General features: G+C 45.5%; 52 protein-coding genes (2 of these 52 only partly in view). 34 read left to right on the forward strand and 18 right to left on the reverse strand.

From position 1 onward, the window contains the following. Both mazG and ACYVE4_RS01135 read left to right on the forward strand, forming a co-directional pair. A protein-coding gene (mazG, locus tag ACYVE4_RS01130; protein WP_460994936.1) for a nucleoside triphosphate pyrophosphohydrolase crosses the window boundary here: on the forward strand, window positions 1-623 show its 3' portion. 199 nt of this gene lie to the left of the window's left edge; the window shows 623 of its 822 coding nt (coding positions 200-822); its start codon lies off the left edge, out of view; it ends in the stop codon at window positions 621-623. Between the two features lie 79 nt (window positions 624-702). Beyond that, complete coding sequence (locus ACYVE4_RS01135; protein WP_460994937.1) at window positions 703-1,440, forward strand: metallophosphoesterase family protein; 738 nt, start codon at window positions 703-705, stop codon at window positions 1,438-1,440. Window positions 1,441-1,514: 74 nt separating this feature from the next. Here ACYVE4_RS01135 and guaB read toward each other — a convergent pair whose 3' ends face one another. Beyond that, on the reverse strand, window positions 1,515-2,987 hold the full coding sequence (gene guaB, locus ACYVE4_RS01140; protein WP_460994938.1) for an IMP dehydrogenase: 1,473 nt from the start codon (window positions 2,985-2,987) through the stop codon (window positions 1,515-1,517). Window positions 2,988-3,120: 133 nt separating this feature from the next. Continuing rightward, entirely contained in the window at window positions 3,121-3,549 is a 429-nt protein-coding gene (locus tag ACYVE4_RS01145; protein WP_460994939.1) for a DUF2141 domain-containing protein, read from the reverse strand. 40 nt (window positions 3,550-3,589) lie between these two features. Between ACYVE4_RS01145 and recJ the strand changes: the two genes are divergently transcribed. Both recJ and lptB read left to right on the forward strand, forming a co-directional pair. Beyond that, entirely contained in the window at window positions 3,590-5,329 is a 1,740-nt protein-coding gene (gene recJ, locus ACYVE4_RS01150) for a single-stranded-DNA-specific exonuclease RecJ (protein ID WP_460994941.1), read from the forward strand. 94 nt (window positions 5,330-5,423) lie between these two features. Then, window positions 5,424-6,155, forward strand: a complete 732-nt coding sequence (lptB, locus tag ACYVE4_RS01155) for an LPS export ABC transporter ATP-binding protein (RefSeq protein WP_460994943.1) — start codon at window positions 5,424-5,426, stop codon at window positions 6,153-6,155. A gap of 87 nt (window positions 6,156-6,242) precedes the next feature. Here the strand turns inward: lptB and recO are convergent, their stop codons facing one another. The 4 genes from recO to ACYVE4_RS01175 all read right to left on the reverse strand — a co-directional run bounded on the left by recO (window position 6,243) and on the right by ACYVE4_RS01175 (window position 8,385). Then, window positions 6,243-6,935 carry a DNA repair protein RecO gene (gene recO / locus ACYVE4_RS01160; RefSeq protein ID WP_460994944.1) on the reverse strand — a complete coding sequence of 231 codons (693 nt, stop codon included), beginning with the start codon at window positions 6,933-6,935 and terminating at the stop codon, window positions 6,243-6,245. A 21-nt stretch (window positions 6,936-6,956) separates the two neighbouring features. After that, complete coding sequence (locus ACYVE4_RS01165; protein WP_460994945.1) at window positions 6,957-7,373, reverse strand: arsenate reductase ArsC; 417 nt, start codon at window positions 7,371-7,373, stop codon at window positions 6,957-6,959. Window positions 7,374-7,376: 3 nt separating this feature from the next. After that, window positions 7,377-7,811, reverse strand: a complete 435-nt coding sequence (gene arsN2, locus ACYVE4_RS01170; RefSeq protein ID WP_460994947.1) for an arsenic resistance N-acetyltransferase ArsN2 — start codon at window positions 7,809-7,811, stop codon at window positions 7,377-7,379. A 247-nt stretch (window positions 7,812-8,058) separates the two neighbouring features. Then, window positions 8,059-8,385 (reverse strand): ArsR/SmtB family transcription factor, encoded by a 327-nt coding sequence (locus tag ACYVE4_RS01175; RefSeq protein WP_460994948.1) that lies wholly within the window; start codon window positions 8,383-8,385, stop codon window positions 8,059-8,061. An 87-nt stretch (window positions 8,386-8,472) separates the two neighbouring features. On the opposite strand from ACYVE4_RS01175, the gene ACYVE4_RS01180 reads away from it, so the two are divergent. Beyond that, window positions 8,473-9,309, forward strand: a complete 837-nt coding sequence (locus ACYVE4_RS01180; RefSeq protein ID WP_460994949.1) for a fumarylacetoacetate hydrolase family protein — start codon at window positions 8,473-8,475, stop codon at window positions 9,307-9,309. A 74-nt stretch (window positions 9,310-9,383) separates the two neighbouring features. Here ACYVE4_RS01180 and ACYVE4_RS01185 read toward each other — a convergent pair whose 3' ends face one another. Together ACYVE4_RS01185 and ACYVE4_RS01190 are read right to left on the reverse strand one after the other, a co-directional pair. After that, window positions 9,384-10,523 carry a 5-(carboxyamino)imidazole ribonucleotide synthase gene (locus ACYVE4_RS01185; protein ID WP_460995137.1) on the reverse strand — a complete coding sequence of 380 codons (1,140 nt, stop codon included), beginning with the start codon at window positions 10,521-10,523 and terminating at the stop codon, window positions 9,384-9,386. Window positions 10,524-10,629: 106 nt separating this feature from the next. Then, window positions 10,630-11,337 (reverse strand): head GIN domain-containing protein, encoded by a 708-nt coding sequence (locus ACYVE4_RS01190; RefSeq protein WP_460994950.1) that lies wholly within the window; start codon window positions 11,335-11,337, stop codon window positions 10,630-10,632. A 305-nt stretch (window positions 11,338-11,642) separates the two neighbouring features. Here ACYVE4_RS01190 and ACYVE4_RS01195 point away from each other — a divergent pair, with 305 nt between their 5' ends. Beyond that, the gene (locus tag ACYVE4_RS01195) at window positions 11,643-12,341 is read left to right on the forward strand and encodes an ABC transporter ATP-binding protein (RefSeq protein ID WP_460994952.1); all 699 of its coding nucleotides are present in this window, start codon (window positions 11,643-11,645) and stop codon (window positions 12,339-12,341) included. Here ACYVE4_RS01195 and ACYVE4_RS01200 read toward each other — a convergent pair. Further along, the gene (locus tag ACYVE4_RS01200; protein ID WP_460994953.1) at window positions 12,306-13,139 is read right to left on the reverse strand and encodes an aminotransferase class IV; all 834 of its coding nucleotides are present in this window, start codon (window positions 13,137-13,139) and stop codon (window positions 12,306-12,308) included. The genes ACYVE4_RS01195 and ACYVE4_RS01200 overlap by 36 nt on opposite strands. An 80-nt stretch (window positions 13,140-13,219) precedes the next feature. Here ACYVE4_RS01200 and ACYVE4_RS01205 point away from each other — a divergent pair, with 80 nt between their 5' ends. From ACYVE4_RS01205 to ACYVE4_RS01225, 5 genes are all read left to right on the forward strand, one after another. After that, window positions 13,220-14,734 (forward strand): TolC family protein, encoded by a 1,515-nt coding sequence (locus ACYVE4_RS01205; RefSeq protein ID WP_460994954.1) that lies wholly within the window; start codon window positions 13,220-13,222, stop codon window positions 14,732-14,734. A 96-nt stretch (window positions 14,735-14,830) separates the two neighbouring features. Next, complete coding sequence (locus ACYVE4_RS01210; RefSeq protein ID WP_460995139.1) at window positions 14,831-16,255, forward strand: efflux RND transporter periplasmic adaptor subunit; 1,425 nt, start codon at window positions 14,831-14,833, stop codon at window positions 16,253-16,255. Between the two features lie 103 nt (window positions 16,256-16,358). Then, on the forward strand, window positions 16,359-16,904 hold the full coding sequence (locus tag ACYVE4_RS01215) for a dihydrofolate reductase family protein (RefSeq protein ID WP_460994955.1): 546 nt from the start codon (window positions 16,359-16,361) through the stop codon (window positions 16,902-16,904). Between the two features lie 135 nt (window positions 16,905-17,039). Continuing rightward, window positions 17,040-17,849: a helix-turn-helix transcriptional regulator gene (locus tag ACYVE4_RS01220; RefSeq protein ID WP_460994956.1), complete on the forward strand. Its 810-nt coding sequence runs from the start codon at window positions 17,040-17,042 to the stop codon at window positions 17,847-17,849. Window positions 17,850-17,941: 92 nt separating this feature from the next. Further along, on the forward strand, window positions 17,942-18,499 hold the full coding sequence (locus ACYVE4_RS01225) for a cupin domain-containing protein (protein ID WP_460994957.1): 558 nt from the start codon (window positions 17,942-17,944) through the stop codon (window positions 18,497-18,499). A 205-nt stretch (window positions 18,500-18,704) separates the two neighbouring features. Here the strand turns inward: ACYVE4_RS01225 and ACYVE4_RS01230 are convergent, their stop codons facing one another. Further along, window positions 18,705-19,052, reverse strand: a complete 348-nt coding sequence (locus ACYVE4_RS01230; RefSeq protein ID WP_460994958.1) for a nuclear transport factor 2 family protein — start codon at window positions 19,050-19,052, stop codon at window positions 18,705-18,707. A gap of 174 nt (window positions 19,053-19,226) precedes the next feature. On the opposite strand from ACYVE4_RS01230, the gene ACYVE4_RS01235 reads away from it, so the two are divergent. Beyond that, window positions 19,227-19,487 carry a hypothetical protein gene (locus tag ACYVE4_RS01235; RefSeq protein ID WP_460994959.1) on the forward strand — a complete coding sequence of 87 codons (261 nt, stop codon included), beginning with the start codon at window positions 19,227-19,229 and terminating at the stop codon, window positions 19,485-19,487. A 120-nt stretch (window positions 19,488-19,607) separates the two neighbouring features. After that, window positions 19,608-21,062 (forward strand): decarboxylating NADP(+)-dependent phosphogluconate dehydrogenase, encoded by a 1,455-nt coding sequence (gnd, locus tag ACYVE4_RS01240; RefSeq protein ID WP_460994961.1) that lies wholly within the window; start codon window positions 19,608-19,610, stop codon window positions 21,060-21,062. Window positions 21,063-21,189: 127 nt separating this feature from the next. Here gnd and ACYVE4_RS01245 read toward each other — a convergent pair whose 3' ends face one another. Next, window positions 21,190-21,528 (reverse strand): winged helix-turn-helix transcriptional regulator, encoded by a 339-nt coding sequence (locus ACYVE4_RS01245; RefSeq protein ID WP_460994962.1) that lies wholly within the window; start codon window positions 21,526-21,528, stop codon window positions 21,190-21,192. 117 nt (window positions 21,529-21,645) lie between these two features. Here ACYVE4_RS01245 and ACYVE4_RS01250 point away from each other — a divergent pair, with 117 nt between their 5' ends. The 6 genes from ACYVE4_RS01250 (at window position 21,646) to ACYVE4_RS01275 (ending at window position 27,888) form a co-directional block, all read left to right on the forward strand. Continuing rightward, window positions 21,646-22,056, forward strand: a complete 411-nt coding sequence (locus ACYVE4_RS01250) for a DoxX family protein (RefSeq protein WP_460994963.1) — start codon at window positions 21,646-21,648, stop codon at window positions 22,054-22,056. Window positions 22,057-22,136: 80 nt separating this feature from the next. Then, on the forward strand, window positions 22,137-23,054 hold the full coding sequence (locus ACYVE4_RS01255) for a helix-turn-helix domain-containing protein (protein WP_460994965.1): 918 nt from the start codon (window positions 22,137-22,139) through the stop codon (window positions 23,052-23,054). A gap of 183 nt (window positions 23,055-23,237) precedes the next feature. Then, window positions 23,238-24,119 carry an NAD(P)H-binding protein gene (locus tag ACYVE4_RS01260; protein WP_460994967.1) on the forward strand — a complete coding sequence of 294 codons (882 nt, stop codon included), beginning with the start codon at window positions 23,238-23,240 and terminating at the stop codon, window positions 24,117-24,119. A 136-nt stretch (window positions 24,120-24,255) separates the two neighbouring features. After that, window positions 24,256-25,836 (forward strand): Na+/H+ antiporter, encoded by a 1,581-nt coding sequence (locus ACYVE4_RS01265; RefSeq protein ID WP_460994968.1) that lies wholly within the window; start codon window positions 24,256-24,258, stop codon window positions 25,834-25,836. A 161-nt stretch (window positions 25,837-25,997) separates the two neighbouring features. Further along, window positions 25,998-27,017, forward strand: a complete 1,020-nt coding sequence (locus tag ACYVE4_RS01270; protein ID WP_460994970.1) for an SDR family NAD(P)-dependent oxidoreductase — start codon at window positions 25,998-26,000, stop codon at window positions 27,015-27,017. Between the two features lie 67 nt (window positions 27,018-27,084). Further along, the gene (locus ACYVE4_RS01275) at window positions 27,085-27,888 is read left to right on the forward strand and encodes a helix-turn-helix domain-containing protein (protein WP_460994971.1); all 804 of its coding nucleotides are present in this window, start codon (window positions 27,085-27,087) and stop codon (window positions 27,886-27,888) included. Between the two features lie 40 nt (window positions 27,889-27,928). Here the strand turns inward: ACYVE4_RS01275 and ACYVE4_RS01280 are convergent, their stop codons facing one another. Beyond that, window positions 27,929-28,519 (reverse strand): Crp/Fnr family transcriptional regulator, encoded by a 591-nt coding sequence (locus ACYVE4_RS01280; protein ID WP_460994973.1) that lies wholly within the window; start codon window positions 28,517-28,519, stop codon window positions 27,929-27,931. Window positions 28,520-28,650: 131 nt separating this feature from the next. Between ACYVE4_RS01280 and ACYVE4_RS01285 the strand changes: the two genes are divergently transcribed. Beyond that, the gene (locus tag ACYVE4_RS01285) at window positions 28,651-29,526 is read left to right on the forward strand and encodes an SDR family oxidoreductase (protein WP_460994974.1); all 876 of its coding nucleotides are present in this window, start codon (window positions 28,651-28,653) and stop codon (window positions 29,524-29,526) included. A 245-nt stretch (window positions 29,527-29,771) separates the two neighbouring features. Then, complete coding sequence (locus ACYVE4_RS01290; protein ID WP_460994975.1) at window positions 29,772-31,205, forward strand: vanadium-dependent haloperoxidase; 1,434 nt, start codon at window positions 29,772-29,774, stop codon at window positions 31,203-31,205. Window positions 31,206-32,810: 1,605 nt separating this feature from the next. On the opposite strand, the gene ACYVE4_RS01295 is transcribed toward ACYVE4_RS01290, so the two are convergent. The 3 genes from ACYVE4_RS01295 to ACYVE4_RS01305 all read right to left on the reverse strand — a co-directional run bounded on the left by ACYVE4_RS01295 (window position 32,811) and on the right by ACYVE4_RS01305 (window position 35,918). Further along, window positions 32,811-33,251, reverse strand: a complete 441-nt coding sequence (locus tag ACYVE4_RS01295) for a hypothetical protein (RefSeq protein ID WP_460994976.1) — start codon at window positions 33,249-33,251, stop codon at window positions 32,811-32,813. 240 nt (window positions 33,252-33,491) lie between these two features. After that, window positions 33,492-34,052: an aminoacyl-tRNA hydrolase gene (gene pth, locus ACYVE4_RS01300; protein WP_460994977.1), complete on the reverse strand. Its 561-nt coding sequence runs from the start codon at window positions 34,050-34,052 to the stop codon at window positions 33,492-33,494. Between the two features lie 3 nt (window positions 34,053-34,055). Next, window positions 34,056-35,918 carry a T9SS type B sorting domain-containing protein gene (locus tag ACYVE4_RS01305; RefSeq protein WP_460994978.1) on the reverse strand — a complete coding sequence of 621 codons (1,863 nt, stop codon included), beginning with the start codon at window positions 35,916-35,918 and terminating at the stop codon, window positions 34,056-34,058. A gap of 200 nt (window positions 35,919-36,118) precedes the next feature. Between ACYVE4_RS01305 and pyrR the strand changes: the two genes are divergently transcribed. From pyrR to fdhD, 3 genes are all read left to right on the forward strand, one after another. Next, on the forward strand, window positions 36,119-36,658 hold the full coding sequence (gene pyrR, locus ACYVE4_RS01310; RefSeq protein ID WP_460994979.1) for a bifunctional pyr operon transcriptional regulator/uracil phosphoribosyltransferase PyrR: 540 nt from the start codon (window positions 36,119-36,121) through the stop codon (window positions 36,656-36,658). 219 nt (window positions 36,659-36,877) lie between these two features. After that, the gene (locus tag ACYVE4_RS01315) at window positions 36,878-39,451 is read left to right on the forward strand and encodes a DUF5686 and carboxypeptidase-like regulatory domain-containing protein (protein ID WP_460994980.1); all 2,574 of its coding nucleotides are present in this window, start codon (window positions 36,878-36,880) and stop codon (window positions 39,449-39,451) included. 264 nt (window positions 39,452-39,715) lie between these two features. Then, a complete protein-coding gene (gene fdhD / locus ACYVE4_RS01320; protein WP_460994981.1) occupies window positions 39,716-40,582 on the forward strand; it encodes a formate dehydrogenase accessory sulfurtransferase FdhD in 867 nt (288 codons plus the stop codon). A gap of 38 nt (window positions 40,583-40,620) precedes the next feature. Here the strand turns inward: fdhD and ACYVE4_RS01325 are convergent, their stop codons facing one another. Continuing rightward, a complete protein-coding gene (locus ACYVE4_RS01325; RefSeq protein ID WP_460994982.1) occupies window positions 40,621-41,487 on the reverse strand; it encodes a diacylglycerol/lipid kinase family protein in 867 nt (288 codons plus the stop codon). Window positions 41,488-41,535: 48 nt separating this feature from the next. Between ACYVE4_RS01325 and ACYVE4_RS01330 the strand changes: the two genes are divergently transcribed. The 4 genes from ACYVE4_RS01330 to ACYVE4_RS01345 all read left to right on the forward strand — a co-directional run bounded on the left by ACYVE4_RS01330 (window position 41,536) and on the right by ACYVE4_RS01345 (window position 48,452). After that, window positions 41,536-42,609: an App1 family protein gene (locus ACYVE4_RS01330; RefSeq protein ID WP_460994983.1), complete on the forward strand. Its 1,074-nt coding sequence runs from the start codon at window positions 41,536-41,538 to the stop codon at window positions 42,607-42,609. Window positions 42,610-42,625: 16 nt separating this feature from the next. Beyond that, on the forward strand, window positions 42,626-44,941 hold the full coding sequence (locus ACYVE4_RS01335; RefSeq protein ID WP_460994984.1) for an FdhF/YdeP family oxidoreductase: 2,316 nt from the start codon (window positions 42,626-42,628) through the stop codon (window positions 44,939-44,941). A gap of 411 nt (window positions 44,942-45,352) precedes the next feature. Next, window positions 45,353-47,857, forward strand: coding sequence for a sialate O-acetylesterase (locus ACYVE4_RS01340; RefSeq protein WP_460994985.1), 2,505 nt, complete (start codon window positions 45,353-45,355; stop codon window positions 47,855-47,857). A gap of 139 nt (window positions 47,858-47,996) precedes the next feature. Next, complete coding sequence (locus ACYVE4_RS01345; protein WP_460994987.1) at window positions 47,997-48,452, forward strand: RidA family protein; 456 nt, start codon at window positions 47,997-47,999, stop codon at window positions 48,450-48,452. A gap of 16 nt (window positions 48,453-48,468) precedes the next feature. Here the strand turns inward: ACYVE4_RS01345 and ACYVE4_RS01350 are convergent, their stop codons facing one another. After that, window positions 48,469-49,083 (reverse strand): 2,3-bisphosphoglycerate-dependent phosphoglycerate mutase, encoded by a 615-nt coding sequence (locus ACYVE4_RS01350; RefSeq protein ID WP_460994989.1) that lies wholly within the window; start codon window positions 49,081-49,083, stop codon window positions 48,469-48,471. 175 nt (window positions 49,084-49,258) lie between these two features. Here ACYVE4_RS01350 and ACYVE4_RS01355 point away from each other — a divergent pair, with 175 nt between their 5' ends. The 5 genes from ACYVE4_RS01355 (at window position 49,259) to ACYVE4_RS01375 (ending at window position 55,514) form a co-directional block, all read left to right on the forward strand. Further along, window positions 49,259-50,026 carry an SDR family oxidoreductase gene (locus ACYVE4_RS01355; protein WP_460994991.1) on the forward strand — a complete coding sequence of 256 codons (768 nt, stop codon included), beginning with the start codon at window positions 49,259-49,261 and terminating at the stop codon, window positions 50,024-50,026. 97 nt (window positions 50,027-50,123) lie between these two features. Continuing rightward, on the forward strand, window positions 50,124-51,173 hold the full coding sequence (locus tag ACYVE4_RS01360) for an Atu2307/SP_0267 family LLM class monooxygenase (RefSeq protein ID WP_460994993.1): 1,050 nt from the start codon (window positions 50,124-50,126) through the stop codon (window positions 51,171-51,173). A 13-nt stretch (window positions 51,174-51,186) separates the two neighbouring features. Continuing rightward, window positions 51,187-52,443, forward strand: coding sequence for an alpha/beta hydrolase family protein (locus tag ACYVE4_RS01365; RefSeq protein WP_460994995.1), 1,257 nt, complete (start codon window positions 51,187-51,189; stop codon window positions 52,441-52,443). Window positions 52,444-52,520: 77 nt separating this feature from the next. Further along, window positions 52,521-53,348 carry an alpha/beta hydrolase gene (locus tag ACYVE4_RS01370; protein WP_460994996.1) on the forward strand — a complete coding sequence of 276 codons (828 nt, stop codon included), beginning with the start codon at window positions 52,521-52,523 and terminating at the stop codon, window positions 53,346-53,348. A gap of 39 nt (window positions 53,349-53,387) precedes the next feature. After that, window positions 53,388-55,514 carry a GDSL-type esterase/lipase family protein gene (locus tag ACYVE4_RS01375; RefSeq protein WP_460994997.1) on the forward strand — a complete coding sequence of 709 codons (2,127 nt, stop codon included), beginning with the start codon at window positions 53,388-53,390 and terminating at the stop codon, window positions 55,512-55,514. A gap of 78 nt (window positions 55,515-55,592) precedes the next feature. Here the strand turns inward: ACYVE4_RS01375 and ACYVE4_RS01380 are convergent, their stop codons facing one another. After that, complete coding sequence (locus ACYVE4_RS01380; protein ID WP_460994999.1) at window positions 55,593-56,063, reverse strand: RidA family protein; 471 nt, start codon at window positions 56,061-56,063, stop codon at window positions 55,593-55,595. 451 nt (window positions 56,064-56,514) lie between these two features. On the opposite strand from ACYVE4_RS01380, the gene ACYVE4_RS01385 reads away from it, so the two are divergent. Continuing rightward, window positions 56,515-57,671, forward strand: the 5' portion of a protein-coding gene (locus ACYVE4_RS01385; protein ID WP_460995001.1) for an alpha-glucuronidase family glycosyl hydrolase. 994 nt of this gene lie beyond the right edge of the window; 1,157 of the gene's 2,151 nt are visible here — the first part of the coding sequence; its start codon is at window positions 56,515-56,517; the stop codon falls past the right edge of the window.

Consider the following 57,671-nt stretch of genomic DNA (forward strand, 5'->3'; position numbering starts at 1 on the left):
AAGAGCTGGGAGATATTCAGTTACATTTAGTTTTCTACGCCAAAATTGCTTCCGAAACAGGCACGGATACGCCTGACCACTTCGACATAGCTGATGTGTTGAATGGTGTTTGCGATAAACTCATTAGCCGCCATCCGCATATTTATGGAAACGTGGTGGCTGAAACAGAAGAGCAAGTAAAAGCGAACTGGGAACAGCTTAAGCTGAAAGAAGGAGCTAAATCAGTGTTGGGAGGTGTGCCAGGCTCGTTGCCTGCCTTAGTGAAAGCCATGCGGATTCAGGAAAAGGCACGTGGGGCTGGTTTCGATTGGGAGGAAAAACAGCAGGTTTGGGAGAAGGTAGAGGAGGAAATGCAGGAATTCAAAGCTGAATTCAATGCAGAAACCGCCGAAGCTATTGATCAGCACCGGGCCGAAGGAGAGTTTGGTGACTTACTATTCTCGCTGGTGAACTACGCACGCTTTATCGATATTAACCCCGAAACGGCGCTCGAACGAACCAATAAAAAGTTTATAAAACGCTTTCAGTACATGGAAGAACAGGCAAAGTTTCATGGGAAAAAACTGGGCGAAATGACCCTTGCCGAAATGGATGTATATTGGAACGAAGCCAAGATGATGTAAGATATATGATGTAGGATGTAAGATATGTGATGCAGGATATATAGATTTACTTCATACATCATATATCTTACATCACTACATGCGGATTGCTTTTATTACGGATATGCATCTTGACGTTGAGGGCGAAAACCCTCAGGGCGTTGATGTTCGACAAAATTTTCTGAAAGCGCTGGCGTTTCTGGACGAGCTTAAACCAAACTGCCTGATTATTGGTGGAGACTTCTGTAACACCACGGCCGATCCGGAAATTTACGAATGGGTAGAAAAGCAACTGGATTCATTGCCGATGCCCTACTATGTGGTTTCGGGCAACCATGATGATTCCGCAATACTGGCTGAGGCCTTTGAGAAAACGCACGATTTGCATGATCAGGAGCTGTATTATGCCTTACCCCTCGAAGGACGACCGGTTCTGTTTCTGGATTCATCGAAAGGGGTGTTTTCAGATGAACAGTGGACGTGGTTGAAAGATTATCTGACGGCCTTACGCGATACGAATGTGGTCATCATAATGCACCATCCGCCCTTGCCTGCAGATGTCGCCTTTATGGATTCCAAATATCCGTTTCGGCAGAGCGATGAATTTCTCGAATTAGTGCATAAACTGCCTTGCCATGTTACGGTTATTTGCGGGCATTACCACGTCGAAAAAGTAGTCCAGCGTGGTAATTTGCTGGTGTTGCTCTCGCCTTCAACGTTTTATCAGATGAAGCAGGATACCCCCGGATTTGCTGTTGACAATTACCGAATCGGCATCCGCGAAATCAATTTAACAACTCATGGTACCATCAGTGCAGTACATTATTTAGATGCGTGAGATTTGATGCAGGATATGTGATGTATGGTTTTCTCGAGTAGAATACATCATGTACCCTGCATCATACATATTTATCATCTTGACGAGTAATTCGGTGCTTCTTTCTGGATCTGAATATCGTGAGGATGACTTTCACGAGAGCCAGCCGTCGTGATTTTGACGAACTTTGCCTGTTGTAAGGCCGGAATGTCAATCGCTCCGCAGTAGCCCATCCCCGCTTTCAAACCCCCGACTAGCTGATAGGTGATTTCAGCAACTTTGCCTTTGAACGGTACACGCCCAACGATACCTTCCGGAACCAGTTTTTTGATATCGTCTTCAGCATCCTGGAAATAGCGGTCTTTCGAACCATCTTCCATCGCTTCCACCGATCCCATACCCCGGTACGTTTTAAATCGCCGACCTTCGTAAAGGACCACTTCGCCAGGCGCTTCTTCGGTACCAGCCAGCAACGAGCCAATCATAACGGTGCTGGCGCCACCAGCCAGCGCTTTGGTAATATCGCCTGAGAAGCGAATCCCACCATCGGCAATAACCGGAACCCCCGTACCCTGCAATGCTTTGGCCGACTCGTAAACAGCGGTCAACTGTGGCATACCGATTCCGGCAATAATCCGGGTCGTGCAGATACTCCCTGGGCCTACACCTACTTTTACCGCATCTGCACCGGCATCCGCCAATGCTTTGGCACCTTCACCGGTAGCCACATTACCAGCGATAACTTCCAGATTTGGGAATTTCTGCTTGATGCCCCGAACCGCATCCAGCACCCCTTTCGAGTGTCCGTGCGCTGTATCGACACTAATTACATCGACGCCAGCTTTGACAAGTGCTTCGATACGTCGGGTCAGGTCAGGCGTAACGCCTACCGCAGCGCCCACACGAAGTCGGCCCAGATCGTCTTTACAGGCGTTAGGGTGACTTTTCTTTTTCAGAATGTCTTTATACGTAATCAGTCCGACTAGGTGATAGTTGTCATCAACAATCGGCAGTTTTTCGATGCGATACTGTTGGAGAATACTCTCCGCTTCTTCCAGTGTCAGACCTTGGTGAGCTGTAATTAGCTTCTCGCTGGTCATAATGTCTGTAACTGGTTTTGTTAGATCATTCTGGAAGCGTAAGTCACGGTTGGTCAGAATGCCGACTAATTTTCCGTTGTCATCTACTACCGGAATACCTCCAATCTTGGACTCGCGCATGATTTTATGCGCATCGCCAAGCGTAGCCGTTACCGATAGCGTAATAGGATCAATGATCATCCCACTTTCGGAGCGTTTCACTTTGCGAACCTGATCGGCCTGCGCTTCAACGCTCATATTCTTGTGGATCATGCCAATACCGCCTTCCTGCGCCATAGCAATGGCCAGATCCGATTCAGTAACGGTGTCCATAGCCGCAGAAATCAGCGGAATGTTCAATCGAATATTTCGGGTAAGCTGAGTGACAGTTTTCGTGTCGCGGGGGAGAACTTCCGAATAAGCGGGAAGAAGCAGTACGTCGTCGTAGGTGAGAGCCTCGTAGAGAAACTTGCTGGTATCTAAGCTCATGAGCAAATAGCAGGTTGTGTTATTTGCCGGACAAAGATAAATAAAAGAACCGGGATTTATGGGATTAAAGTGATTTTTCTGATTTTGCTTTCTAATAACAAAACAAAATCAGAAAAATCAGACGAATTCCGGTTTAGAAGGATTCAACTTTTATCGTGATCATTTTTTCGCTGCCATCAATAGTAAACTGGCAATCTTTAAATTTGGGCGCCGACATTTTAGGGCGGAAATTATTGCTGAATCCATACGGCTCCTTTGGAATGCCAAAAATCTTTTTGTCAAGCTGCCCATTCCCATTTTCATCGTGAAAAACCGCAACGGCATATTCACCGGGATCCAATGAAAAGCTTGCTCGAACATTATGCGCGTTGGCATCCACCTTTTTCCCATCTACGGGTTTGCCATTGGGAAACGAATCTCCTGATTTAAACAAGGCAAAAAAAACGGAGCCTTTTAAGGTCTTAACGTTTTGCACCTCAACGATTAAATTGGTCTTTTTAGGTGACATTTCAGGAGGAGAATCCGTCTGAAGCAGGCTCAATAGTGAAAGCAAAAACAGCATATAGGTAAAGTTTTTCTAAAAACGGATTTATCTTGCATCTATGATAACCCAGCCGCCCCCGCCAACCAAACGATGGATCCCGAAATCTTTTCCCGATTCAGTGGAGCAGCAGGCTGCTATTCATTCCTTAACTCAGTCGCTGGGTATTAGTTCAGCAGTAGCCACGTTACTGGTCCAACGGGACGTTCACACGTTCGATCAGGCGCGTACTTTCTTCCGACCCGAACTTACGCATTTGCATGATCCATTCGAGATGAAAGATATGGATCGGGCGATTGCGCGTCTGCTGAAGGCCATGCAGCCCGGACGGGAAGAGAAAATCCTGATTTACGGAGATTATGACGTAGATGGAGCGACCTCTGTGGCACTGGTATATGGATTCCTAAAGGATTTTCATCCGCCAATCGATTATTATATTCCGGATCGATACAAAGAAGGGTATGGGATTTCGAAGCAAGGTATTGAGTGGGCTGCTGAAAATGGTTTTTCGCTCATAATTGCGCTCGACTGCGGCATTAAATCGATTGATCGGATAGCGGAAGCTGAAGCGCTTGGTGTCGATTTTATAATTTGTGATCACCACCGCCCTGGTTCCGAACTGCCCGGTGCCGCTGCTGTACTGGACCCCAAACGCGACGATTGTTTGTATCCATACAGGGAATTGAGCGGTTGCGGAGTAGGGTTTAAGTTGTTGCAGGCCTTTTGCTTAGTTAAAAACATTGACCTGAATCGGCTGTATCCTTGTCTTGATCTGGTAGCCGTTAGTATCGCTTCAGATATTGTTCCTCTGACGGGAGAAAACAGAGTATTGGCGTATTATGGCTTAAAATATCTTAACGCGGCACCTCGGACGGGTCTAAAGGCGTTAATCAAAATAGCGGGTTTCTCGAAGGAACTGGACATTACGAATTTGGTATTTGGTCTGGGTCCACGCATCAATGCCGCTGGCCGGATTCAACATGCTAAAGCGGCTGTTCAGTTACTCCTAGCTGAATCGGCGGATGAAGCTGATGAATTTGCCTTAGCGATTAACAAGCACAACAACAGCCGTCGTCAGTTCGATTCTAGCATGACTGAGCAGGCTTTGGCGATGATTCGGGAGAGTGAAGCGCTGACCCATGCTAAGTCGACAGTATTGTACGATGCGAGTTGGCATAAAGGCGTTATTGGAATTGTCGCGTCGCGATGTATCGAACATTTTTACCGTCCGACGATCATCCTGACCCAATCGAATGATAAAGCGGCTGGTTCAGCGCGATCGGTGCCGGGTTTTGATGTGTATGAAGCTATCGAAGAGTGTGCTGACCTATTGGAACAGTTTGGTGGTCATACGTTTGCGGCTGGTATGACCATGCCGGTCACTAATATCGAGGCCTTCAGACGGAAGTTTGAAGAAGTAGTGTCGCGGAAAATTACGGAAGAGCACCTGACCCCCTTGATCGAAATTGACCTGCCATTGGACTTCAGCGAGATTTCGGATAAGCTCGTTCGGATTGTGAAGCAAATGGGGCCGTTTGGCCCTCATAATATGCAGCCAACGTTCATGACGGAGGATGTTTATCTGGTTAGCGAGCCGATTATTATGAAAGATAAGCATTTGAAAATGAGCGTAAGACAAGGGCGATCAGGGCATATTTTGACTGCTATCGGCTTTGGCTTTGCTCATGTTGCCGATCACCTCCGACGGGGTGAACCATTTTCGATCTGTTATCAGGTTGAGCAAAATTTTTACAACGGAAATGTATCCTTACAGTTGATGCTGAAGGATGTGAAATATTAGTAAGTAGCCCATAGTCGGCAGGCAAGGGTCGTCAGCACTTTGTGCAGGAATTCTTGACTATCGACTGGCAATTACTGACTGACGACTAAAACAAATGCTTCTTAGAACAGAAAATCTGATTAAAAAATACGGGTCGCGATTGGTCAACAATAACGTGTCGTATCAAGTAGAAACGGGCGAAATTGTTGGACTATTGGGGCCTAATGGAGCAGGTAAAACCACATCGTTTTACATGGCAGTAGGCTTGGTGAAACCCAATAGTGGCAAAGTTTATATTGACGATACCGATGTGACTGATTTACCTATGTACAAGCGGGCTCGACTTGGATTGGGTTATCTCGCGCAGGAAGCCTCTGTGTTTCGTGATTTGACCGTTGAGGAGAATGTATTGGCAGTGCTCGAAATGAGCAGTTTGCCAAAAAAACAGCAGAAAGAAAAAGTAGAGGAATTATTAGAGGAATTTAGCCTGAACCACGTTCGAAAGAACAAAGGCAAGGTACTTTCCGGTGGAGAACGCCGACGTACAGAAATTGCCCGCGCACTTGCTGTCGATCCTAAATTTATTCTCTTGGATGAACCGTTTGCGGGCGTTGACCCAATTGCTGTAGAAGATATTCAAAGTATTGTTGCTAAGCTCAAACACCGCAATATTGGCATCCTGATTACCGACCACAACGTAAACGAAACCCTTTCCATCACCGACCGGGCCTATCTACTGTTTGAAGGTAAAATTCTAAAACAGGGAACCGCCGAAGAACTAGCCAGCGATGAGCAGGTTCGGCGACTGTATTTAGGGCAGCATTTTGAGCTGAAGCGGAAGATTTAGACCTATTTTTGTCGTTCTTCCTAACGTCTGAGTGACAAAAATAGGTTGTCTGCCTTTGTCGAAATTCTATAAAAATACCGCCTAAAATCATCCCAAAACTTCCCGCAATACCGGCAATGATTTCACTTCGCCGATGGAATCGATATGAATCTGGTAATAGCCTACTACCGCATCCAAGAGTTCATTTCGGGCTGAACGAGCTATTTTGATTGGGGTTCCTAATGGTCTGCGAAGCATTGTATTTAACGCCAGTTCCATCTCCTCATCGAGTAGAAAAGGGTAGGAGTTTTCTCGGAGTTGATTCTCAAACTCGCGGGCTGATTCGGGACCGAAACCCAGGAAAAACGATAGTTTTAGTAAAAAAGCGAGATGAAAATTCTCGAAGTTTGTCTGTGCTTCTTCCAGGAATAAAACCGAATCGACCAGAAATTTAAACATCCTCGAATTCTCTGCTTCTTCTTTCAGGACTTTGTTCAGTATCTCTGTTACGAATAGCGCAATGGTTGATTTACTAACATCAAAGGGTAGGCTTTGAAAAGGATGACTAGTCTTAATTTCGGACAATCGATGTAGGTCACGATCGGGCTTATTATAAACGACCATATCCAGCAACGTCAGCGGTTGAAACAACGCAATTTTATTGGTCTTGCTTCGGGCGCTTCGAACTCCATTGACCAGATAACTTTGCAGGCCAAACTCTTCAGTATAGATGCGGGTGATGATCGACGTTTCGCGATAGCGTATATAACTAAGGGCAATTCCCTGGGTTTTTTGCAGCATTTTGGCTTGTACGAGAGTCTACTAAGATAACTCTTTTTTTACAAAATTCCGGCTGAATTCCCGAATTTCATTTCGTACAGTTCGGTAGATGTCAAAGATATCTTCTGCTGTGCCAGTAGCTTTCGAGGGATCCATAAAATTCTTATGAATGCGTACGGCTTTCCCGACCCAGATAGGGCAGCGTTCATTGGCGTGATTGCAAACGGTAATCACATAATCGATAGGTAGATGGGCGTACTCATCAACCAGATTCGATGTATGATGATGGATGTCAATGCCATCTTCGGCCATAACCTGAACTGCTTTAGGATTTAGGCCATGTGTTTCAATGCCAGCACTTAAAACCTGCACCCATTCCCCGGCAAAATGTTGCAGATAGCCATGCGCCATTTGACTTCGGGTTGAGTTGCCAGTGCACAGAACCAAAATTCGTTTCATGGATCAAACAGTTTGTTTCATGACAACTGCTGAGGAAGGGCAGAGTGAACCAAACTGCGCAGTTTGCTGAATAGGTTCTGGCGCCGAAGCCCTGGCGATACGACTAAAACCTAATCGCTCAAAATAACCGTCGGCAGTTGTGGTTAATAAGTATACATCATTAATGCGTTGTCGACGTGCCTCCTGAATGGCTAGTTCGTAAAGCCGTTCGGCAATTCGCTGATTTCGGTAATTGCTGGAAACGCATACCGAACGAAGTAATCCGATGGAACTGTAAACCTCAATCCCGACCGAACCAATTAGCTTGTCATTATCAAATGCCAGCCAAAAGTAAGGTAAGCCAGCCGGTAGATCGTCAGTGGGTAATTTATTGTCGCTCAGTAACTGGATAAGAGCTGGTAATTGATCTGTGTGTGCAGCTTTAATCTGAATAGACATGATTGTAAAAATTAGTTGCTGAATGAAACAAGTACTTCCCGAAAGGGCTGGCCTTCCGGGAAGTTTGCGCCTTTAACAGCATTCGCCGTCACCTGGGCAACATTGACCGTCGTCGGTGCAACAGTCGTCGATTTCGCAGCAATCAGATGTTTCCATGATTTTCTGAGTTTAAAGTGAACAAATATATACGAGCTTCGAAGCCAACACAGGATTATCGTAATAATACGATAGATTGGGGTGAAAAAATTTAACAGCAGTTCTGCTCAACGGGCTGGCCTATAAAAGTTGAAAATACCTGTTGCGCTTCCTCCCAAACTGATTCATTAATACAGTAGCAAACGCGGGGAGAATCGATTTCGCCTTTTATGATTCCAATCCGTTTTAGTTCTTTAAGATGCTGTGATACAGTAGCTTGGGCTAACGGAAGTTCGTCAACTAAATCACCACAAACGCAGGCTTTCCGATCAATCAGGAGTTGTAAAATAGCGACTCGTGCTGGGTGGGCAAAGGCTTTTGCCAACTCAGCCATTCTGTTCTGTTGATCAGTAAATATTTCGGTTTTAGATATGCCCATCGCTCAATTTCGTCTATTGATCGTAATATTACGATAAAGTAAAAGTAAAAACAAACGTTCTTTGCAAAATGTATTCAATCTTATTGTATGAAACTCTTCAAAACCCGCGCTGGCTTCGTTGTTGAATCGCAAAATAAATTCTATGCTCTGTCTGAAACGGACTGGGATACGTTAGTCAATCGCGACGATTTATACGCCTATCTACATCAGTCAATTGGGGGGGCAATGGCTGCCGATGACTACGAAACCTGGACAAAAACGGGTCTGCTAGCGCCAATCAGTCGGCAGGAAGTTTGGGCATCGGGAGTAACCTATCTGCGTAGCCGTGACGCACGCATGGAAGAATCCAAAAAATCGGGTGGCGATAATTTCTACGACCGTGTTTACGACGCTGAACGACCCGAGTTATTTTTCAAATCAACACCAGAACGTGTGGTTGGGCCAGGAGACAATGTCAGAATCCGTGCTGACTCAGACTGGAATGTCCCAGAGCCTGAATTGACCCTGTTTATTACCTCAGGAGGGAAAATCGTGGGTTATACCTGTGGAAACGACATGAGTTCGCGGAGTATCGAAGGCGAAAATCCTCTATACTTACCCCAGGCTAAATCGTATGATGGAAGTGCTGCTCTGGGACCATGTTTATATGTACCCGAAACACCAATTTCGCATGAGACGAACATCCGATTAGAGATTGTCCGGAATGAACAGGCTGTATTTACGAATAGCATCGCTATTAGTCAAATGAAGCGTCAACACACTGAACTTGTTGAGTTCCTGTTCCGCGAATGTTCATTTAAAAATGGTTGCTACCTGATGACAGGTACAGGCATTGTCCCATCCGACGACTTTACGCTCCGTTCGGGTGATGAAATCAGCATAACCATTGATGGCATCGGTACGCTGACAAACGTAGTAGCGTAGGGACGAAATGTTTTATGCAATAAAAAAGGGGCTTAGCAATCCCCTTTTTTATTGCAAATAAGAATGGGATACAGCTAGGCGGTTATCACTCGAATTCCGGATTTCACTTCCTCTACTTTTGCTCGTAAAGTATCCAGCGAATCGTCCATGACCGTTACGTGGCCCATTTTACGAAACGGTTTAGTGATGGCTTTTCCATAAAAGAACGGAAACACACCCGGAATGGCCAGGAGATTTTCCAGGCCTTCATATACGGCTGGACCCGTATATCCGTCTTCACCCAGAAGGTTGACCATAGCGGCTGGTTGGTAAGCCGATGTATCGCCCAGCGGATAATTTAGGATGGCGCGCCAATGTTGCTCGAACTGGGATGTTACATTGGCTCGGATCGTATGATGGCCGCTATTGTGTGGGCGAGGAGCAACTTCGTTAAGCAATACATTACCCTGTTTGTCCAGAAACAATTCGACTGCCAGTAGCCCCACAATGCCGAAAGCATCAGCAGTACGCCGGGCAATGTCCTGCGCTTGCTTATTAATTTCAGAAGCTATTTCGGCAGGAGCGAAGAGATACTCAACCAGGTTTAATTCAGGGTGAAATACCATCTCGACAGTTGGAAACGTTTGTACGTCACCACGCTCATTACGGGCGACAATAACCGCTAATTCTTTCTCGAAGTCGATGGCTTTTTCCAGTACGCCCGGTGCATCAAACGCTTTGCCAACGTCAGCTACCGAAGCAATTCGTTGAACTCCGCGTCCATCATATCCGTCACGACCAAGTTTGTGGAAAGCTGGCAGAAAATCAGGCTGTTGAATTTCGATCAAGGCAACATCAGCTCGATTTTCGGTTAGAATAAAGTCGGCAGTAGGGAGATTATGATCGTGGTAAAATTGCTTTTGAAGTCGTTTGTCCTGAATGGTACGAATGACAGACGGTTGCGGATACACACGTTTTCCTTCACGTTCGAGCGTTTCCAGGGCGTCGACATTTACCCGTTCGATCTCAATCGTTAGGATATCGACAGATTGGCCGAACTGATAAACCGTATCGTAATCCGTGAGCGAACCCTGGACAAAATGTGGAGTAAGGTGCCGACAGGGCGCTTCGGCATCGGGATCAAGAATATGAACGCGAAGGTTCCAGTCGATGGCGGCTTGCAGAAGCATTAGGCCGAGCTGGCCACCGCCCAGAATACCAATAATAGGTGTCAAAATAGCGAAAGAGTGAAATCGGACCGCCGAAGCGGAGTGAAAGAACGAATTACAGAGCAAAGTTATCAGTTCGCTCATTCGCTCTTTCACTCATTCGCTCTTTTTTCTAATCTCTCCGGCTTACATCGCCACCACCTGATTCACTTTTTGAGACTACTTTGGCTGATCCTGAGTAATAAACATCGCCACCGCCCGATGCTTTCATGGTCAGTTCTTTGCTGGCGTGAACATACACATCCGAACCGCCCGATGAGTTTGCATTACAAATCTCAACAGAAAGTTTACGAGCGTCGAGGTCAGCACCGCCTGAGCCATTGGCGTTTAGTGTGCGAGCAGTTCCCTGCAAAGTAGCATCCGCCCCGCCCGATGCTGATGCATTTACTTCATCGGCTTTAAAAGTCAGTTTTACATCGGCTCCACCCGACGCTTCCACGTTTATATCGTTAAACGCCAAAGTGCCTTGGCCCGTAACATCCGCACCACCAGACGCTTGTAAATTATTTAATTGTTTGAACGTCAGGTAGGCTTTTACATAATTATTCCGGCCGAAATTCCAGCCACCAAATCCCTTTCGCTCAATATAGAGCTTCAACGTCCCGTTGCGCACTTCCGAAATAACGCGGTCTTCATCGACCCCTCGGCCTTCTATGGTTAATTTTTCAGCGTTGCCCTGAGAGAGATAAACGTCGATTCCACTGCTAACGCTTAAGCCTGTGAATCCCGACACGGACCGATCTTTTTTCCAATCGCTGTCGCTGGTGAATAGGCTAGTGCCCGTCGTAAAAAGGATAATTGATAAGAAAATGGCTTTCATTAGTAAGACGATTTTGGGAGTTTTAGAGGAGATGATAAAAATAGTAACTACGTTGCATGGCAAACCAAAAAGATGTCCGATTTCAACGGTAGCTTTGTCCGCTAACGGACGGTAGGAAGCTGATAAAGTTGCATAATGTTCTATTAATCAAATGCCTACGAATTTGGCACGACGGTTGAGTAATTTAAGCAAGCATCGTATCAAGATCGAGTACCATCAGAAAAGGAAGTTGGTATCAGAGCTACCGGGTAGGTAAACAACAAAAGAACTTAACTAAACTAAAACAATATCAAAAGTAACAAAATATGATTCAACTACGCAACGTCTCAAAGTTCTACCCCGCTGGTTTTGGTCGGGTGTATGTGTTGCGCAATGTCAGTCTCGATATTAACCAGGGTGAGTTCGTGTCGATCATGGGGCCGTCTGGTTCGGGTAAGTCAACATTGCTGCACATTCTGGGTTTGCTCGAAGAACCTTCCGAAGGGGAGTATTTCTTTGACGATCAGCCTGTTCAGAAGCTATCAGAGAAACGCCGGACGGAACTTCACCGGACTCGGATCGGCTTTGTGTTTCAGGCTTATCACCTTATTGATGAACTAACCGTATACGAAAACATTGAAACACCTTTACTCTATAAAGGCTTAAGCGGATCGGAGCGGAAAAGCCGGGTTGCTGAATTGCTCGACCGATTCAACATGGTCGCTAAAAAAGACCTTTTTCCGTCGCAACTGTCTGGTGGCCAGCAGCAATTGGTTGGTATTGCACGGGCGCTAGCCGCTGATCCATCCGTAATTTTTGCCGATGAGCCAACGGGCAACCTGCACTCCGACCAGGCTCGCGACATTATGGAACTCTTCCGCGAACTGAACCAGAAAGATGGTGTAACCATCGTGCAGGTTACACACTCCGAAGTCAATGCTGAATACGGCAATCGAATCCTGCGTCTAAAAGACGGCTGGCTGGAAGATTCAGCTGTGAAGCTGAGCGAAGAGGGCGTTAAGTAAGGCTTCTGCCGGGGCATTCAACGGTAAATCGATATCGTCAATCGAACGTATCCATTGAATGCCCATGACGTTCGTGCAGAAAACCACTTCTGCCTGCTTAAGTATTTCCAGTTGATCGACCACTTCGCGAACGATTATATCATTCTGTGAAGCTAACCGGAGCAACTGCTGTCGTAAGATGCCATTGATGCAGCCGGTTTGAAGCGAGGGTGTAAATAATGTATTCTGTCCATACCAAAAGAGATTGGAAGCCAAGCATTCAGCGAGATTTCCCTGGTTGTCTAGTAGAATTACGTCATCGAATCCGCGCTCTTGCTTATAAAGACCGGCCATCACGTAGGGGAGAGAGTTTAGGGTTTTATAGGCAGACGCAGGCGACTGGTACACCCGAAATTCACTATAAATACCTACGCTGGGTTTCGTTCCGATGGAAAAAAAATTACCTAGTTGAGCCGTGATCAGCAAGTTACACTCAGTTGACGATGGCGTATACAGGCCGCCGGGTTTTCGCCAAACCTGAAGCTTAATCCGAGCCGTTTGATTGGTAATCGTATTGGCTGATATCAGATCCAGAATTCGCTTGTATATCGCTTCGGCAGTGAATTCAGCTGACAGATTGAGGTGAAGTGCAGCCATCCCGGCCGTGAGTCGGGCGAAGTGATCAGACCAGAACCAAATCCGTCCATTCTCGTATCGAATCGTCTCAAATAAACCATCGCCGTATTGAAACGCCCGGTCTGTTGGTGACAAGCAAAAATCAGTTTCAGAAAGTACATCCAGATTATAAACCAGAAACATGCTTAGTTTGCGCCGTTTATCCCAAAACGATAGCCGAGCCGAAGGTAAGTTTGTAACATTGAACCATCAAAATTATGTGTATGCAGCGCGTGCTTTTTTTAGGAATCGGAATCGTCGGGAGCTTGTTAATCGCTAGCCCAACGAGTGTTCGAGCGCAAAGTGCATCAGGGAGTACATCGTTGTCAGCTACTGCCACGAAAATGAAGTCAGACACACTGCCTGTGCTGAGTTTGCCCCAATGCATTGACATTGCCCTGAAAAATAACATCACTGTTCGTCAGGGACAGTTACAGGTACAAAGCAGTAATCTACAACTCCGTCAGTCTAAACTGAATCAGCTGCCAACCGTCACTGGATTTGCGTCGCAGGGGATTAGTTCGGGTCGGAACATTAACCCAATCACCAACCAGTTCGTTGACGTAGGGGTACGGTCGAATAACTTTCAGCTTTCCGGATCGGTACCTATTTTTCAGGGGTATCAGCTCAGAAATTTGATTCGCCAAAACCAAACGATCGTAAAAGCTTCCGAAAAAGAGCTGGATGCTACGGAGAACACTGTTATTCTGAATGTTATTCAACAATATCTGAACGTGCTGACTGGTGCTGAGCAATTAAATGTTGCCAAGCGTCAGGCCGAAACGTCGCGACTTCAGGTAGATCGTACACAAAAATTGGTCGATGCTGGATCGGCCCCGGAAGCAAACCTGTTTGAAATTAAGGCTACGTTGGCTAATGATGAGTTAGCTATTGTTAACGCGCAAAATACGGTTGATCTGGCGAAACTGGCTTTGTTACAAGCTATGAACCAACCAGGTGGGCAGGCGTTTGAAATTGAATTTATCAACCTGCCCGACCCTCGTATTGAAGGGTACGAAGTATCCGCACTTCAGGTTTATGAAACGGCTCTTACTACCCAACCACAGATTGCGGCCGCCGATCTCCGCACCGAAAGCGCACGCGTAGGCGTCGATGTGGCTAAAGCAGGTCTTTACCCAAGACTTAGCCTGAACGGTAGTGTGTCGGCGCTCTATTCGACACTTGGCCTTCAGCGGTTTGTGCCGGACGGAACAACGCAGGTCAATTCCAGTACGGCCAATGTGAGTATTGGTGGCGTAACCCAACTGGTTACTATTAGTACAAACTCGCCAGGTGGTTCCAGCCAAACATTGGGCTTCTTCGATCAGCTACAGAATACCCTGAACCGCGGGGTTTCGCTCAATTTGAATATTCCGATCTTTGTGAATCGGCAGTACCGGAATAACGTTACGAATGCCATTATTCAGCAGCAAAACGCGCAACTCATTGCCGATAATACTCGACTGCAATTACGTCAGCAAATCGAAACCGCTTATACTAATCTGCTGGCAGCATCGAATCGCTATCGAGCAACCGAAGCGTCGGTGACTTCGTTAGATCGAGCGTTTAAAGCGGCAGAAAGTCGATTTAATGCCGGAGCGATTAATGCGGTCGATTATAGTCTTGCGAAACTGCGTTTGGACAACTCCCGAGCTCAGTTGGTGCAGGCAAAATACGACTATGTATTCCGAACGAAAATTTTAGATTTTTACCAGAATAAACCGCTTAGTTTTAATTAAGTGAGTGAATGAGTGAATTAGTGAATGTGCAAAAAGTAGCCTTCTTAATATCTATTTAAAGCACAGTCATGCGTTCTCTAATTCACTCGTCCATTCATTATGAAGAAGTCGAATCGCATTTGGTGGATATTGGGAGGATTGATTATCCTGATCGTTGGTGGATTAGTCGCTGCTAAACAAGCCGGTTTAATTGGAAAACCAACCTCAGTAGAAGTTGATTTTGCGACCGTCAAACGGACAAATATTACGGAACGGGTAAGTGCTTCTGGCCGGGTTCAGCCACAGGTTGAAGTGAAAATCAGCCCAGATGTATCAGGCGAAATTATTGGCCTGTATGTAAACGAAGGCGATCCCGTGAAAGCAGGGCAGTTATTGTGCCGTATTCGCCCGGATAACTACGAATCGATGATGGCCAGGGCGAAAGCGACTGTTAACCAGAGCCGGGCGCAACTGGAACAGTCTAAAGCATCGGTTGCCCAATCAAGTGCCCGGCTTATTCGATCCAAGGCAGATTACGAGCGAAACCGCAAACTCTTCGCCGACAAGGTTATTTCCTCCGCCGATCTGGAAACCAGCGAAGCCAATTATAATGTAGCACAGCAGGAAGTTGAAGCCGCCAAAGCGAATGTACGGGCAGCTCAATTTAACATTCAAAGTGCTGAAGCCAACTTACGCGACGCCAGCGAAAACCTCCGTAAAACAACCATTTATTGTCCGGTTAACGGGACCGTGTCGAAGCTCAATATTGAGCTAGGTGAGCGCGTTGTAGGTACCTCACAAATGGCAGGTACGGAAATCATGCGTATTGCGAATCTGCAAAATATGGAAGTACGCGTCAACGTCAACGAAAATGATATTGTACGCGTCAACCTGGGCGATACGGCGGATATTGAAGTAGATTCTTACACAACTGCAGGCCGCAAATTCAAGGGGGTTGTTTATGAAATTGCCAATACGGCCAATGGTTTGGCAAGTTCATCGGGAGCATCAGCAGCAGCTTCCGCATCGAGTGATGCGGTTACCGAATTTGAGGTAAAGGTGAAAATCCTGAATAATTCCTACGCCGATTTGCTGGCCGAAAAAGACAAGAAAGGCTATCCTTTTAAACCCGGTATGACTGCATCGGTAGAAATCATAACGGATCGCAAAGCTAATGTATTGGCAGTGCCTATTGCTGCTGTTACCACACGAGGAGCCGATTCAACAGCTATTGATACTGCAGAGCTAAAAGACAATTCCAATGGTACCGTGCAGGAGAAACCTTCCAGTCAAACCGAGAAGAAGGATAAGGTTAAGGAAATTGTTTTTGTAAACGTTGGTGGCAAAGCCAAACTGCGCGAAGTAAAAACGGGCATTAGTGATTTCGAGAATATTGAAATATTGTCTGGATTGCAATCGGGTGAACAGATAATTTCAGGTCCTTTCATTGCTGTGTCGAAAAAGCTTAAAAACGATCAATTGGTCGTTAAGCGCGATCCAAACAAGAACAAAAAGAAAGACGATAAAGAGGAGGATAATTAACCACACGAAAACAGCTTTTTTAGCGTGTATGGCCCTGACCTAGGACCTCCAAACAAACCAGACCCATGCGAGTTGTTTTGGTACGCACCAATTCATATTCGTAATGCGCAAACTGGTTTATGATGTAGCGGCATCGCTCGATAATTACATTTCTCATTCTGACGGTTCGATCGACGGTTTTCAAACCGAAGGGGAATTTGTGAATAACTTTCTGGAACGTATTAAATCGTATGATATAGCTCTGATGGGTCGCAGAACTTATCAATGGGGCTATGCCTACGGATTGCAGGAAGGTGAACCTGCTTATACCCAGATCAATCCTGATCTGATGAACTACATTTTCTCCAAAACCCTCACATTCGAGCCGGGTCAGTTGATTGAAGTAATCAATAGGGATGAGGCTGAATTTGTACGCACACTAAAATCTGGCGAAGGAAAACCTATCTGGCTTTGTGGGGGTGGCGAACTGGCCGCTACGTTGCTCGATGCTCAATTGATCGACGAATTGATTGTTAAACTAAATCCAGTCATTCTAGGAGAAGGGGTTCGACTTTTCGGATCGAGTAACACTAAGATTACGTTGCAATTACTTGAAAGTAAAGCTTATGATAATGGAGTGATTTTAGTTCGTTATCAGATTAGGTATTAGCTATATACCAAAAATATCAGGAAGTAATTGACGTATTTTAACGGTAGGTGAGTCAAGCAAGCCGGTAAATAAAGCATTCGGAGGAGTTCATCATCAAATCGTTAAATTCGTCTGGACTGATTGTATAGATTGGGTATGGATAACCTGGCAAAAGGGCAATTTTTTGGCGTGTCAAGAGACGAGATGTCCATTGACGGGTTGTCCCTCGTGCAATCGGCCTATCATAATTCGCCCGGTTGTCCATGGCACTACCATGAAAATGCCTACTTTGCCTTTACAACCAGCGGTACGTTGCTAGAAACCTACAAACGTAAAGACATTGCCCTCAGTGCAGGTTCGCTAACGTATCATCACAGTCAGGAACCGCATCACAACAGCCGATATTCACCTTTTGTATCGGCCCTGCATGTCGACATTGACGATAGCTGGTTTGATCGTCTTGACATTGCGAAGTCCCGGCCCGAAGGTTTATTGGAATTACGATCCCCCAATCTGAAAATTATATTCGCCCGCTTACTGGCTGAAACCCGGCAAAACGGTACTGAAAAAAGCCTGAGCGTAGAAAGCCTGATTGTGATGGCGTTCAACCAGATGATGCAGCTGAAAGTACATACTGATCGAAAACCGGCCTGGCAACCCAAACTTGTGGAACTCCTGTACGAACACTACGACCAAAATCTTAGCCTGACGGATCTGGCTGTTCACCTGCAACTTCACCCGGTCTATCTCTGTCAGCAGTTCCCGAAATTGTTCCAGTGTACATTGGGCGAGTTTGTTCGTAAGATCAAAATTGAGAAGGCAATTCAGCAACTAATTGCCAAAGAGCCTGTTTCACTCACCGAAGTTGCCTATACCTGCGGCTTTTCAGACCAGAGTCATTTTATCCGTGTCTTCAAACAGCATACCGGACTTACACCCCTGACTTTTCGCAAGTTGGTTCAGTAAAAAAGCATTTCCTTAATTCTGTTCTATTTTTTTAGGAATGGTCAGAGCAATTTCGGACTAAAAAGCAATCGATTCACCTAATTGGTTCAACCATGAACAGAAATCGTTTTATGACTGCCTTTTTGGGCTTGGTCGTTACGCCATCGCTGGCAGGAATCAAGAAAATCTTTCGAGCTGATAAAGGATTTAAAATCAAAGCGGGAGAAGGACGAAAACACGGGCATATAAAACTTAAAGGGGTGAATGCCAATGTCCTGGATGTGAAAATTTCGGGTAGTGATACCAACGGCGATCTGGCCATTTTCGAACAAACCTCGCTATCGCCTGGCCGAGGTACGCCATTGCACGTGCATCCTGCTCAGGACGAAATCTTCTACGTGTTGGAAGGGAGTTATGCTTTTCAGGTTGGCGATGCCAAATATCAACTTACAGTGGGCGATAGCATCTTTCTGCCCCGCCAGGTTCCTCATGCCTGGACGCAGCTTGCTGAAAAAGGAAAAATGATCGTAGTTCTACAACCCGCTGGCAAACTCGAGGATTTCTTCGTAACGATGGCTGCCATGGATCATGAACCTACGAAAGAAGAAATTGCCACTGTGTTTAGCAAGAATGAGATGCAGGTAGTTGGGCCGCCTTTAAAGGTGGAATAAGGCATCGTATTGATCAATGTCCTGATCCTGGTACCGTCAATTGTAAAATGTCGTCCAGATTTGTGATCCAATTTTCCATGATTCATTCAGGCAGGTAAGTACCACTGCAACAACTGTAGGATCATCGTTTACAAGTTGGCTTTTCGTAGCTGAAAAAACACGGAATTTGAAATTCCGTGTTTTTTCAGCTACGACGTAATGCGTTTCAGTTCTTTTCTAGAAGAGGACGAGGATCGAATAGAACTTTGAGCGATTTGATCTGGCCATCTTCCGTAGTGTACCAGCCACTGCTAAAGATTTTTGGGCCGCCCATGTCAATGTTGTACCAGATACAGACGTCGTCACCATCGACAAATACTTTCTGCACATCGTATTTGAACTTCATTTTTCTCATGTCTTTAATGTACACGTCGCCACCATCGCGGGTGCCCATTACGCCTACAAAAGACATATCATCCGTCAGTAAATCGCGAGCGGCATCGAAATCTTCATTATTCAATGCCTGAATAAACGCCAGAACGGTGTCCTTCGCGTTGGTTGTAGCTACTGTCATAGTCGTATGTGTTGAAAACCAGTCTATGTATAATTCATAAACTGTTTTTTTGTTCGGTAGGCTTATGTGCAGGGATGGCAACAATAGGAATATTCATTGGTTAGATTGTTTACAGAAGGTTTCACAAAACGTTAGTGAAATCCAGCAGAATATATAACCTAAACAACAACGAAAATGAGCTTCACGAAGATATTTGACATCATAACGCCACTCATGATTCTCTCCTTTATGGGCCTGATTATGATCGGTTATGGCTTTGTTAATCCGCAGCAGCAAAACAATGTACTCCAGTTTATTTTTGGTATTCCGATTGCGCTGGGCGCTGCTGGTTTTCATTTCCTAATCCGTCGTGCCACAAATGGTAATACACTGAATGTATGGATTGCGGAGGGAATCATAGTCGGAGCCCTCATCTTAGTGTATCCAAGGCTGTAAAATAGGGCGCTCTCTTTGTATGAAATCCATGTAGATCAGGCAGAGAATACGGATATGTCTATATTTGCGCGCTGCTAAAGACTTACCCTAGTATAGTAACGTTCAATAAATTACATCATAATGACAAAATCTGCAGATATCGGCTTGATCGGTCTTGCTGTGATGGGCGAAAACCTCGTGCTTAATATGGAAAGCAAAGGGTTTACCGTAGCTGTTTTCAATCGGACAGTTGAAAAGGTTGACCATTTCATCAACGGGAGAGGAGCCGGAAAGAATTTTATCGGTGCGCATTCTATTGAAGAATTGGTTGCCTCTTTAGAAAGACCCCGCAAGGTGATGATGCTGGTAAAAGCCGGCCAACCTGTCGATGATTTCATTGAACAGATTATCCCGCATCTGGAACCGGGCGATATTATCATTGATGGAGGCAATTCCTATTTCCCCGATACCATTCGCCGAACTCAGTACGTAGAAAGTAAAGGATTTCTGTATATCGGAACGGGTGTTTCGGGTGGAGAAATCGGCGCGTTGACCGGTCCTTCTATGATGCCTGGAGGCAGTGAAAAAGCGTGGCCATTTGTAAAAGGTATTTTCCAGTCGATTGCTGCCAAAGTTGATGATGGTACGCCCTGTTGCGATTGGGTGGGTAGCGATGGCGCTGGTCACTTTGTGAAAATGGTGCACAACGGTATCGAGTATGGCGACATGCAGATTATTGGTGAGGCTTTTCAGGTCATGAAAGATTTGCTGGGCTTGAGTGCCGACGAGATGCATGAAGTATTCAAAAAATGGAATACCGAAGAGCTGGATTCGTACCTGATCGAAATTACAGCCGACATCATGGCGTATAAAGATGAAGATGGTACGCCGATGGTTGATAAAATCCTGGATACGGCCGGACAAAAAGGTACCGGAAAATGGACTGGCACCGCTGCGCTTGATCTAGGCATTCCGCTAACCCTCATTGGCGAATCCGTATTTGCTCGTTTTCTATCCGCACAAAAAGATTTGCGTGTAAAAGCGTCAACGATAATCAGCGGCCCGAAAGCTGAATTTGCGGGCGACAAAGCGCAACTGCTGGACGATCTGAAAATGGCGCTGTATGGGGCTAAAATCATCTCGTATGCACAGGGGTATAACCTGTTTATGGCGGCTGCCAAAGAGTATAAATGGAAGCTGAATTACGGTGATATTGCCTTAATGTGGCGAGGTGGCTGTATTATTCGTTCGGCGTTTCTGGGCGATATCAAAAAAGCCTTTGATAAAAATCCGGAACTTCCGCATCTGCTGCTCGATGATTTCTTCAAACAGAAAATCGAATCGGCGCAGGCTGGCTGGCGACGGGTTTGCGCGGCTGCGTTGAGCAACGGCATTCCTGCACCTGCACTGACATCGGCACTTTGCTATCTGGATGGGTTCCGCAGTGAGTGGTTACCTGCCAATCTACTACAGGCACAGCGCGATTACTTCGGCGCACATACCTACGAGCGTATTGACAAACCACGTGGTCAGTTTTTCCATACCAACTGGACAGGTGAAGGTGGCGATACGGTGTCAACTGCCTACAATAATTAGTAACGTCAGCGAATAAAAAACCCAGCCTGTTAGAATGATTTTACCAGTGAAAATCATTCTAACAGGCTGGGTTTTTTATGAAGAGCCTGACTGAAATTTTCTACCGATTGGGATAAACTGGAAACGCTTATTTCCCAATTATTTCCTTTCGATGGGATAATCCCCAATAGTGCAATTCGTCAATTACTTTCTCCAACGATAAGCCATGTGGTGTAATCGCATATTCGACTGTGGGTGGAAACGTATCATGGACGCTTCGTTTCACCAATTGATTTGCTTCCAGACTTTTTAGTTCTTTCGATAAGGTTTTATCGGTAATGCCAACGACTTCTCTGGCCAGCTGCTTAAATCGTTTCGGTTCTGAGGATAAGGCAAACAGAATCAGTAGTTTCCAGCGGCCTTCCACTGCCTCTAACGCATCTTTAATGGAAAGCATATTCTTCGGACAACCTCCGCTTGTTAGCATATTTCAGGGGTTTGCAAAGTACGTTACTATCGTATCGGATAGCGCTATCCAAACTGGAAGTGCTTTCGATTGGATAGCGAAGGTATTTACTTTTGAGTCATTATCGAAACGAGAAACATGGCAAATCCGCAAAAAACATCAACCGTTTTACACATTACTCTTTGGGTTGTACAACTACTTTTAGCCCTCAGTATGACCTGGGCTGCCTGGATGAAATTGTTCCAGCCCATCGACACCTTATCGGTCATGTGGCCCTGGACTGGTCAAATTCCTGTTGTGCTGGTTAAACTGAGTGGACTCATAGATTTTTTGGGAGCAATTGGACTGATTTTCCCTACGCTATTCCATATTCAACCAAAACTTACACCCATTGCCGCTGTTTGTATCATCGTACTGATGTTCTTTGCCAGCGCTTTTCATATTATCCGAGGAGAAGCTTCGGTCATTGGCGTAAACATCGTTTTTGCGCTTCTGGCTGCGTTTGTAGTGTGGGGTCGATTTACGAAAGTGCCGATTGTACCAAGATAAAATGGCTACAACTAACAGAGATTCAGCTACAAGCTAGAGATATATGATACAGATCTTTGCGGGATAAACGACCTATAACCATGACTACGAATCAACCACGTCGATTCAAAACGATCAGCGAATTTCATCAATTCAGGGGATTGCCCAAGCCAGAGCATCCGTTGGTCAGTGTGGTCGACGTAGCCAACATGCGGCATTTGCTCGACAAGGAAACGAGCATGGTCTATGATTTTTATTCCATCACGCTGAAACGGAATTTCAATGCCCGGATGAAATATGGTCAGCAGGAATACGATTTCGATGAGGGCATACTGTTTTTTATGGCGCCTGGTCAGGTATTGAAAATTGAAGTGGAAACCGATAAACCATTGGTACATTCGGGCTGGATGTTGCTAATTCATCCTGATTTTCTTTGGAACACGGCATTAGCCAAAACCATTAAGGGCTACGAGTACTTCGATTATGCCGTATACGAAGCGCTGTTTTTGTCGGAGAAAGAAGAAACGATTATTGCTGATATTATGCAGCGTGTCCAGCAGGAATACCATTCCAACATCGATCAGTTCAGCCAGAGCGTAATCGTTGCGCAGATAGAGCTACTGCTAACCTATTCAGATCGGTTTTACCACCGTCAGTTCATTACACGAAAAATTGCGAATCACCAGATTCTCAATCGACTGGAAACACTACTTACCGATTATTTCAACAGCGATGACTTAATCGAAAAAGGCCTCCCAACAGTTCAGTCAGTAGCTGATGCATTAAACGTATCGCCTAACTATTTAAGCGGTTTGCTGAAAATCCTGACTGGGCAAAGTACACAACAGCACATTCACGATAAGCTGATCGACAAAGCGAAAGAAAAGCTGTCCACAACCAATTTGTCGATCAGCGAAATTGCCTATGCATTAGGGTTCGAGCATTCACAATCGTTCAGTAAATTATTCAAAAGCAAAACGGCACTTTCTCCGCTGGAATTTCGGCAATCGTTTAATTAATTAAGCTGAAGTACTTTACCCCTAAATCCTCTGAAGGGGACTTTGCTCGTACATAGACAAAGTCCCCTTCAGAGGATTTAGAGGTATTTAAGCTGCATAACGAAACGGCTACAACAACCATAGATTCGACTACAAGCGCCAGTCCCGGCATTTCGACTTTTGTAGAAACAAAATCGAAAAGATATGAACATCGTAATAACCGGCTCATTAGGCCATATCGGCAAGCCATTGACCGAAGATTTAGTGCAAAAAGAACAATCCATTACGGTTATCAGCAGCAAACCAGAAAAGCAAAAAGATATTGAATCACTAGGCGCAACGGCTGCCATCGGATCGCTGGAAGATGTTGATTTTCTGATTGCTACATTTACCAGAGCCGATGCCGTTTTTTTGATGATTCCGCCCAATTATGCTGAAACAGATGTTGTAGCGTATTATCAAAGGCTGAGTAACAAATATGTACAGGCGATTTCACAGACGAGCGTAAAACGGGTCGTATTGCTTAGCAGCTACGGTGCCCATTTAGACAAGGGTACAGGTTTCATTCTCGGCGCTCACCATGCCGAAGTCATTCTCAATCAGTTGTCGGACGTAGCCATTACCCATCTGCGCGCGGGTTATTTCTACTACAACCTGTTTGGCTTTGTCGATATGATTAAAAACGCCGGTTTTATCGGTACCAACTATGGTGAAGATGATAAGATGGCGATGGTTTCTCCAATCGACATTGCGGCCGTTGCTGCGGAGGAACTCGTAAAACCCGCTACCAGCCAAACCATTCGCTACGTAGCCAGCGATGAACGCACCGCCAGCGAAATCGCCAAAATCCTGGGAATTGCTATTGGCAAACCCGATTTACAATGGCTCGTTCTGACGAGTGAGCAAATGAAAGAAGGTATGGAACAACGCGGTCTGCCTCCACACGTTATTGACAACTTTGTAGAACTGGGTGCCAGCCTGCACAGCGGAGCTCTGCTTGAGGATTACGAAAAACACCCCCCCATTTTAGGCAATGTAAAGCTGGAAGATTTCGCCAGGGAATTTGCGATAGTGTATCAGAAATAACTATTTATTTCCCAAAAACAAGCAAGGTCATCTCAAGCGGGATGGTCTTGTTTGGTAAAACCAATATATTAGTCAACAGAAAGCAGGCCAGATGCCTGTTTTTTTATGTAGTTTCTACACCCAAATTTTCATTTCAATGATTGAACAGGTTACGTTTTATCTGGGTACGATATTGGTCATGGTGTTGCTGATTATCTTGGCTCAACGCCTGAGAGTAGCTTATCCGGTTTTGCTGGTGGTGGCTGGTCTTATTATCAGTTTTATTCCTGGATTACCCATGCTAAAGATGGACCCCGAGCTGGTCTTTATTATCTTTTTACCACCGCTGCTATATGAAGCTGCCTGGTCGAATTCCTGGAAAGAGCTGTGGAAATGGCGACGTATTATCCTCTCATTTGCCTTTCTGGTGGTCTTTGTTACGGCCTTTAGCGTGGCCTTAATTGCGCATCACTATATTCCGGGGTTTACGTTGGCACTGGGCTTTTTGCTCGGTGGTATTGTGTCGCCACCGGATGCGGTGAGTGCGGGCGCGATTATGCGATTTGTTAAGGTGCCTAAACGACTGTCGTCGATTCTGGAAGGGGAGAGCCTGCTCAATGATGCGTCGTCGCTGATTATCTTCCAGTTTGCAGTGATTGCCGTATCTACTGGAAAGTTCGATGCGCAGAATGCTTTGCTTAGTTTTTTGTGGATGGTGATTGGTGGAGTAGGGATCGGTCTGCTGGTTGCGTGGTTGTTTATGAAGCTGCATAAACTACTGCCTACCGACGTCAATATCGATATGGCACTGTCTATTCTTACCCCTTATGCTATCTATATTACTGCCGAAGAAGCGCATAGTTCGGGGGTATTGGCGGTTGTAAGTGGGGGCTTATTGATGTCTTATAATCGGTACAATTTTTTAAGCGGACGTTCCCGAATAAGAGGATTTAATTTCTGGGAAAGCACGTCTTTTATTCTGAACGGTCTGGTATTCATCCTGATCGGACTCGATTTGCCGCAAATTGTTTCAGGCCTGGACGGTACCAGTATCGGGGAAGCAATTCGTTATGGTGTACTCATTACTGTTACCTTAGTTATCGTCCGAATACTTTCCTGCTACGGTGCGCTCATCACTACGCTGATCATGCGAAATTTTATCACCGTTGCTGACAGTGGAAATCCAGGTTGGACAACGCCCATGATGTTGGGGTGGACAGGTATGCGGGGTGTTGTCTCGCTGGCGGCTGCGCTGTCGATTCCTATCCATCTGAACAACGGCGGAGCTGCATTCCCTCAGCGTAACCTTATTCTATTTATTACGTTTACTGTTATTCTACTTACCCTTGTTGTTCAGGGACTTACACTACCATTTGTTATTCGAAAATTCAATTTGGTTGAAAAAGATTACACGAAGCCAGAAGAAAAAGTAGATGCTTTTATTGAAAAGGAGTTCGCTACGTTAGCGCTGCAATACATGCGGGAAAATCTGAACGAGGATGAACTGGCGAAGCCCGTTTATCAGAAACTGATGAAAACCAGTACACATAAATTGTCTACCGACGGAGCGCCGACGGCCTTGAGTGACGCCGTAAAAGAAACATATCGGGGTATTCTGGATCGGCAACGACAATGGCTGGTCGAGAAAAACAGAACCACTATGACGCTCGATGAAGATATTGTCCGCAAACATCTGTACTATCTCGATCACGAAGAAGAGCGCTTGATGTTACGCTAAAAGATTAACCAGCCAAGATCAAAAAGAATACTTGCTTGGCGATCTTTACAATTAATCTGTGTTGGCGAAACATGACAGTTTGAACAAAGCAAAAATGACATTTTAAACAAAGTCTGAGGTGTGCAGACGCTCTACTTTTGTCCCAACAAAATTTTATAATAATGGGACAAACTAATTTTCAGGGAGCATTACAGAAACCAATTGGTTCAGGGTTTAACGCAACATCGACAGCTCACGAAGTCATTGATGGAGTTGATCTTACCGGTAAAATAGTCATTATCACAGGGGGGTATGCGGGTATTGGACTAGAAACGACCAAAACGTTAGCTGCTGCGGGAGCTACGGTAATCGTTCCGGTACGGGATAAAGAAAAAGCGCAAAAGGCGCTGGCAGACATTCCCAATGTGGAACTGGCGATGATGGATCTAATGAATCCGGCTTCCATTGATGCCTTTGCCGAAAAATTTCTGGCTTCGGACCAACCTCTTCATTTACTCATCAACAATGCTGGTATCATGTGGGTACCGTTGCGTCGGGACAGCCGAGGGTATGAATCGCAATTAGCTACCAATCACGTAGGCCATTTTCAACTGACAGCAAGATTATGGCCTGCTCTTAAAAAAGCAAAGGGAGCCAGAGTTGTAAATGTGTCTTCATTTGGTCACCAAATAGCGCCTTTCAATTTCGACGATCCCAATTTTGAACGCCGGGACTACGATACACTTCAAGGATACGGACAATCGAAAACGGCAAATAATCTGTTTACAGTTGAACTGGACAGTCGCGGACAAGCCTTTCAGGTAAGGGCATATTCGTTGCATCCCGGCTCTGTTAATGGCACTGATTTGGGCCGTGAAGCGCCCATGACGTTGTTTCAGCAAATGGGAACGCACGATGAGGAAGGTAACATCGTTCCGGAAGTAGCAAAAATACTAAAGACCATTTCTCAGGGTGCAGCCACAACGGTTTGGTGCGCTACAAGCCCTCTACTAGCCGAAATTGGTGGGGTGTATTGCGAAGATGCGGATATTGCCGAACTGGATTTAGGCAACATCGAGCATCGCTACGATGAACTGGCTACGTTGCGAGGAGTACAACCGTATTCGCTAGATGAAACCAATGCAAAACGGTTGTGGACCCTCAGCGAAGAAATGACAGGCATATCGTTTCCGGTTGAATAACAGCAGTTTTTATGGTTCTTTCGCAAAGGAAAACCCTATCTAACGATACATTGAGAAGTTAACCAGCATGGATTTTCAAACGCAATACATAACCCCCGACATCAAGCTTTCCTGCTTCGAGGATAAACTGTTTAAAACAGAGGTGTCGTTTGATTATCACATGCTGGTATGGTTCATTTCGGGTGAAACAAAGATTATTCAGGCGGATGCTGTGTACTTGTTTAAACCGGGCGATATTTTCTTAATTCCCCGTAATCAGCTGGCTACCATTATTAATTATCCGAAAGATAACCTGCCTCACAAAGCCGTTGCCATGCATTTAACGACAGATCGGCTGAGAAACTTTTATGCTAATCTGGACATAAAGCCCCGCATCACATCGTCGCCGGGAATCCGACTCTTTCAGCATCATCCCTTGCTGACAAGTTGTCTGGCATCGCTGTTGCCTTACTTTGATATGCAGGAAACGTTCCCGGAGACGATTGCTGCCTTGAAATTGACCGAAGCCATAAGCATCCTTAGAGCCGTTGATTCAACTATTGATCAAGTACTCGCCAATTTTGACGAGCCGGGGAAAATTGATTTGGCCGATTTTATGGGCAAAAACTTTATGTTCAATATGTCGCTGGAAAAATTCGGCTATCTGACTGGGCGTAGCCTATCGACGTTCAACCGGGATTTTAGAAAGCATTTTCATAGTACACCCCAAAAGTGGCTTACTCAAAAGCGTCTGGAATTCGCTCATTATCAGCTCACTCAAACGAAGAAAAAACCTGTCGATGTTTATTTGGAAGTAGGTTTTGAAGACCTGTCGCATTTTTCATTCGCCTTCAAAAAACAGTTCGGCTATCCACCAACTCAGCTAGTATAGTCATTCGGGCAGATGAAACGCTGAGCCTGTCTATTGAGTCTTAACCTTTTTCAGCCACAAGCCGTCCTTGCCTGATTCGGGTGAGTGTTTCGCGGGATACGCCCAGATAGGAAGCCACCATATGCAAGGGCACTCGTCGGAAAATATCGGGATAGGTGTCGATGAAATGTTGATATTTTACCTCCGCGCTGGCACTGATAGTCAATAGAATTCGCTTTTGAGAGACACCTATACTTTTATTTATCATCTTCTCCGAAAATGAGTTTATCTCAGGAATGGTCGTGCGTAGGGTTTCGAAATCGTCGTGACTCCACAGTACCACGTCACTGGCTTCAAGCGCGTCAATATTCAACTCGGAGGGTGTGCGATTAAAGTAGCTGTCGGGGTCTGTGAGCCACTCGTGTTCAGAAGAGAATTTCATGATATGTTCACTTCCGTCGGCAGCTATACCATACGTTCTGAGCAGACCCCGTAATACGAATATTTTCTGTTGACAAACTTCGCCTTCATGCAATAGCATTTGTCTTCTACGTACTTTCCGGATAATCGATTTCGAACAGATCAACTGCATTTGCTCGCCGGTAAGCCCAGGTTCGTACTGTCGGAGGTATTGCTCGAAATCGTCAAACATGATAAAAAGAAGGGTAGTCGTGAAGCTAAACGAAAAATACGATAAAAATGTCCTCAAAAAATTGAGTCAAATGCCCTCGCTCTTCAGCTCTATGTCCCACTAGTTTTGTGTGACCAACAAAGGAAAACTATATGAGAGTATTTGTGACCGGGGCCTCCGGATTTATCGGCTCCGCTATCGTACAGGAATTAATAACTGCCGGACATCAGGTCGTTGGCCTTGCCCGTTCAGATAAATCGGCAGAAGCCCTCTTCAAAGCAGGGGCTGACGTGCTAAGAGGAAGTCTCGAAGATCCCGACAGCTTAAAAAAAGGCGCTGCTGAAGCGGATGGCGTTATCCATACTGCATTCATTCACGATTTTAATCAATACCTGGCTGCTGCCGAAACGGATAAGCAGGCCATTGACGCAATTGGTTCCGTTTTAGCAGGTTCTGACCGTCCGTTTATTGTAACTGGTGGTATTTTAGGATTACGAACCGATGGTAATTTCATCACCGAAGACGATCCTGCCCCAGGTTTCCCCCGGGCTTCAGAAACAACGGCCATAGCACTGGCAGATGCGGGCGTCCATGCATCGGTTATTCGGTTACCACCTTCTGTTCACGACGCTGGCGATCAAGGTTTTGTACCTTTTATTATTAATACAGCCCGGAAGAAGGGTGTGTCGGCTTACGTAGGTGATGGTAGCAACCGCTGGCCGGCTGTACACCGATTGGATGCCGCTCATCTTTTCCGGTTGGCATTAGAAAAAGGTGCAACTGGGGCCAGATACAATGCCATCGGCGATGAAGGTATTCCGGTACACGAAATTGCAGAAGTGATTGGCAAGCACCTAAATGTGCCAGTCGTTTCTATATCACGCGAGGAAGCAGCTGGTCATTTCGAATGGATGAGTCGTTTTATCGTTTTCGACAGCCCGGCAGCTAGCCCAAAAACAAAGTCGCAGCTGGGTTGGGAGCCAACGAATACGGGTTTATTGGAAGATCTTGCCAAGCATTATTTTTAGGTCAGGTCCTCCCAGTTGTTGGCTCTTTCGCACTTGTTGTGGTTGGTTATGGGTTAATGGATCTGTTTATTTTCTACACTTCCTACGGTAATTATACCACATAAAGTGTGAATCTGTCTGATCTAGCCTTGGCATATATATGCCTTTATAGTTAAAATATCGGTGTTTAATTGATGTTTCTATTTACTCTGTCTGGCATATTTTTTGTCTGCGTACCTATACTTTAGGGATAAAAGAGTAATGTAATGAAACACTTTTTTCGTATTTGTGTATTTCAGGTTTGTTTAGTTTTTAGTCATTGGTCGATTGCCCACGCTCAATCAACGCAGACAGAAACATCACCTACTTCAGTTGCCACAACTTGGGCTGACATGACTGTGCGCATCATGACCAGAGCTCCCAAAAATACACCAACGTATGGATCTCGGGCTATAGGGTACATAGGGCTGACCATGTATGAAACTGTTGTTCAGTCGTCGCCCAAAAATCGATCAATTGTTCGGCAACTGGTCGATACGCTTACGTTGCCCAAAGTGAACACAAAGCAGTCATATTGTTGGGAATTAGCTCTTAACGCTGGACAGGCTTACATACTGAAAGCGCTCTACGAATACACCGATAAAACAAAACCGATTGACTCTTTAGAGCAGATTATTCATGACCAGTATGCTGTCAAGTTTAGCCCGGATGTCGTTGAGCGATCGGAAAAATATGGCAAAGCCATTGCCGCTAAAATTTACCAATGGTCGAAAAGTGATGGTGGCCACGAAGGATATTTGCGGAACTTCCCCACAGATTATGTGCGACCAACTGGGACAGGATTATGGGTACCACCCGTAATTGGCCAATCCAATACGAAAATTCCGATGCATCCAACCTGGGGAGATAATCGAACCTTTTCCCGGAAAAACCGAGCATTACCCCTGCCGAAGCCATTAGAGTATTCGACTGATACGACCAGTTTGTATTACAAATCCTATAAAGAAGTGGTTGATCGTAAGATAGGCCTTACAGATACCGAACGGGCCACTGTGATGTGGTGGGGAGACGATCCAACGGAAACATGCTCGCCCCCTGGTCATTCCTACAATCTGGGCAGTATTGCCATCCGCAACACCAATACTGATTTGATCAAAGCCGCTGAAACCTATGCGCGAATAGGTATGGCGGTGGCTGACGCATTCATTATCTGCTGGAAAGTAAAATTTACGTTCAACGCTGAACGGCCTTCTTCATACGCTCAAACTATCATTCGGGCTAATGGAAGGGATGGCAAGTGGTGGCCTCAATGGTTGCCGTTCTTTCTGGAACCGCCATTTCCTACGTTTTATTCGGGTCATGCAGTACAGTCGGCCGCTACCGCTGCTGTATTGACCGAGTTATACGGTACTAGTTTTTCGTTTACGGATGATACGCATGTACATCGCCCTGAGCTCAAATTGGTAACCCGGAAAGAATTACCCAATAATCCAACACAAGCGGACTATGCTGACTACTTTAGTCCGGTTACCTACACGGTAAAATACGAACCCCGGCATTATAAATCGTTTTGGGCAGCAGCTCAGGAGTGTGCTGAATCCCGATTGATGGGCGGTATTCATACGCGCTACGATAACGAAGTGGGCCTGGCCGAAGGTACTAAGATTGGCAATAATATTAATGCATTACGCTGGAAATAAACGTTTTTGCTTTTTTTATACGTAAGCTAATTGTCAAAAGTCGCTCTTAAAAGGGCGACTTTTTCAGTTCAATGTATGGTGAATTTGGTACAGGTAATACGGGCGGCAAACAATACATTATCACTATTAGGAATAGGTTGAACCTGTGGATATCCGTATCTGAGATGCTACAGAATGTGGAAATAACCCTACAAAATAGACGTGTAAAATCAAAGCAACTACTATTTTTTATTTCTTAATTGTCAGATTATCAGGCATGTATGTTTATTTACATAGACTTGGCACAATTTAGGCAATATACTTTTCGGCAAGCAAGCCTTTGGATTCAGTTGATCGCTACAATGAGTAGCTCCTATATAGATCGAATTCAATATACTCAACATTATGAAAAAGAAAAAAGCCACCGCTAAGCATAGCGATGGCTTTTTCATGTAAAACAGATAATCAATTGAACAATGGCCGGGTGGCAAGCTGAAAAGGTTTCTATTTGGATGCCTGCCAGGTAATATACAAAGCTGCAGCCGTGCAGCTAATTGAGGCTAGAAAGGTCATAGTACCCAACAGCAAATAAAATCCTGACATAAACCTAATACTGATCAGCACTAAGAATATGGCTGCCAGGCAAAAAACAGGAAACAGATAATGCAGAATTTTAGGAAGCATATACATAGGGGTGTGAATAGGCAAATAGAACCAAAATGAGTGATCTTCTTGAAAACCAGCCTGAAAGCTATAAGTTAAGTTATAAATCAGCGCCCAAGCTGGTAGAACCGGTTTCGGCAAACAACGCATCGAAAACCTTGTAGCGGGAGGAATCCCAGTAGCCAACGAACTAATGTAGGACGGGGTATACGATCAGGAGATTTATCGCCACAGGCAGGGCACGAACCTTTAATAGATACTTTTCTATATAGGATGTACAGAAACAGCAATAAAGCAACAATTGCCAGGAATAGTAATAATTGTCTGGGAATGAGCATGATAGATTGGATATAGGTCACTGTGTAGACTTATAAAAAACTTTTTAGGTCACAGTTCGCCACAACAAAAAATCATTAAGAGAAGGGGCTTTCATTAAATAGTGAGGTAATAGACCAATGAATATCTGAAATGCAGATACTGACTGATCTGAAAGGAAGAGTGCCAAATTTACCTAGCCAGTTATCTGTTGAAAAACCAGCCTGAATTTACGAATCATCAGTTCCTTCTCCCGCCCCTCAACAGTAAGTGGAGCAATGTTAACAGCTGGAGAATGCCTTTTGGTCTCTAGACAATCCGATGTGTTAATAGCACTTTTACGAAGTGGTGATTGAGTAAAAGTGTGAGCTAAAGGGGCATTAGGAGTAGCGTCTTAACCTTATCGTGTACACAACTTATCGGCTCTTTTGCGCCCTGATCCAATTAAACCTGTTTTGACGGCTGTGGAAAGCCAAAAGGAAGTAGCCAAAAGGCGTTTATAATCCCCTAAAAAGAGATAAGGTTCCCTGATCATCGCAGAGAACCTTATGCTGACTATTCCTAAACCCTTAACCTTTTCTACATGAAAAACTAACTTTTACTCTTTTCTGTTCCAAATCCCGTTTTTAATGCAGGATTTGATTTAACTTATTGGATGTCAGCAGCTTGGTTGATGGATTGATTCGCATCCCAAAGGAAATTGATCATCCGAGCTGTGTATTTAGCCTGATTCACCCAATTATTGGCGTTTGCATCTTTATGCTTGGCCAATTTATTCGTTACCTGAGCTACAGATTCGTTGAACTTAGCCTGATCAGCAGCGCTCATGTTAAGCACGGCGGCTGGGTTTTGGTTGTACAACGAGACTACGCTCATAAAGTTTTGCCAGTTGGTAGTATTAGCCAGCTTGGCAACGTTTTGTTCAACATACGAAGCAAATTGCTTCTGTGAACCATTGACAAGCAGTACACTTGCCGGCTTGTTGGCTGCCGGGCTATCATCAGTGTTGGTGGTGGTAGCCGCGTCTGCCTGAGAAATCGCTAACCCTAATCCAAGAATCAGTGATGCAAAGATAACACGCGTTTTCATTGTTTTGTTCTATTTGGTTTTGATTATTGAACGCACAAATGTCTATAGAAATTCCAAAACGACAAAACGCTATAATGGCCTGATTTAAAATTTTATTCCGAATTTTGTGCTGTTTTTACCTATAATTCCTGACTATTAAAACTTTTTTATGTTTAAATGAGAATAATATTCTGCCTAGGTAATATGTCATCTCTATAAAATATGCCTTAATAAAATTATAAAATTCTTTAAAAAGTTATATCATTGGTTGTAATTATTCATGGTCGCTTGTATTCCCAAAGTACAAAAAGTAAGTGCAGCATCACCTGCTCGGTCCAAATAGTCTGGTAATTGGATCATTTCGTCTTCTGGAAACTGCCCTAATACGAAATCAATCTGTCTTCCTTTCGAGAAATTCGATCCAATACCGACCCTTAATCGAGCATATTCCTGCGTTGCCAATACTTCATCGATATTCCGTAATCCATTATGCCCACCCGGCGACCCTTTGGGTTTCAGACGCAATTTGCCAAAGGGTAAATCTTTATCGTCGGTAATAACCAACAGGTTCTCAACGGGTATGTTTTCCTGCTTCAAATAATAGTTGACTGCCTTGCCACTAAGGTTCATGTAGGTGGTTGGCTTGACAAAAAATAACTGTTTGCCTTTGTATTGCCATTTGGCCGTATACGCCAGCCGGGTCATTGAAAAGGAGAACCCATGTTGAGCGGCCAGTCGATCAAGAACCATAAAACCAGCATTGTGTCGAGTAAGTGCGTATTCAGGGCCAATGTTGCCTAGGCCTACAAGGAGAAATTTCATAAATCAGTTAGTCAATAAGGCAATCGATTCGTGGTAGCTGGTTTGCGTACCATCAGGGAATAAACAGTCCAGTCGATATGTATAAGTTCCACTAGGACTTAACTGCCCGCTTTGCTGACCATCCCAAATGGTTTCGCCACTTGACAATGCAAAATTGGCACGATTGTAAATAACCGTGCCCCATCGATCGTAAATTGTAAATCGCAGAACGGTCAGTTGAGGAAAGGCAAAATAAGCTTTTAGCTCGTCGTTAACGTTGTCACGATTTGGGGAAAAAGCGGTTGGTAGGTGAACCAGATTGGCACAATCGAGGGGAATTTGAACGCTCTGCGTAAGGATGCAATTGTTAGAATCTTTTACAGACAGCACATAATCGCCACCTTTCAATTCAGAAAAAATAGTGGTATCCCGAAAAGAGGTGCCATTGAGCGAATAGAGCTGGTTCGATGAATTGTTGACTTCAGTAATCATAAGCGCACCATTTTGTAGCCCGCAACCTTCAGGCAAGGTGGCCAATTCAGGAATAGTTGGCCCGGCGCTTGCCGCTACATTAACTGATTCAGTAAGAGTACAACCATCTCGGTCACGAGCCTGTAACGTGTAAGAACCCCCTTCCAAACCTGTGAAAAAGGCATTATCCTGGAAATTCTGACCATCCCTGCTATATTGAATAGGAATCTTTCCTCCCCATACGGTTAAACTGACCTGTCCGTTCGCTTGCCCACAGGAAGTAGGCGTCACGGCTGAACTCGCAACCGTCATAGGGGTTATTGTCGGTAAGCTGGTCACGCGATTCGTTTCGCATCCGTTGGCGTCGCGCGCCCGGAGCGTATAGGTGCCACCCGGCAGTTTCGTAAATGTAGGACTGGACTGATACGAAACGCCGTAATTGATTGAGTAGGTCATTGGCTCTTTTCCCCGCGATGTGACTACGGTCACTTCGCCACTGGCTGTTTCGCAGCGGGGAGAAGTAGTTTTTAAATCGCTAATGAGCGGACCTGAATCAGCGGTAATGTCAACCGTTTGGGTCGACTGACAACCGTCGGTATCCTTTGCTACTACTGTGTAAGAGCCGGGACGTAAGCTCGTAAATATAGGCGTTGCCTGAAATGCCCCGCCATTCAAACTATATTGTAAAATAGCTAACCCTGAAGAACTCATCTCGATAGAGCCATTCTCTTTGTTGCAACCCGTATTCGCAGATATTACTTTGAACGTTGGTTCTTTAATCGTAATGGTGATCGGAATGGGCGGACTTTCGTTATTATTGAGTGTTTGCGTAATATAGAACGTGGTTGTCTGGGCGATTTTGGGGCTGTATGTATTGCCAGTGGCCAGCAGGGTTGTTTTGGCCGCCGACGTATACCAGCGGATGTTCCGGCCGGTAACGGCTAAATTAATCGGTGTCTGTTTGCAGTATACCGTGTCTGACTTCAGCGTGATTCGATAGAGTTCCATCGTTCCTCCACCTTCAGTTATACAGGTGGTGCCGTTTACAATATTTTCATACGGACCAATCAGGCTTTCATTGGCGGCATTGTAGGTGAGTTTACCCATCCAGAAACAAACATCTTTAACGGCAGTCCCTCCGTTTTTGTCGGCCTCTCCAAACGTGACGATTTGATTGGCCAGAGTTCCTGATACATAAACGACTCCACTAAACGGTACATTGGGATTGGAAGTCTGTGCTGTGCCGCTAATCGCAACATTCGATTGCGTGAGCGTCATGGTGTAGTTAAAAACCTTTTTACCAATATCGCTGGAGGTTGTAATACCTAGCCAGTGACCCGATACGTTCTGGGCCTGCGTAGTGCTAAACGCACTTACAAGTGCCAGAAAGAGTAAAGCCGTAAGGATTCGGTTCATAGCTCCTGATGGTTAGAAAAACGAAGAGCGATATTACAGAACGGCTAAGGTAGTAACAATACTGCATTTGTATGATTTATCGGTATCCTAGTCGATAATCATTAGTCGGTAGTCGTTAATAAATAGTTAATAGTGACTGATAGGTACTGACTGACGACTATTGACTAATGACTATCGACTAGAATACTTATTTTTACCCCATGAATCAACAAAGACTGATTTTATCTAGCCCTTTACTCGAAATTGTGATCAGCCGACTGGCGCAGCAATTAATTGAAACCTATCAGGATTTTTCGGATACGGTTATTCTGGGTATGCAACCGCGCGGTATTTATTTTGCCGATCGAGTAGCCCGTGAACTAGACCGTACGTTAGGGCATTCGGTTCCCCTGGGTTATCTGGACGCTACCTTTTATCGTGACGATTTTCGTAGGCGCGATACGCCCTTGCGACCGAATACGACCAATGTTCCTTTTATTATTGAAAATAAGCGGGTTATTCTGATCGATGATGTCCTGGCGACGGGCCGTATGGTGCGGGCCGCCCTTGATGCCATGACTGCCTTTGGACGTCCGAGAAAGGTAGAATTACTCGTGCTGATTGATCGGCGATACAACCGTGACCTTCCTATTAAACCCGATTATACAGGCAAGCGCGTCAATACGCTCGAATCGCAGCAAGTGTTGGTTGAGTGGACGGAGCAGGGTGCTGAAGCGGATCGGATCTGGCTAGTTGGCTAAGCCTGAAGCAGTTCCCGAAATGAGTGAAGCAAAGTAGGAATCATCCTTTTTATGTAAACGGTTTCTTTGATTTCCTACTACTTTGGTCTAGTAAACAGAGAAAATGTAACATAATTGACTAAAGTATTAATAGTTAGGGATTTATTTATAAGGGTGTATAGTATTTTTTACTTAAGTATTGGCAAGTTTTTTGTAATTTAGCAGACCGTAACTTTAACTATGAAACGTCTGCCTCAACTTCTATTTTTTCTTTTCAGTTTAACGCTTGCTAATACCTTCCAGTCCGTATACGCGCAAACACCGTACACCGTCACTGGGTTAGTCACTGATGCGAATACAGGCGAACCGATTCCTTTTGCCAGTGTTGCCCTAGTAGGGCGCAAGGTGGGTACGCTAACCGATGAAAAAGGCCGATACACGCTGGCCGCTAAAATCCTGACCGATTCGATGGCAGTTAGCTCAATGGGATATAAAACCCTGCGACTGCGAATTGATCCCGAACGTACTTCCCAAGCCGTCGATTTTAAACTGGCATCAACCGGTACGGCTTTGTTGGAAGTCACCGTGAAAGCGGGCGAAAACCCCGCCTGGCGTGTTCTTCGGCAATTGCGTAAAAACCGGTCAATAAACGATCGGAAACGACTGTCAGCCTACGAATATGATAGCTATGTAAAAACCGAAATCGCCCTGAGTCATGTCTCAGATCGTATGCGGAAAAATCCCCTTATCAAGCGGATTAATGAAGCAATGAGCAAACATGACTCGATTGTGGACGATGAAGGCCATAAACTTCTGCCACTTCTGGCTTCCGAATCGGTATCGAGATATTATTATAGGGCCAGCCCTGAGCGCAAACGGGAAGACATTCGAAAAACACGAATTAAGGGAGTTGCGGTCGATGACGCGGGATTGAGTTCGCAATTACTGGGGGGAACCAATCTGGTTAACCAGAATTTCTACGACAATTACATTCCGATTCTGGGAAAGGATTTTGCTTCGCCAGTTGGTGATAACTGGAAAAACTGGTATGAATTCTATTTGGCCGATACTACCCAAATTGGCGATCATATCTGTTACGAAATTCAGTTTGATCCCAAACGCCCTGAAGATTTGGTCTTCACGGGTAAAGCCTGGATTGATACAACAACATTTGCCCTTTGTCAGATTGAAACGAAAATCGGCAAAGGGGCTAACCTGAACTACGTTCGCTCGCTAACCATCGAGCAGGAACTGGAATCGACTCCCGATTCTACAGGCGGAACGGGTACGGCGGGTTGGTTACCCGTCAGCATTCATTTGAAGGCCAATCTGACGGGCGTAGGTAAACAGTCGCTTGGATTACAGGCTCAGGTAACGCTGCGGAATGGGAATATTGTTGTGAACCGACCTCATCCTTCCGCTTTTTATGAACAGGCTATCGAACCCAGCGATACAGTAGCTACGCAGAATGAGGCCTTCTGGAGTTCTGTCCAGAAAAATCTTGCTGGCTCTGACTCATTGAATAAAGAAGATCAGAAAACCCGCGAAATAATTGGAAAACTACGGGCTGTGCCTGCCGTTAAGAAAGCTGAAGCAATAGGACAGGTGCTGGTTACTGGTTTTTATAAGGTAGGTGGGTTTGACCTTGGTCCTTATCCTTATCTGTTTGCGATCAATAGCGTGGAAGGATTACGAACCCGCATCGGTTTCCGAACCAACGAACAGTTCAGCCGAAATTGGGTACTTCGTGGCTACCTAGCTTACGGAACGGAAGATGAGAAATTCAAGTACGGGGGCGAAATCAATTATATTTTTTCGAAGCAACACTGGACCATGTTGGGGGTTCGACTCCAGAATGACCTGGAGCGATTGGGATTAACCCCTGAATTAATAGGTGGGAACCGGATTTTCTATGCCTTTAGCCGATTTGGGCGCTATCGGGGTGGTTACCAGAGTATTCAGAAAGAAGCGTTTTTTAAAACGGAACCAGTGAAAGGAATACTGCTCACCGCTTCGATAGGCAGTAAGACGTTCGATCCGCTTTTTCCATTCCATTATCGGTTGCAGCCTGAATTAGGCGATCAATCGCCATTGCGATCCGATATTTACGACGCCTATTGGTCAATTGAAGCGCGACTGGCCCGTAAAGAGAAATACATCATGGATGGTAACGAGCGCATTACACTCGGCACCAAACGGGCTCCTGTACTGACAATCCGCTACACCCGTGGTATGCAGTCGTTAGGTGGGGAGTATAATTACAGCCGAATAAATATACGAGCGCAACAATCTCTTCGATTAGGGCCACTCGGTCGGATGACGTATCTGCTTTCGGCTGGTTTTACGCCAGATGTTATGCCTGCGCCAATGTTGTTCCCACATATTGGTAATCCAACTCCTCTGCTGACAACCAACACGTTTAACCGAATGCAGTTCTACGAATTTGTCAGCGATCGATTTGTGGCCGTTCACATACAGCATCGATTTGAAGGGTTGTTATTCAACCGGTTGCCGGGTATTCGAAAACTTAACTGGCGATTAATTGGCAATGTGGATGCGCTTTGGGGAAGTTTATCAAAAGAGAATCAGGCAGTTGCTACCGGTAGACCCTTGCCTGATGGCGTTCGGCCAATTTATTTTGGCGCCCTCGACAGTGGAATTCCTTATTTGGAAGTTGGGTACGGTATTGATAATATTTTCAAACTCATTCGTATTCAGGCCATTCACCGATTAAATTACCTGGATGCAGCGGGCTTAAATGGTATTCCGCTTAATTCTTTCGCGCTGAAAGCTTCCGCTACAGTTAGCTTCTAAATTAGCCTGGATACAAAAAGCTGTCCGAAATGCGATTTTCGTTGATTCAACGAAAATCGCATTTCGGACAGCTTTTTTATATAGTGAACCTGTTTAAACTTTCGGGAAAACATGATGAAAACCACTTTCGACTCGAAATTGAAACAGGTTCTGAATCTATAAACGAATACAGCTTAATGTAACGATATATAAGTCTGGATATAGATGGTATGGCTGTATAACTTTCTGGCTTTTCGGCTTGTTCTTCCGAAAACTCATGCTGCTATGTCTCTTGTCGCTCCTGCATCCATTCAGAAAGTTTCTGGTGAAAATCTTACTGAAAAGCCTGACCTATTGGCTGTTGAAGAACCACTTGAAATTCGGTTAGGATTTGGAGATACCTCAGATCGACAGCAACGCTCTATTGCCGTTACGATGCGGACGCCTGGCCACGATGAAGAATTGGCAATGGGATTTCTATTTTCAGAGGGTATCATTCATCGTCCTGCTGATATAATCTCGTGTCGACATTGTGTGCAGGACGCTCAGAAAAAAGGGAACGTTATCCGCGTCGAATTGCACCCTGATGTACTGATAGACTGGTCACGATTAGAACGCTCAACGCTTACATCGTCCAGTTGTGGTTTATGCGGAAAAACAACTATTGATGCGATTAGCCCGCTTACTGATGGAGCTATCTTATCTGATTTCTCCATTAAACCGTCGACTCTCCACACATTGCCTGATCGTATTCGGGAAATGCAGCGGGGGTATGCCTACACAGGCGGTATACATGCAGCTACCTTATTCGATAGCGAAGGAAACCTTGTTCTCATTCGCGAAGATATTGGCCGACATAATGCTTTAGATAAACTTATTGGGGCTGCTTTCTGGCAAAACTGGTTGCCACTAAGCCAGTTTGGGGTTTTTCTAAGTGGCCGGATTGGGGTCGAGCTAGTTCAGAAGAGCTGGATGGCGGGAGTCCCACTACTGGCTGCGGTGGGGGCTCCATCGAGTCTGGCTGTACAGATGGCTCAGGAAGCCACAATAACCCTGGCCGGATTTGTCCGCGATGAGCGATTTAACATTTACAGCGAACCTTGGCGGGTTAAGGTGAATCGGGGAGAGGGTGTAGAGCATGGAGTGAAATAAACGAATAGTAACCTTTGCTCATTCCCCCATGCTCTCTGCTAAGCTGGCAGAAGTATCTGCAACGCGCCCGGCTTAATGTCTGCTTTTAGCTGGGTAATTCGCCCACAATATTCTCCATCAATCTGGAAATAGGCACGTCGGTGCGTTTCGATAGTAACGGATGTTGACGGAAAAATTTCAATCTGCTTGGGATCAAATGGCTTATATCGCCAAAATAATTTAAGGATTTCGCCAAACGATAACCGCCGAAAAACAACGACTTCAAATTGCCCATCGAAGGGCGTTCCATCGGGATTAATCACGGCTCCGGTGCCGTACATGCGAGCGTTTGCCAAAACAACCATAAAAGCAACCCGATGCACACATTCGTCGCCAACCGTGATAGATACTTTCAGTAATCGACGTTTTCGAAGAACATTGATGACTGCCCGTAAATAGCCTAGTTTGCCCCGTAAATTATTCTTTTCGTAATGCCTGACCACCTGCGCGTTCATCCCAATGTCGCTCAGATGAAGACAAACATTATCGTTATTAATGAGCAGAACGTCAGTGGCTTTGGGCGTTCCGTCGACCAGCAATGCCAAACTGTCTTCGACAGAAGGAGGAATACCTAATTCTACGGCCATTCCGTTGGCTGATCCAGCTGGTAATATGCCGAGAGGAATCGCTTTGTCAAGTAATTCTGTAGCGACAATTTTGATGGTTCCGTCGCCCCCGACGGCTACAACCCGATCGGGCTTATGTTGGTCAATTTGCTGCCGAATGAAGGTTTTATCGTTTTTGCCTTTGAGATAACACAAGTGAATGGAATGTGGCAGGCCTTCGAAATAGTCTTGAATACCGTCTTCCCACTGGGTTTTAGCCGTGCCACCTGAGACAGGGTTAATGAAAAATAGAAAAGTCAACTTCTGAGTAAATTATAGGTTATAAGATATACGAATTGATTGAATCGCATGGACACAACTCAGGTACCACCTATCCATAAACCGAAAAAAAGCGTAAAGGATACCGTAAAACAGTTTTTTTTACGATTACTACGACTGACCGATCAACCCGTGGTAAAAGTATATCGTGGATTTGGCAACGATAGCCGAGTGATTATATACGGCCACGTTTTTCGTAGGAGTGCTTTGCCCCGAAGAAATTACCGCGATATTGATCTGGTCAACCTCCTGGCTGTCATACGCTTATTCTTAATTCGGCCATATTCGCAGGCTACTGTTGAGGTTCGGTTTTCTGGCCAGCAAGCCCGTACTCAGACGGATCAGGATGGCTATTTTCAGTTCGAGTTGCTGTTAAACAAACCCTTATCCCCAGGCTGGCACAATGTCAGCGTACAGCTTATTTCCGGTGAGTTATCATCCAAAATGACTGTAGCTGAGGGCGAAGGTCAGGTGTTGATACCGCATCCTGGGCCGTTTATTTGTATATCCGATATTGATGATACCTTTTTGGTGTCTCATTCGGCAACCATTACGAAACGACTGCTGGTTTTGCTGACGGAAAATGCCCACAGTCGAATCCCTTTCGAAGGCGTAGTGGCTCACTATCAATTATTGGCTGGAGCCGATACTGGGTCAGGTGATCATAATCCATTCTTCTATGTGTCGAGCAGCGAGTGGAATTTATACGATTATATTCTGGAATTTTCGAAAAAAAATGGATTGCCAGAAGGTATATATCGGTTGAGTAAATTGAAACGACTGTCGCAATTGTTAAAAACGGGTAAAGGGAAACATCACACGAAAGTGGATCGAATTACTCAGATCATTGACATGTACCCGGATCGACAATTTATCCTGTTAGGCGACGATTCACAGCTAGATCCCAGCATTTATACGGCTGTCGTTGAGCGATATCCAGGTCAGATTCGCTGCGTTTATATTCGGCAGATTTACGCTAAACATAAACCTCAGACAGAGAGTTTGATGACAATTGTTGACAAGCATGGTGTAGAACGCTGTTACTTTGCTCATAGCGCCGACGCACGCCAGCATTCAATAGATATTGGCTTAACAATCAAATGATTATTCCTGCTTTATAATGGCTGATCAGAATCAAAATACACCACCGGAAACATTAACAGGTGAACTTGAGATAAAAGAACCCTATTCTGAAGCAGCTGGAGCAACGGCCGTTTTTCAATCATTCAAACATGTATTGCAGGGAACAGGGGTAGCGCGGGGCTGGAAATCGCTTATCAAGCTGAACCAGAAAGACGGGTTCGACTGTCCATCCTGTGCTTGGCCAGATCCTGATGGGCACCGATCAGTTATTGCCGAATATTGCGAAAGCGGGGCTAAAGCTGTTGCCGACGAGGTGATGACCAAACATACAGCGTCGCCCGTATTATTTCAGCGTTATTCGGTAGCGGAACTACTGCAAAAAAACGACTTATGGCTGGGTCAACAGGGGCGACTGACGCAACCGATGCTCTTGCGGCCGGGTGCCACTCATTATGAATCTATCGCTTGGGCAGATGCTTTCAAACTCATTGCTACTGAACTCAATGCGCTCAAATCGCCCGATGAAGCTATCTTTTACACGTCGGGTCGTACGAGCAATGAAGCTGCTTTTCTATACCAGTTGTTTGTTCGTCAGTTTGGTACGAATAATATGCCAGACTGCTCCAATATGTGCCACGAATCGACCAGCGTTGCTTTGGCGGAATCGATAGGACTAGGTAAAGCATCGGTCAAATACGAGGATTACGAAAAGGCTGATGTGATTATGATCATTGGCCAGAATCCGGGGACGAATGCCCCCCGAATGTTAACGCCCCTGGAAAAAGCCAAACGCAATGGTGCAAAAATAATTGCCGTAAATCCGCTCCACGAAACAGGGTTACTCAAATTCAAAGACCCGCAAAGTCCGCGAGATATGTTATTGGGGGGCGAAAAGCTGACAGACTTGTTTTTACAGGTTCGTATCAATTCTGATCTGGCTCTACTGAAAGCCATGTGTAAACTGTTGCTGAAGGAAGAAAAAGTGTCTCCTGGAAAGGTACTGGATCGGTCATTTATTCAGCAGTATACAGCGGGCTATGATGCGTTCGTGAAAAGCCTGGATCAGTTTGAATTAGGCGAATTAGCTTCTCAATGTGGCCTGGCAGTGGCTCAAATTCAGGAAGCGGTCGATTTGTTCAAGCATACCCGTAAACTGATTATTTGCTGGGCCATGGGCCTGACACAGCATCAAAATGCTGTTCAAACGATCAATGAGGTCATTAACCTATTATTACTAAAAGGAAGTATTGGTATCGAAGGAGGAGGGGCCAGTCCGATACGTGGTCATAGTAATGTTCAGGGCGACCGGACAATGGGAATCTGGGAAAAACCCAAACCTGAATTTCTGGATGCGCTTGAAAAAGTTTTTAAGTTTGAACCTCCCCGCAAAGATGGCTACGATACGGTTAAATCAGTCAAGGCCATGCATGATGGTAAAGCTTCCGTTTTCTTTGGGCTAGGTGGCAATTTTGCAATGGCCGTATCCGATACGAATTATACGGCAGAAGCCTTGAAAAAATGCAAACTAACGGTTCATGTTTCTACTAAACTAAACCGTAGTCACCTGATTCATGGCGAGACAGCCTTAATATTACCCTGTTTAGGGCGCACAGATCGTGATATTCAGGCTAGTGGTGAGCAATTTGTTAGTTGCGAAAGCACAACCGGTGTTGTAGCGCAATCACACGGCGTTGTCGATCCAGTAGTAACATCACTCAAAAGTGAAGTGGCCATTATTGGTGAATTGGCAAAAGCAACATTGGCGAACAAGTCAACTGTTGATTGGGATGGCCTGGTCGGGAATTATGACCGCATCCGAGATTTGATAGAGCAAGTTGTACCCGGTTTTGATCGCTATAATGAACAGGTGCGTAAACCCGGCGGTTTTTATATTCCCAATGGACCACGGGTACGGGAATTTAAGACGAAGGATGGCAAAGCACAATTTACGATCAATACGCCCGTCCATCACGATCTGCAAACCGGAGAACTTCTCTTGATGACCATCCGGAGCCACGATCAGTTCAACACCACTATCTACGGCAATGATGACCGATACCGGGGTGTTTATAATGAACGGCGGGTAATTTTTATGCATCCCGATGATATTGCCAATCTTGGTTTACAGGAAAAACAGGTCGTTGATTTACATAGTCGGTATAATGGGAAGAAGCGAACCGCTCATCGTTTTGTTGTGATTCCGTACGATATTCCACGCGGCTGTTGTGCTGCCTACTTCCCAGAAACAAATGTATTAGTACCTATCGACTCAATCGCCGAAAAAAGCAATACACCAACGTCAAAGTCGATTGTCGTAACTGTTACGTCAGCACTTGGAAAAGTAGGAGATTGATGGGCTTTCGAAGGCCTTAGTTTTACAGGCCAATTTTTATAACTAGCGGTTTTTAATTGACTTTCGAGCCTGCGGTGCGATTCGGTTGCCAGACAATAATGGCCCAATCGTACCGCAGGCTTGCTTTTATGGATATGGAAAAGTTATCGTAATTGAATTTCAAAAACTACAGCTTCAAAGTGTACGATTGGCATATATTTTGTGCGATGTTTTACGGAGCAACGGTTACTTATAAGACATAGGTTGATCAAATAGTTTATTAAGCGGCTAGAAGGCTGAATCGTATACCAATTTCCCTCTGGATAGGTTTTGTTACTTTTTAATCATAATATTAAAGATAATAGTCCGATTATTGTACTAAATAGTTAGTTTGGTAATATTTAGTTTACAATAATAACTAACCTTAATGTTATGAGTACACGGTTTATTGGTGTAGGTTTGGTATGTGGAATACTTCTAGCATTAGTAGTAAATCAAATTCAGGCGGTTGCCCAAATCAAGATTACTTATCCAGTTAATCGATTGGTCGTGCAGCGCGACACGGGTAATAAAGCCATTGTGCAGATTGCTGGTAGCTACGCACAACCATTGAATACAATTGAGGCCAGAGTGGTATCTCGTACGCTCGCTCAAGGGGGAACTCAGGGAACTACTACGTCCTGGACAGTTATTCAAACCAATCCGACAAATGGTCAATTTAATGGCAAACTCACTGTTAAAGGTGGCTGGTATAAAGTGTTGGTGCGGGGCATCAGTGGTGGTGTAGTGGTAGCTACTGACTCGGTGGAGCGCTTCGGCGTAGGGGAGGTGTTTGCCATTATGGGGCACTCCAATGCACAGGGATCAGGTTGTACGATTAATGGTGTAAATCAGTGTCCTTCTTTAGGCGGAGCCAGTGACGAACGGGTAGTTGTAACGCCTATTCCTGTACCGGAAAACGAGCCAACTTATTATCAATATCTGACTACGGCCAGCACACGGTACTTGCCCGGTATGTCCTTTCGGCAATTATTACCAGATAGCGGTTTTGCTCCATTTGCCCATATGCCCTGGCTTTGGTCGCGGATGGGCGATGCGTTGGTTCAGCGGATCAATGTACCGGTGTTGCTTTACAATGCCGGGTTTGGTGGAACGAATATGCAGCAAACGTACTGGGCAGCGTATGACATTCCGTTTAGTCACTCCTTTGTTAACTATAACATCCGAATGCCTTATGCGAACATTCGGAACACGATGAACCTGTATATTCCCAGTACGGGCATACGGGCGTTTCTGGTGCAGCACGGCGAAAATGACCGGGCAAATCCCACCGATTCAACGGTTAAATATTACAAAAAGGTATTCGAAAAGATTCGAACCGAAGCCAATCTGCCGAACCTGGCTTTTATCGTATCCATATCGTCATTTGGCGGTACTCGGTATGATAATGTGCGAGCCGCACAATTCCAGATCATTAATACGCCAAGCTTTTTATCATTTTTGGGGCCTGATTTAGACAATATTAGCAGTGTGGAAGACCGGCCCGATGGAATCCACTATTCTCCGGCGGGACAAGTCAAAGCGGGAAATGCCTGGGCAAATGCTATTACCGATGAATATCTGAGAAATGTTCTATCGATGCCTGCCGAGCAGCAACCCCTTGTCAGTATTGCCTGTGGCCCCCCAAACCAATTGCGCCTGACTCAACCGAGCGGATACCAATCTATATGGAATACAGGCAGTGAAGTAAGTAGTTTGACCGTTGGTACAGGTACCTACTATGCTCGAATTAGTACACCTCAAAACAAGGTTTATTTTCCACCCGCTATTGCGGTTCCGGCCAATGTAAAACCCGCTACGCCAACGATTACGACTGATAATGGAGGAGGGTTTTCTATCTGCAGTAGTTCGGGAATACGGCTGATTTCTTCCTTTTCAGGCCCGAATCAATGGAGTACTGGAGCTACGTCAACGTCAATCAATGCAACAACAGCTGGCACTTACGTGCTTCAGGCTAAAAACCCGGTATATGGCTGTCTATCAGATCCGTTTCCCCGGTCTGTGAGCTTGTCACCAACGGATTTACGAATTAGTATGCAGACGTCTAAGCGCGTAGTCGCTCTGAACGACACTGTAAGTGTTTGGATTACAGTAGAAAATAGAAGTGTTTGTGATGCACAGACTTTTTCGGTGCGAAGCCGATTACCCCAAAGCATGGCTTTTGTTTCGTCGTCCCAAAGTTTAAACGCAACGAATAATGTCGTGAATGGGAATTATGCTAGTTTGGCTGGCGGAAACGTCGTCAGTCGACGATATATTGGTCGGTTGCAGGCCGAAGCGTCGTATGTGGTTATGGCTTCGTTGAGTAGTGCTTCCAATCCGTTGGTTGGCGTAACGTTGAATAACGGGACTGCAAATGGGGAGACGGATGAAACCCAGGTTGAAATTCACACGAGAGGAGATACGTTAGGGGTACGCAATGTATCGCCCAATCCTGAACAGGTAGTTTTACCGCCTGTGCAACCCAATCAGCCAGCACCTGATCCGGCAAAAGCAGATTTGAGCTTGTATATGCAGACAAACACTGTAGCCGTTAAACTCAATCAACCGTTTAGCGTAACTCTCACGGTGCAGAATAGGGGCGGCCTAACGGCTACGAATGTAGTACTGAACAATTTATTACCGTCAGGTTTGCAATTTGTCAGTTCTTCTTCGGGAATGACGGTCAATGGATCGAATGTAAGGGGAACAATTAGTCAACTTCCGGTTGGGCAATCAGCCACTATCACCTTTATGGCTCAGGCAACCAGTTCCGGTACATTCATTAACAGAGCGCAGGTTCAGAGCGCCAGTCAGAGTGATCCTGATTCGACGCCAGGAAATGGGTACACAAATGGAGAAGACGACCAGGCTAGTGTTTCCCTGCGAACGAATTGATCAATAGTCAGGCAGGCAATACAGTTGTTTTTTTAGTTGATGGACAATAGGAGTTGTACTGGCAGGTTCTTTAAACGAATGGAATAGATAAATTAAGCGCGACAGGTTAGAAGAGGACGAACATTTACCCGATACACTTATGAACTACTTTCGGAATATACTTATCTGGATTGCAATGACCGCCTGTAGTCAGGCGCAGACAACCGATGAACCTAAAGTGCCCACAGGGTATCTTTATAAAGTTGACGCTGGTTTGCCCGGAAAAACGGTTTATATCTGCGGACAACGCCCTTTTACCGACACTGGCAAATTAGTTGGCTCCGGCGATTTAGCAGCCCAGACCCGGCAGATTTTCGACAATATAAAAACATCGCTGGCTACGGTCGATATGAGCCTGAGTGACGTTGATCAGATCACGTATTCGGTGAAAGAGGATGCCGGTATTACGCAGGTGAATTCGGTTAAAACCCAGATGTTAAAAAACGTTGAGGCTACTTATTTTCCACAAACTCCGAAAATTGTTGAGGTAAAAGCCGTTCCACAGACGTTTCGCGAAGATGTGTTACTTGAAATAGAAGTGATTGCCATCAAGTAAATGGCTAGAATACGTTCTATTTAGGGAGCAACCGGAACTCGCCCGTTTCTGGATCATAATCATATTGTCGGGGAATTCCGGTTGCTAACTCTACTTTTTCAATGTCGTCGGGTGAAATGTGTTCCAATTCCATAAGCAGTGCCCGCAAACTGTTTCCATGAGCAACAACCAGCACAGGCTGACCTGCCTGCAAATGCGGTAAAATCGACTCGTTAAAATAAGGAACCACCCGCGCACGCGTATCGGCCAGGCTTTCGCCATGTGGAGGTCGATCGTCATAGCCGCGTCGCCAGCAGAAAACCTGATCGACGCCATATCGTTCTTCAGCCTCCAACTTATTCATCCCCTGTAGATCGCCGTACGTGCGTTCGTTAAGGGAATCGCTACGCTCAACTGGCAGAGTTGTTTGACCAATTTCGTCCAGAATTATAGCCATTGTTTCAATAGCCCGCTGCAACATCGATGTAAAGCCAATGCCAAAATTGGGTGGTTGATGAGCCTTCAGAAGCGCACCAGCTTCTCGGGCTTCATGTCGCCCAAGATCGGTAAGCGGAGTATCTGTATTTCCCGTAAATCGATTTTCGGCATTCCATTGTGATTGACCGTGACGAACAATAACGAAAAGAGGCATAAATGAGAATAATTGGCTTCAATTCAGGAGCGAGAGAAAAGGTCACGCATTGTCAAATCAACAAGCGCAAAGGGTATTCTGTTGCTACGAACGACTATTTCTGAATACTGCACATTTAATTTTAATCCATACAAACTGGCGCTAATCCTTAAATCGCAGTTTAACTGAAATCGTAATGAGTGTTCTAAGTCAATTTGATCTAGCCGGTAAAACGGCATTAGTAACGGGTAGCAATACAGGACTAGGCCAGGCAATGGCGATTGCGCTCGCCGAAGCAGGTGCTGATATTATAGGAACATCGAACTCTGAAACCATGACGGGTGGTGAAACCGAACAGGCGATTTTAGCTTTAGGGCGGACGTTCGAGGGATACCAGATTGATTTATCAGACCGGACGGCTTTGTATCAATTTATCAATACAGTAAAGTCCAGCCATTCTATTGATATCCTGATCAATAACGCGGGGATGATTTTGCGAAAGCCAGCTGCCGACCATCCAGATGAGTGGTGGGATAAAGTAATGTCGGTAAATCTGGACGCTCAGTTCATTTTAGCTCGTGAATTTGGTAAAGATATGGTAGCGAAAGGAACGGGTAAAATCGTTTTTACCTGCTCGCTGCTAAGTTTTCAGGGTGGTATCAACGTACCGGGTTACACTGCCAGTAAAAGCGCTGTAGCCGGACTGGTTAAAGCATTTTCGAATGAATGGGCTTCAAAAGGCGTTAACGTAAACGGAATTGCTCCGGGTTACATTGTCACAAATAATACCGAAGCTTTGCGAGCCGATCCTGACCGGTCCAAAGCCATTCTGGATCGGATTCCGGTTGGACGCTGGGGGAAACCAGAGGATTTTAAAGGTCCAGTCCTTTTATTGGCGTCTGAGGCAGGTGCTTATATACATGGTACGATTTTAACCGTCGATGGTGGCTGGATGGGTCGCTAAGGGTCGCCATTAAAGTAATCCCGGAATATTTTAAGCCTAATCTGGAACTGTAGCCTTACGCAAAGTGATTGTAACGGCATAGCAGCAAAAAACAATCATGGAATTAGGAATCAGTAGTTTTGGGGAAGTGGTACCGGATGGCGTTGCCGGAAAAGCGGTCAATGCGCATCGACGGATGCAGGAAATTCTCGAAGAAATCAAACTTGCGGACGAAGTCGGGCTGGATGTATTTGCGTTAGGCGAACACCATCGGCCCGACTTTATTATATCGGCCCCCGAAGTGATTCTGGCGGCTGCTGCTGCGATCACGAAGCATATTCGCCTGTCCAGCTCGGTCACGGTACTGAGTTCGGCTGATCCGGTACGAACGTTTCAGAACTTTGCGTCGCTGGATCTGATTGCCAATGGTCGGGCCGAAATTATGGCAGGTCGCGGGTCGTTTATCGAGTCGTTTCCGTTGTTTGGCTATGATCTGAAGGATTACGACGAATTGTTTACCGAAAAACTGGATTTGCTGCTTAAAATTAATCAGCAGGAAATTGTTGACTGGAACGGGAAGCATCGCGCAGCTATTAAACACCTGGGCGTTTATCCCCGTCCGTATCAACCCTCAATTCCGGTTTGGTTAGCCGTGGGTGGAACACCAGCGTCGGCCGTTCGGGCTGGCACGCTGAATTTGCCAATGACGGTAGCTATTTTGGGCGGCACACCGGATCGATTTGTGCCCTTCGTCAACCTATACCGACAAGCTGCCGAGCGAGCCGGGCATGATGTCAGTAAATTACAATTAGGCATCAACTCTCAGTTTTACGCAGCTGATGAGGCTCAACAGGCCGCCGATGAGTTTTTTCCGCCTTATGAATTACTGATGAATCGGGTAGGACGGGAGCGGGGTTGGTCGCCGATTTCCAGAGCGCATTTCGAACAGATGCGTCAATATGGGCCGTTGATGGTGGGTAGTCCGCAGCAGATTATTGATAAGATTCTGTATTTCCATGAGCTATTTGGCAATACCCGCTATCTGGCTCAGATGATCAGCGGACACGATACACCGCACGCTAAAACGCTTCATGCCATCGAATTATTCGGTACTAAAATCGCACCAGCAGTCCGTAAGGCATTGCAACCGAAAGCCGAAGCAAATTGATTGTCGATTTCTAATGCTACAAAAAATAGTTACGCTTACTGTTTTCTGGTTTGTATCCCTGATTAGTCAGGCGCAGCATCGGTCATTGCCTGATCCATTGGTTCTGAATAAGGGCAGTCGGGTAACGACCACAAAACAATGGCGAACGCAACGACGTCTGGAGCTACTAGAGCAATTTACCAGAGAAATGTATGGTCGCTCGCCCGGAAAACCGGCTCAGATGACGTTTCAGGTATTTGATACTGATGTAAATGCGTTGGGTGGAAAAGCCACACGTAAGCAGGTTGCGGTATTTTTCAATGGCAAACCAGATGGTCCACGCATGGACATTCTGCTCTATATTCCCAATCAGAAAAAGGGCCCGGTACCAGCCATAGTTGGCCTGAATTTCTGGGGGAATCATAGTATCAATGCTGACCCGGGTATTCGAATTTCGACGAGCTGGATGGAGTCGAGCCGAGGTAATCCTTACATTGATGTCTCCTGTGTAGTGGATCATCGGTCGACTGAAGCGTGTCGGGGGATCAACGCTCGTCAGTGGCCAGTCGATAGCCTGTTAAGTCGGGGATACGCCCTTGTAACGGCTTATCGCGAAGATATAGCTACTGACGAGCCAAAGATGAAATTTACGACGGGTGTTCATCCATTATATCCTGATTTTCAGAATCGAGAGGATAATTTCGGAACGGTTGCTGCGTGGTCATGGGGGCTAAGTCGGATTATGGATTACCTGCAAACCGATAAAGCGATTGATGCCAAACGTGTAGCCGTGTTTGGCTGGTCGCGGTTGGGGAAAGCGGCTTTGTGGGCGGGCGCGACAGATGAGCGATTTGCGATGGTGATTAGTAATGAATCAGGCGCAGGTGGTGCGAAACTGTTTCGTCGGGGTGTTGGTGAAAATATCCGACGACTCTGCACCGTTTTTCCTCACTGGTTCGCGACTAATTTTCGGACTTATATAGATCAGGACACCATCCTGCCTTTCGATCAGCACATGGTGATTGCGCTAATTGCGCCCCGCCCGATCTACATTGCCAGCGCCGAACAGGATAAAGGTTCTGATCCCGACGGTGAATTTGAATCTGCCAAAGCTGCCAGCACTGTCTATCGATTTTTAGGAACAGAAGGTTTGCCTGCAACAATAAAGCCACCACTCAACCAATCGGTGCAAGGGCAAATCGGCTATCATATCCGCACTGGCGGCCACGATGTTACAGAATATGACTGGGCACAATACCTCCTTTTCGCCGATAAGCATTTCAGGAAGTAACCGGTAATCTCCTCTAATCAATAGATAGATTCTGGAAGCCTTTTTCTTTGATTAACGGCATCTAGCAACGCTGAAAAATGACACGCTTTCGTACGCTACTTCTCTTTAGTTTCTTCTCATTTATTGGTCAGGTTCAGGCGGCAAAAATCGATACGGTCGATACATACAGCCCATTGATGAAAAAAACGATCAAAGCTGTGGTAATGACACCCGACTCGTATACCCTTGGTAGCGAGTTTCCAGTGGTGTATTTACTACATGGCTATAGTGGAAACTACAGTGACTGGGCCAAAAAAGCCCCCAATATTGGCCAGCAGGTCGATCGCCATCAGGTAATTATCGTTTGTCCGGATGGCGCTTTCGGTAGTTGGTATTGGGATAGCCCAGCTGATCCAGCCTTCAAGTATGAAACCTACGTAGCCAGTGAACTCGTACCCTGGATCGACAGCCATTACAAGACCATCAAAAACCGTCAGGCGCGGGCGATTACGGGCTTAAGTATGGGCGGACACGGGGCGCTTTACTTGGCGTTTCGTCATCAGGATGTGTTTGGCGCTGCGGGAAGTATGAGTGGTGGAGTAGACATTCGACCGTTTCCGAATAACTGGGATATGGCCAAACGGCTTGGGACTTATGCCCAGTTTCCCGAACGTTGGGAACAGAATACGGTTATCAATCTGCTGCATTTGCTTACGCCTGGATCTCTTTCGTTACTTGTAGATTGCGGCACTGAGGATTTCTTCTTTCGCGTCAATAATAACCTGCACGACAAACTTTTAGAGCGCAATGTCCCACACGATTACATCACACGGCCGGGCGGTCATAACTGGACTTACTGGACGAATGCTGTGACTTACCAACTGTTGTTTATGCGCCAGTATTTCGACAAAATGAAGCGCGAATAGGACTGGGTTTTCTATTATTAGTTTCCGATTTATTCTCTTATGTATCGCCAACTTGTTTTTCTGTTTTTCCTGTTTCTGACGTACTCCGGGTATGCCCAGAAAACCATTCGAATTGCCTGCGTGGGAAATAGCATTACGTATGGCGCTGGTTTGACGCATCGCGAACAGAATTCATTTCCGGGTCAATTACAGTATTTACTAGGCAAGAATTACGAAGTAATGAACTTCGGGGTGAGTGGCCGGACGGTGATGCAGGAAACTACGGCACCCTATATGAAGACGGATCAATACCAGCAGGCTCTAAAAAGCACTCCCGATATTGTGCTGATCAAACTGGGTACGAATGATAGTCGACTCCCATACCGATTGCAGATCGATCGGTTTATCCCGGATTATAAAGCGTTAGTGCGGTCGTTTAAAGAGCTGCCAACAAACCCCCGGATTATTCTGCTGTTGCCCGTTGCGTCGTTCCTGACCGATACAACGCGCCAAACGGATGCTGCCATCAAAAAACTCATTATTCCCCGTATCCAGCAAATTGCTTTCGAAGAAAAACTGGAAATGATTGATCTGCACGCATTAACCGTTGAGGATAGCTTACTATTTCCTGACAAACTGCATCCGGCTCCGTTGGTCATGACACGTATGGCCCGGCGGATTTACGAGATTGTCACACTGAAATCGGGCTCTGGTTTCGATATTTTCCAGAAAATTAAAGAACCTGTTACTGTCTCTTCCTTCTATGGGTACGATTGCGCTGATTTTACGTTTCAGGGTCGAGCCTGTAAAGTTGTCAAACCACGTGTGGTTGCCAATGGCAAACCCTGGATATGGCGGGCTCGTTTCTGGGGGCATGAGCCACAAGTCGACATTTCGTTGCTGGATCACGGTTTCCATGTGGTGTATTGTGATGTAGCTGAGCTTTATGGAAATGCCGAAGCTATTGATCTATGGAACAAATTTTATCGCTATATGCATAAAGCCGGACTATCGGAAAAGGTTAGTCTGGAAGGATTGAGTCGTGGAGGAATTTATACCTATAACTGGGCTATCGAAAATCCCAAAAAAGTAGCCTGTGTCTACGTCGATGCGCCGGTTCTGGACATGAAAAGCTGGCCCGGTGGGAAAGGAAAAAGCAAGGGTAGTCCAAATGATTGGGAAATTTTTAAGAAAGATTTCGGTTTAAAATCCGACGAAGAAGCGCTTCAGTTCAAGGGTAATCCACTAGATCGAGTGCCTGAAATTGTCAAAGGGGATTTTCCGATGTTGCACGTAGTAGGTGATGCTGACGATGCTGTACCCGTGAGTGAAAATACCGAACCCTTTGAAAAACAGGCTCTGGCGCTGGGGGGACGTATTACCGTGATTCATAAACCCGGCGTTAATCATCATCCGCACAGCTTACCCAATCCGACGCCCATCGTTGACTTTATTATGAAAGCAGCGGGGCAGAATACGCACTTTGCCCTTATTCCTGTGCCCGGTTCAGAGTTTCGTTCGGCAGGTGGCTGGAAGCCGGGAAATGACTGGTGGGATAATTATGCCAATATTCAACAGACACTGGATAGTACAGGCAAACTGGATATTTTGATGATGGGGAATTCGATTACGCAGGCCATCGGCAAACGCAGTTTAGTGGTTCATCATGCAGGTCAGGCGCCGTTCGATAGTGTATTGGCTGGTTTTCGGTACGGTGTTGCTGCCATTTCGGGCGATAAAACCCAACATTTACTTTGGCGTATTCAAAACCTGGATTTCACGAAAGCTGATCCGTCGGTTGTGGTGGTTACGATTGGGGTCAACAATTTTCGGGAAGATGAAGCCGAAGACATTACTGCCGCCATCGGGACAATCCTGAAAACCCTCAAAAGTAAACTTCCAAAGGCTAAATTGGTGTTGATAGGCCCATTACCGGCTGGTACAACTGCCGATGACGACAAACGTAAAAAATACGTCGTCGTTCACCAGCAGATTCAAACGTTTGTCGATAACAAAACCGTTTTCCTCTGCGACCCATCGTCCGGTTTAATTGATGCCAGTACGGGTAATTTACGACAGGGAGCCTATTCTGGCGATGGAATTCACCTGGCTGTAAATGGGTACCGAATCTGGGCTGCTGCTCTACGCAAGACGATTCAAACGTTAGGATTAGCCGTAAATCGGTAAATTTATGGTTCAAGTTCCGAGCTAGTCATTTCTAAAAACTTCTGTAGGAATGCCATATGTGAAACTTGAACCATAAAACTATTTTTTTAGCGGTGCATAGGCGATGCAGTCGACTTCGAGCGCTGCGCCCAGAGCTAATCCATTCGCGCCAAACGCACTCCGGGCTGGATACTTGCCTGCTTTAAAATAAGTCCGGTAAATGGTATTGAAGGCTGGCCATTTCGACATATCACCAATCATAACGGTACATTTTACGACATCGTCCGTAGTCAAGCCCTGATCTTTTAATACAGCGACAATATTATCCATTGTTTGTTTGGATTGAGCCTCAAACCCATCGGCTAGTTTCCCATCGGGTTTTACACCGATCTGACCGGAGATATACACAAAATCGCCTGCCCGCATAGCTTTCGAAAATGGATAATCAGGAGCTTGCTGACTAGGGAAATCAGCCATACCGGACGTTAACGTAGCTAAATCAGTAGGAAGCATGGCTGATAAAAGCAGTGTTAGACCACTTACTGCAACAGTGTACAGGACTTTTTTCATGGGAATATATGGTTTAAATGGATTGGAAATTGATTCATTAAAGACGATTATATCGTTAGATTTTCAAAATAAGACATCCCGATTAAAGTTCAGTAAACAAGGGATGCGATGAGTGATTTTCTAGCCATTTTAATAAGATAATGGCCATTTTCTGCCGTTTAATCAACATTTTGATTCTTTATCAGGTTGATTTAGGCAATGCCCTTCATTACGACCTACCACTGGTTGTTCTGAACTTACATATATGGGGTATACTAGGAAACGTTGGTTCATATTGGACCAGCGTTTTTCTATATTGTGCGAACCATACCATTAGATCAAGCAGAAGATGAGTAGATTTTATTTAATGAATCAGTTTAGACATGGGATTTTGTCGTTTTAGAGAATTCTATGGTTTCTGGCTGGCAAAAGGCACTCGCTAGTACCCTCTCCTCCCTTAATATACATCTCAATGAAGGATAAGTACATTTACAAATGTATCGTGATCGGTCTGCTGTGGATCACCACCGGTTTTTCTCATGCACAAACAGCAGATAACGGTTACCGATTGTGGCTTAAATACGATTTGATCAGCAATGCCAGCCTTCGTCAATCTTACATACAAACCGCCCAATTTATCGCTATATCGGGCAATAGTCCTACTCTGAAAACGGCGGCTGAAGAACTTCAGATCGGTTTGCGAGGACTCTTGGGAAAGTCAGTACCTGTTATAATGAACGTGGGTAATCAGGTAGGCGGTATCGTTTTAAGAACGGTAAACGATACTGATGCGAGGGGAAAGGCTATACAAAAAGAAGGTTATCAGATTAGTGGGCCTAATTCGTCAGCAAGATCAGGTAATCTGTTGATCTCGGGAAAATCGGATGCAGGTATAGTATATGGTGTCTTTGCGTTACTGCGGCACATGCAAATGCTCCGGCCTATTCAGGGACTTGCGTTGATAAGTAACCCAAAAGTCAAATTTCGGATGCTGAACCACTGGGACAATGTTGATGGTTCGATTGAACGGGGCTATGCAGGTTCGTCACTCTGGAAATGGTACGAATTACCCGAGCGCATCGATCCGCGCTATCGCGACTATGCTCGTGCAAATGCGTCTATCGGCCTAAACGGAACTGTGGTTAATAACGTAAATGCCAGTGCCCGATTTATGACGGGCGAATATCTGGAAAAAGTAGCGGCCCTGGCAAACGTCTTTCGGCCATATGGCATTCGGGTTTATCTGTCGGTTTACTTTGCCGCTCCCAAAACGCTGGGCGGTCTCAAAACATCAGACCCGCTCGATCCGGAGGTGCGCCAATGGTGGGCCAACAAAGCAAAGGAAATCTACAAGATAATTCCTGACTTTGGTGGTTTCCTGGTAAAGGCTAATTCCGAAGGGGAACCCGGCCCGCAGGATTACGGACGCACACATGCCGATGGGGCCAATATGTTAGCCGAAGCGCTAAAACCCTACGATGGCGTGGTAATCTGGCGGGCATTTGTTTACAAAGCCGACCCTAAAGCGGATCGATTCCGGGCTGCTTATGAGGAATTTGTGCCGTTGGATGGTCAGTTCGACAAAAAGGTGATTGTTCAGGTAAAAAACGGCCCGATCGATTTTCAACC

Source organism: Spirosoma harenae, from assembly GCF_054776975.1.

Coding starts and splice junctions, on each gene's coding strand:
- ACYVE4_RS01135 (WP_460994937.1), top strand. CDS start 703: ATGCGGATTGCTTTTATTACGGATATGCATCTTGACGTTGAGGGCGAA.
- guaB (WP_460994938.1), bottom strand. CDS start 2,987: ATGAGCTTAGATACCAGCAAGTTTCTCTACGAGGCTCTCACCTACGAC.
- ACYVE4_RS01145 (WP_460994939.1), bottom strand. CDS start 3,549: ATGCTGTTTTTGCTTTCACTATTGAGCCTGCTTCAGACGGATTCTCCT.
- recJ (WP_460994941.1), top strand. CDS start 3,590: ATGATAACCCAGCCGCCCCCGCCAACCAAACGATGGATCCCGAAATCT.
- lptB (WP_460994943.1), top strand. CDS start 5,424: ATGCTTCTTAGAACAGAAAATCTGATTAAAAAATACGGGTCGCGATTG.
- recO (WP_460994944.1), bottom strand. CDS start 6,935: ATGCTGCAAAAAACCCAGGGAATTGCCCTTAGTTATATACGCTATCGC.
- ACYVE4_RS01165 (WP_460994945.1), bottom strand. CDS start 7,373: ATGAAACGAATTTTGGTTCTGTGCACTGGCAACTCAACCCGAAGTCAA.
- arsN2 (WP_460994947.1), bottom strand. CDS start 7,811: ATGTCTATTCAGATTAAAGCTGCACACACAGATCAATTACCAGCTCTT.
- ACYVE4_RS01175 (WP_460994948.1), bottom strand. CDS start 8,385: ATGGGCATATCTAAAACCGAAATATTTACTGATCAACAGAACAGAATG.
- ACYVE4_RS01180 (WP_460994949.1), top strand. CDS start 8,473: ATGAAACTCTTCAAAACCCGCGCTGGCTTCGTTGTTGAATCGCAAAAT.
- ACYVE4_RS01190 (WP_460994950.1), bottom strand. CDS start 11,337: ATGAAAGCCATTTTCTTATCAATTATCCTTTTTACGACGGGCACTAGC.
- ACYVE4_RS01195 (WP_460994952.1), top strand. CDS start 11,643: ATGATTCAACTACGCAACGTCTCAAAGTTCTACCCCGCTGGTTTTGGT.
- ACYVE4_RS01200 (WP_460994953.1), bottom strand. CDS start 13,139: ATGTTTCTGGTTTATAATCTGGATGTACTTTCTGAAACTGATTTTTGC.
- ACYVE4_RS01205 (WP_460994954.1), top strand. CDS start 13,220: ATGCAGCGCGTGCTTTTTTTAGGAATCGGAATCGTCGGGAGCTTGTTA.
- ACYVE4_RS01215 (WP_460994955.1), top strand. CDS start 16,359: ATGCGCAAACTGGTTTATGATGTAGCGGCATCGCTCGATAATTACATT.
- ACYVE4_RS01220 (WP_460994956.1), top strand. CDS start 17,040: ATGGATAACCTGGCAAAAGGGCAATTTTTTGGCGTGTCAAGAGACGAG.
- ACYVE4_RS01225 (WP_460994957.1), top strand. CDS start 17,942: ATGAACAGAAATCGTTTTATGACTGCCTTTTTGGGCTTGGTCGTTACG.
- ACYVE4_RS01230 (WP_460994958.1), bottom strand. CDS start 19,052: ATGACAGTAGCTACAACCAACGCGAAGGACACCGTTCTGGCGTTTATT.
- ACYVE4_RS01235 (WP_460994959.1), top strand. CDS start 19,227: ATGAGCTTCACGAAGATATTTGACATCATAACGCCACTCATGATTCTC.
- gnd (WP_460994961.1), top strand. CDS start 19,608: ATGACAAAATCTGCAGATATCGGCTTGATCGGTCTTGCTGTGATGGGC.
- ACYVE4_RS01245 (WP_460994962.1), bottom strand. CDS start 21,528: ATGCTAACAAGCGGAGGTTGTCCGAAGAATATGCTTTCCATTAAAGAT.
- ACYVE4_RS01250 (WP_460994963.1), top strand. CDS start 21,646: ATGGCAAATCCGCAAAAAACATCAACCGTTTTACACATTACTCTTTGG.
- ACYVE4_RS01255 (WP_460994965.1), top strand. CDS start 22,137: ATGACTACGAATCAACCACGTCGATTCAAAACGATCAGCGAATTTCAT.
- ACYVE4_RS01260 (WP_460994967.1), top strand. CDS start 23,238: ATGAACATCGTAATAACCGGCTCATTAGGCCATATCGGCAAGCCATTG.
- ACYVE4_RS01265 (WP_460994968.1), top strand. CDS start 24,256: ATGATTGAACAGGTTACGTTTTATCTGGGTACGATATTGGTCATGGTG.
- ACYVE4_RS01270 (WP_460994970.1), top strand. CDS start 25,998: ATGGGACAAACTAATTTTCAGGGAGCATTACAGAAACCAATTGGTTCA.
- ACYVE4_RS01275 (WP_460994971.1), top strand. CDS start 27,085: ATGGATTTTCAAACGCAATACATAACCCCCGACATCAAGCTTTCCTGC.
- ACYVE4_RS01280 (WP_460994973.1), bottom strand. CDS start 28,519: ATGTTTGACGATTTCGAGCAATACCTCCGACAGTACGAACCTGGGCTT.
- ACYVE4_RS01285 (WP_460994974.1), top strand. CDS start 28,651: ATGAGAGTATTTGTGACCGGGGCCTCCGGATTTATCGGCTCCGCTATC.
- ACYVE4_RS01290 (WP_460994975.1), top strand. CDS start 29,772: ATGAAACACTTTTTTCGTATTTGTGTATTTCAGGTTTGTTTAGTTTTT.
- ACYVE4_RS01295 (WP_460994976.1), bottom strand. CDS start 33,251: ATGAAAACGCGTGTTATCTTTGCATCACTGATTCTTGGATTAGGGTTA.
- pth (WP_460994977.1), bottom strand. CDS start 34,052: ATGAAATTTCTCCTTGTAGGCCTAGGCAACATTGGCCCTGAATACGCA.
- ACYVE4_RS01305 (WP_460994978.1), bottom strand. CDS start 35,918: ATGAACCGAATCCTTACGGCTTTACTCTTTCTGGCACTTGTAAGTGCG.
- pyrR (WP_460994979.1), top strand. CDS start 36,119: ATGAATCAACAAAGACTGATTTTATCTAGCCCTTTACTCGAAATTGTG.
- ACYVE4_RS01315 (WP_460994980.1), top strand. CDS start 36,878: ATGAAACGTCTGCCTCAACTTCTATTTTTTCTTTTCAGTTTAACGCTT.
- fdhD (WP_460994981.1), top strand. CDS start 39,716: ATGTCTCTTGTCGCTCCTGCATCCATTCAGAAAGTTTCTGGTGAAAAT.
- ACYVE4_RS01330 (WP_460994983.1), top strand. CDS start 41,536: ATGGACACAACTCAGGTACCACCTATCCATAAACCGAAAAAAAGCGTA.
- ACYVE4_RS01335 (WP_460994984.1), top strand. CDS start 42,626: ATGGCTGATCAGAATCAAAATACACCACCGGAAACATTAACAGGTGAA.
- ACYVE4_RS01340 (WP_460994985.1), top strand. CDS start 45,353: ATGAGTACACGGTTTATTGGTGTAGGTTTGGTATGTGGAATACTTCTA.
- ACYVE4_RS01345 (WP_460994987.1), top strand. CDS start 47,997: ATGAACTACTTTCGGAATATACTTATCTGGATTGCAATGACCGCCTGT.
- ACYVE4_RS01350 (WP_460994989.1), bottom strand. CDS start 49,083: ATGCCTCTTTTCGTTATTGTTCGTCACGGTCAATCACAATGGAATGCC.
- ACYVE4_RS01355 (WP_460994991.1), top strand. CDS start 49,259: ATGAGTGTTCTAAGTCAATTTGATCTAGCCGGTAAAACGGCATTAGTA.
- ACYVE4_RS01360 (WP_460994993.1), top strand. CDS start 50,124: ATGGAATTAGGAATCAGTAGTTTTGGGGAAGTGGTACCGGATGGCGTT.
- ACYVE4_RS01365 (WP_460994995.1), top strand. CDS start 51,187: ATGCTACAAAAAATAGTTACGCTTACTGTTTTCTGGTTTGTATCCCTG.
- ACYVE4_RS01370 (WP_460994996.1), top strand. CDS start 52,521: ATGACACGCTTTCGTACGCTACTTCTCTTTAGTTTCTTCTCATTTATT.
- ACYVE4_RS01375 (WP_460994997.1), top strand. CDS start 53,388: ATGTATCGCCAACTTGTTTTTCTGTTTTTCCTGTTTCTGACGTACTCC.
- ACYVE4_RS01380 (WP_460994999.1), bottom strand. CDS start 56,063: ATGAAAAAAGTCCTGTACACTGTTGCAGTAAGTGGTCTAACACTGCTT.